The organism is Spiroplasma endosymbiont of Lasioglossum villosulum (assembly GCF_964020195.1).
Classification (GTDB): domain Bacteria; phylum Bacillota_I; class Bacilli_A; order Mycoplasmatales; family VBWQ01; genus Spiroplasma_E; species Spiroplasma_E ixodetis_A.
The window spans coordinates 173014-230684 of record NZ_OZ026539.1 but is presented as its reverse complement, the minus strand read 5'-3'; the positions used below and the strand labels follow the sequence as shown (position 1 = coordinate 230684).

Annotated in this window: 58 protein-coding genes and 1 pseudogene (2 of these 59 only partly in view); 10 read left to right on the top strand and 49 right to left on the bottom strand. The window is 23.7% G+C overall.

The annotated features are described in order from the left end of the window. The 15 genes and pseudogenes from AACK81_RS01315 to AACK81_RS01245 form a co-directional block, all read right to left on the bottom strand. Nucleotides 1-263, bottom strand: the beginning of a protein-coding gene (locus AACK81_RS01315) for a hypothetical protein (protein ID WP_338961885.1). 814 nt of this gene lie to the left of the window's left edge; only the first 263 of its 1077 coding nucleotides appear in the window; the start codon lies at nucleotides 261-263; the stop codon falls past the left edge of the window. Nucleotides 264-279: 16 nt separating this feature from the next. Next, the gene (tyrS, locus tag AACK81_RS01310; protein WP_338961884.1) at nucleotides 280-1896 is read right to left on the bottom strand and encodes a tyrosine--tRNA ligase; all 1617 of its coding nucleotides are present in this window, start codon (nucleotides 1894-1896) and stop codon (nucleotides 280-282) included. A gap of 8 nt (nucleotides 1897-1904) precedes the next feature. Further along, nucleotides 1905-2363 (bottom strand): hypothetical protein, encoded by a 459-nt coding sequence (locus tag AACK81_RS01305; RefSeq protein WP_338958961.1) that lies wholly within the window; start codon nucleotides 2361-2363, stop codon nucleotides 1905-1907. A gap of 237 nt (nucleotides 2364-2600) precedes the next feature. Further along, complete coding sequence (locus AACK81_RS01300) at nucleotides 2601-2897, bottom strand: helix-turn-helix transcriptional regulator (RefSeq protein WP_338961883.1); 297 nt, start codon at nucleotides 2895-2897, stop codon at nucleotides 2601-2603. 33 nt (nucleotides 2898-2930) lie between these two features. Continuing rightward, nucleotides 2931-3878 carry a DNA-binding protein WhiA gene (gene whiA / locus AACK81_RS01295; protein WP_338961881.1) on the bottom strand — a complete coding sequence of 316 codons (948 nt, stop codon included), beginning with the start codon at nucleotides 3876-3878 and terminating at the stop codon, nucleotides 2931-2933. Nucleotides 3879-3901: 23 nt separating this feature from the next. Continuing rightward, nucleotides 3902-4867, bottom strand: a complete 966-nt coding sequence (gene trxB / locus AACK81_RS01290; protein WP_338961879.1) for a thioredoxin-disulfide reductase — start codon at nucleotides 4865-4867, stop codon at nucleotides 3902-3904. After that, nucleotides 4851-6053 carry a prolipoprotein diacylglyceryl transferase gene (locus AACK81_RS01285; RefSeq protein WP_338961877.1) on the bottom strand — a complete coding sequence of 401 codons (1203 nt, stop codon included), beginning with the start codon at nucleotides 6051-6053 and terminating at the stop codon, nucleotides 4851-4853. The genes trxB and AACK81_RS01285 overlap by 17 nt, the downstream gene beginning before the upstream one ends. A gap of 33 nt (nucleotides 6054-6086) precedes the next feature. Continuing rightward, nucleotides 6087-7034, bottom strand: a pseudogene (hprK, locus tag AACK81_RS01280) (HPr(Ser) kinase/phosphatase). A 488-nt stretch (nucleotides 7035-7522) separates the two neighbouring features. Then, on the bottom strand, nucleotides 7523-8698 hold the full coding sequence (locus AACK81_RS01275; RefSeq protein ID WP_338961876.1) for a hypothetical protein: 1176 nt from the start codon (nucleotides 8696-8698) through the stop codon (nucleotides 7523-7525). A gap of 54 nt (nucleotides 8699-8752) precedes the next feature. Next, nucleotides 8753-9709 (bottom strand): SGNH/GDSL hydrolase family protein, encoded by a 957-nt coding sequence (locus AACK81_RS01270; RefSeq protein WP_338961875.1) that lies wholly within the window; start codon nucleotides 9707-9709, stop codon nucleotides 8753-8755. A gap of 26 nt (nucleotides 9710-9735) precedes the next feature. Continuing rightward, on the bottom strand, nucleotides 9736-10650 hold the full coding sequence (locus AACK81_RS01265) for a hypothetical protein (RefSeq protein WP_338961873.1): 915 nt from the start codon (nucleotides 10648-10650) through the stop codon (nucleotides 9736-9738). Nucleotides 10651-10846: 196 nt separating this feature from the next. Then, complete coding sequence (locus AACK81_RS01260) at nucleotides 10847-11323, bottom strand: hypothetical protein (protein WP_338961872.1); 477 nt, start codon at nucleotides 11321-11323, stop codon at nucleotides 10847-10849. Nucleotides 11324-11466: 143 nt separating this feature from the next. Further along, complete coding sequence (locus AACK81_RS01255; protein ID WP_338961871.1) at nucleotides 11467-12330, bottom strand: hypothetical protein; 864 nt, start codon at nucleotides 12328-12330, stop codon at nucleotides 11467-11469. Nucleotides 12331-12385: 55 nt separating this feature from the next. Continuing rightward, nucleotides 12386-15256 carry an excinuclease ABC subunit UvrA gene (gene uvrA, locus AACK81_RS01250; protein ID WP_338961870.1) on the bottom strand — a complete coding sequence of 957 codons (2871 nt, stop codon included), beginning with the start codon at nucleotides 15254-15256 and terminating at the stop codon, nucleotides 12386-12388. A gap of 397 nt (nucleotides 15257-15653) precedes the next feature. Beyond that, complete coding sequence (locus AACK81_RS01245) at nucleotides 15654-16484, bottom strand: hypothetical protein (RefSeq protein ID WP_338961869.1); 831 nt, start codon at nucleotides 16482-16484, stop codon at nucleotides 15654-15656. A gap of 359 nt (nucleotides 16485-16843) precedes the next feature. Between AACK81_RS01245 and AACK81_RS01240 the strand changes: the two genes are divergently transcribed. Both AACK81_RS01240 and AACK81_RS01235 read left to right on the top strand, forming a co-directional pair. Then, a complete protein-coding gene (locus tag AACK81_RS01240; RefSeq protein WP_338961868.1) occupies nucleotides 16844-17905 on the top strand; it encodes an alpha/beta hydrolase in 1062 nt (353 codons plus the stop codon). Nucleotides 17906-17920: 15 nt separating this feature from the next. Next, a complete protein-coding gene (locus tag AACK81_RS01235) occupies nucleotides 17921-19333 on the top strand; it encodes an APC family permease (protein WP_338961866.1) in 1413 nt (470 codons plus the stop codon). A 17-nt stretch (nucleotides 19334-19350) separates the two neighbouring features. Here the strand turns inward: AACK81_RS01235 and AACK81_RS01230 are convergent, their stop codons facing one another. Next, nucleotides 19351-19806 carry a methylated-DNA--[protein]-cysteine S-methyltransferase gene (locus AACK81_RS01230; RefSeq protein WP_174481403.1) on the bottom strand — a complete coding sequence of 152 codons (456 nt, stop codon included), beginning with the start codon at nucleotides 19804-19806 and terminating at the stop codon, nucleotides 19351-19353. 131 nt (nucleotides 19807-19937) lie between these two features. Here AACK81_RS01230 and AACK81_RS01225 point away from each other — a divergent pair, with 131 nt between their 5' ends. Then, nucleotides 19938-20888: an IS30 family transposase gene (locus tag AACK81_RS01225; RefSeq protein ID WP_338960236.1), complete on the top strand. Its 951-nt coding sequence runs from the start codon at nucleotides 19938-19940 to the stop codon at nucleotides 20886-20888. 12 nt (nucleotides 20889-20900) lie between these two features. Here the strand turns inward: AACK81_RS01225 and AACK81_RS01220 are convergent, their stop codons facing one another. Together AACK81_RS01220 and uvrB are read right to left on the bottom strand one after the other, a co-directional pair. Beyond that, complete coding sequence (locus tag AACK81_RS01220; protein ID WP_338961864.1) at nucleotides 20901-21611, bottom strand: CatB-related O-acetyltransferase; 711 nt, start codon at nucleotides 21609-21611, stop codon at nucleotides 20901-20903. Nucleotides 21612-21625: 14 nt separating this feature from the next. After that, nucleotides 21626-23611, bottom strand: a complete 1986-nt coding sequence (gene uvrB, locus AACK81_RS01215; RefSeq protein ID WP_338961863.1) for an excinuclease ABC subunit UvrB — start codon at nucleotides 23609-23611, stop codon at nucleotides 21626-21628. A 311-nt stretch (nucleotides 23612-23922) separates the two neighbouring features. Between uvrB and AACK81_RS01210 the strand changes: the two genes are divergently transcribed. From AACK81_RS01210 to AACK81_RS01200, 3 genes are all read left to right on the top strand, one after another. After that, nucleotides 23923-24189: a hypothetical protein gene (locus AACK81_RS01210; RefSeq protein ID WP_338961861.1), complete on the top strand. Its 267-nt coding sequence runs from the start codon at nucleotides 23923-23925 to the stop codon at nucleotides 24187-24189. Nucleotides 24190-24264: 75 nt separating this feature from the next. After that, a complete protein-coding gene (locus AACK81_RS01205) occupies nucleotides 24265-24696 on the top strand; it encodes a hypothetical protein (RefSeq protein ID WP_338961859.1) in 432 nt (143 codons plus the stop codon). 46 nt (nucleotides 24697-24742) lie between these two features. Beyond that, complete coding sequence (locus tag AACK81_RS01200) at nucleotides 24743-24880, top strand: hypothetical protein (protein ID WP_252320481.1); 138 nt, start codon at nucleotides 24743-24745, stop codon at nucleotides 24878-24880. 37 nt (nucleotides 24881-24917) lie between these two features. Here the strand turns inward: AACK81_RS01200 and AACK81_RS01195 are convergent, their stop codons facing one another. Continuing rightward, entirely contained in the window at nucleotides 24918-25265 is a 348-nt protein-coding gene (locus AACK81_RS01195) for a PTS lactose/cellobiose transporter subunit IIA (RefSeq protein WP_338961857.1), read from the bottom strand. A gap of 4 nt (nucleotides 25266-25269) precedes the next feature. Beyond that, nucleotides 25270-25587, bottom strand: coding sequence for a PTS sugar transporter subunit IIB (locus tag AACK81_RS01190; protein ID WP_252320477.1), 318 nt, complete (start codon nucleotides 25585-25587; stop codon nucleotides 25270-25272). A gap of 247 nt (nucleotides 25588-25834) precedes the next feature. Here AACK81_RS01190 and AACK81_RS01185 point away from each other — a divergent pair, with 247 nt between their 5' ends. Then, nucleotides 25835-27364, top strand: coding sequence for a sodium-dependent transporter (locus AACK81_RS01185; RefSeq protein WP_338961855.1), 1530 nt, complete (start codon nucleotides 25835-25837; stop codon nucleotides 27362-27364). 224 nt (nucleotides 27365-27588) lie between these two features. On the opposite strand, the gene AACK81_RS01180 is transcribed toward AACK81_RS01185, so the two are convergent. Then, nucleotides 27589-28032, bottom strand: a complete 444-nt coding sequence (locus tag AACK81_RS01180; protein WP_338961853.1) for a hypothetical protein — start codon at nucleotides 28030-28032, stop codon at nucleotides 27589-27591. 402 nt (nucleotides 28033-28434) lie between these two features. Between AACK81_RS01180 and AACK81_RS01175 the strand changes: the two genes are divergently transcribed. Both AACK81_RS01175 and AACK81_RS01170 read left to right on the top strand, forming a co-directional pair. Further along, on the top strand, nucleotides 28435-29556 hold the full coding sequence (locus AACK81_RS01175) for a TMF family protein (protein ID WP_338961851.1): 1122 nt from the start codon (nucleotides 28435-28437) through the stop codon (nucleotides 29554-29556). After that, entirely contained in the window at nucleotides 29556-30710 is a 1155-nt protein-coding gene (locus AACK81_RS01170; RefSeq protein ID WP_338963008.1) for a DNA translocase FtsK, read from the top strand. Before AACK81_RS01175 ends, AACK81_RS01170 begins: the two co-directional genes overlap by 1 nt. Before the next feature lie 65 nt (nucleotides 30711-30775). Here AACK81_RS01170 and glyA read toward each other — a convergent pair whose 3' ends face one another. After that, nucleotides 30776-32077: a serine hydroxymethyltransferase gene (glyA, locus tag AACK81_RS01165; protein ID WP_338961849.1), complete on the bottom strand. Its 1302-nt coding sequence runs from the start codon at nucleotides 32075-32077 to the stop codon at nucleotides 30776-30778. A gap of 37 nt (nucleotides 32078-32114) precedes the next feature. After that, a complete protein-coding gene (gene rpiB / locus AACK81_RS01160; protein ID WP_338961848.1) occupies nucleotides 32115-32558 on the bottom strand; it encodes a ribose 5-phosphate isomerase B in 444 nt (147 codons plus the stop codon). A 187-nt stretch (nucleotides 32559-32745) separates the two neighbouring features. Between rpiB and AACK81_RS01155 the strand changes: the two genes are divergently transcribed. Then, nucleotides 32746-33183: a PPC domain-containing DNA-binding protein gene (locus tag AACK81_RS01155; RefSeq protein ID WP_338961847.1), complete on the top strand. Its 438-nt coding sequence runs from the start codon at nucleotides 32746-32748 to the stop codon at nucleotides 33181-33183. A 53-nt stretch (nucleotides 33184-33236) separates the two neighbouring features. On the opposite strand, the gene fba is transcribed toward AACK81_RS01155, so the two are convergent. The 26 genes from fba to AACK81_RS01025 form a co-directional block, all read right to left on the bottom strand. Next, entirely contained in the window at nucleotides 33237-34106 is an 870-nt protein-coding gene (gene fba, locus AACK81_RS01150; RefSeq protein WP_338961846.1) for a class II fructose-1,6-bisphosphate aldolase, read from the bottom strand. Between the two features lie 137 nt (nucleotides 34107-34243). Further along, nucleotides 34244-35848: a CTP synthase gene (locus tag AACK81_RS01145; RefSeq protein WP_338961845.1), complete on the bottom strand. Its 1605-nt coding sequence runs from the start codon at nucleotides 35846-35848 to the stop codon at nucleotides 34244-34246. Nucleotides 35849-35884: 36 nt separating this feature from the next. Beyond that, entirely contained in the window at nucleotides 35885-36292 is a 408-nt protein-coding gene (gene rpoE / locus AACK81_RS01140; RefSeq protein ID WP_338961844.1) for a DNA-directed RNA polymerase subunit delta, read from the bottom strand. Nucleotides 36293-36343: 51 nt separating this feature from the next. After that, entirely contained in the window at nucleotides 36344-37984 is a 1641-nt protein-coding gene (gene argS, locus AACK81_RS01135; protein ID WP_338961843.1) for an arginine--tRNA ligase, read from the bottom strand. 83 nt (nucleotides 37985-38067) lie between these two features. Then, nucleotides 38068-39159, bottom strand: a complete 1092-nt coding sequence (locus AACK81_RS01130; protein ID WP_338961842.1) for a hypothetical protein — start codon at nucleotides 39157-39159, stop codon at nucleotides 38068-38070. A 31-nt stretch (nucleotides 39160-39190) separates the two neighbouring features. Beyond that, nucleotides 39191-40384 (bottom strand): HD domain-containing protein, encoded by a 1194-nt coding sequence (locus AACK81_RS01125; RefSeq protein ID WP_338961840.1) that lies wholly within the window; start codon nucleotides 40382-40384, stop codon nucleotides 39191-39193. A gap of 190 nt (nucleotides 40385-40574) precedes the next feature. Continuing rightward, nucleotides 40575-42020 (bottom strand): glutamate--tRNA ligase, encoded by a 1446-nt coding sequence (gene gltX / locus AACK81_RS01120; protein ID WP_338961838.1) that lies wholly within the window; start codon nucleotides 42018-42020, stop codon nucleotides 40575-40577. Between the two features lie 119 nt (nucleotides 42021-42139). Beyond that, the gene (locus AACK81_RS01115; protein ID WP_338961836.1) at nucleotides 42140-42826 is read right to left on the bottom strand and encodes a hypothetical protein; all 687 of its coding nucleotides are present in this window, start codon (nucleotides 42824-42826) and stop codon (nucleotides 42140-42142) included. 13 nt (nucleotides 42827-42839) lie between these two features. Beyond that, entirely contained in the window at nucleotides 42840-43499 is a 660-nt protein-coding gene (locus AACK81_RS01110) for a hypothetical protein (protein WP_338961835.1), read from the bottom strand. A gap of 14 nt (nucleotides 43500-43513) precedes the next feature. Continuing rightward, nucleotides 43514-44017 carry a hypothetical protein gene (locus tag AACK81_RS01105; protein WP_338961834.1) on the bottom strand — a complete coding sequence of 168 codons (504 nt, stop codon included), beginning with the start codon at nucleotides 44015-44017 and terminating at the stop codon, nucleotides 43514-43516. Between the two features lie 85 nt (nucleotides 44018-44102). Next, entirely contained in the window at nucleotides 44103-45200 is a 1098-nt protein-coding gene (gene ychF, locus AACK81_RS01100; protein WP_338961832.1) for a redox-regulated ATPase YchF, read from the bottom strand. A gap of 82 nt (nucleotides 45201-45282) precedes the next feature. Then, entirely contained in the window at nucleotides 45283-47454 is a 2172-nt protein-coding gene (locus tag AACK81_RS01095; RefSeq protein ID WP_338961830.1) for a hypothetical protein, read from the bottom strand. Then, the gene (locus tag AACK81_RS01090) at nucleotides 47435-48100 is read right to left on the bottom strand and encodes a hypothetical protein (protein WP_338961828.1); all 666 of its coding nucleotides are present in this window, start codon (nucleotides 48098-48100) and stop codon (nucleotides 47435-47437) included. The genes AACK81_RS01095 and AACK81_RS01090 overlap by 20 nt, the downstream gene beginning before the upstream one ends. 35 nt (nucleotides 48101-48135) lie before the next feature. Continuing rightward, nucleotides 48136-49140 carry a hypothetical protein gene (locus AACK81_RS01085; protein ID WP_338961827.1) on the bottom strand — a complete coding sequence of 335 codons (1005 nt, stop codon included), beginning with the start codon at nucleotides 49138-49140 and terminating at the stop codon, nucleotides 48136-48138. A 410-nt stretch (nucleotides 49141-49550) separates the two neighbouring features. Beyond that, nucleotides 49551-49706, bottom strand: coding sequence for a hypothetical protein (locus AACK81_RS01080; RefSeq protein ID WP_338961825.1), 156 nt, complete (start codon nucleotides 49704-49706; stop codon nucleotides 49551-49553). Beyond that, nucleotides 49651-50898, bottom strand: coding sequence for a hypothetical protein (locus AACK81_RS01075; RefSeq protein ID WP_338961823.1), 1248 nt, complete (start codon nucleotides 50896-50898; stop codon nucleotides 49651-49653). The genes AACK81_RS01080 and AACK81_RS01075 overlap by 56 nt, the downstream gene beginning before the upstream one ends. Before the next feature lie 20 nt (nucleotides 50899-50918). Continuing rightward, the gene (locus AACK81_RS01070; protein ID WP_338961822.1) at nucleotides 50919-51041 is read right to left on the bottom strand and encodes a hypothetical protein; all 123 of its coding nucleotides are present in this window, start codon (nucleotides 51039-51041) and stop codon (nucleotides 50919-50921) included. A gap of 102 nt (nucleotides 51042-51143) precedes the next feature. After that, on the bottom strand, nucleotides 51144-53105 hold the full coding sequence (locus AACK81_RS01065) for a hypothetical protein (RefSeq protein WP_338961820.1): 1962 nt from the start codon (nucleotides 53103-53105) through the stop codon (nucleotides 51144-51146). 3 nt (nucleotides 53106-53108) lie between these two features. Further along, the gene (locus AACK81_RS01060; protein WP_338961818.1) at nucleotides 53109-53243 is read right to left on the bottom strand and encodes a hypothetical protein; all 135 of its coding nucleotides are present in this window, start codon (nucleotides 53241-53243) and stop codon (nucleotides 53109-53111) included. 231 nt (nucleotides 53244-53474) lie between these two features. After that, nucleotides 53475-54806: a hypothetical protein gene (locus AACK81_RS01055; protein WP_338961817.1), complete on the bottom strand. Its 1332-nt coding sequence runs from the start codon at nucleotides 54804-54806 to the stop codon at nucleotides 53475-53477. Nucleotides 54807-54820: 14 nt separating this feature from the next. After that, nucleotides 54821-56002 (bottom strand): hypothetical protein, encoded by a 1182-nt coding sequence (locus tag AACK81_RS01050; RefSeq protein ID WP_338961816.1) that lies wholly within the window; start codon nucleotides 56000-56002, stop codon nucleotides 54821-54823. Between the two features lie 18 nt (nucleotides 56003-56020). After that, a complete protein-coding gene (locus AACK81_RS01045) occupies nucleotides 56021-56395 on the bottom strand; it encodes a hypothetical protein (RefSeq protein WP_338961252.1) in 375 nt (124 codons plus the stop codon). Nucleotides 56396-56410: 15 nt separating this feature from the next. After that, the gene (locus tag AACK81_RS01040) at nucleotides 56411-56599 is read right to left on the bottom strand and encodes a hypothetical protein (protein ID WP_174480113.1); all 189 of its coding nucleotides are present in this window, start codon (nucleotides 56597-56599) and stop codon (nucleotides 56411-56413) included. Between the two features lie 33 nt (nucleotides 56600-56632). After that, nucleotides 56633-56791, bottom strand: coding sequence for a hypothetical protein (locus tag AACK81_RS01035; protein WP_338961250.1), 159 nt, complete (start codon nucleotides 56789-56791; stop codon nucleotides 56633-56635). 16 nt (nucleotides 56792-56807) lie between these two features. After that, nucleotides 56808-57632 (bottom strand): hypothetical protein, encoded by an 825-nt coding sequence (locus AACK81_RS01030; RefSeq protein ID WP_338961814.1) that lies wholly within the window; start codon nucleotides 57630-57632, stop codon nucleotides 56808-56810. After that, nucleotides 57632-57671, bottom strand: the final stretch of a protein-coding gene (locus AACK81_RS01025) for a hypothetical protein (protein WP_338961813.1). 146 nt of this gene lie beyond the right edge of the window; the window shows 40 of its 186 coding nt (coding positions 147-186); its start codon lies off the right edge, out of view — the gene reads right to left on this strand; it ends in the stop codon at nucleotides 57632-57634. The genes AACK81_RS01030 and AACK81_RS01025 overlap by 1 nt, the downstream gene beginning before the upstream one ends.

Below are 57671 nucleotides of genomic sequence, written 5' to 3'. Positions count from 1 at the left end.
AAAAATCCAATATTATCAGTTAATAAATTCTTAAATAAAGCAAAACTACCACTAAGGTCACTAAACCATGGTGATACCATATTTTTAAAAGAATTTATTAACATTGGTTTAAATGCCAACATTAAACCAATACTAAGTAAATTACCAGCACTAATAAATATTAATGCTCTTCCCCCAATAAAAAAACCAGTAACAATAGCAAAAATAATAATAACAAAAATAATAATATCCCATAATAATGGAGAAACATTAATAAATATCATATTTAAATACCCTTCCTTATTTATGAACAACTATAAAATAATGACGCTTACCTTTTTTTATAACTGTTACTTGATTATTAATTGCGTTTTTTTTACTAATAAGAAAATTTATATTGGTAATTCTTTCACCATTAACAACAATTGAACCTTGCATAATTAGTTCTCTTGCTATTCTTTTTGAATTACAAATTTGATTATTAACTAAAAAATCAATTATTTGTTCATTATGATTAAGATTAAAATGTGGTACATCTTTTAAAACCTGTAAAATCTCAGATGATTTCATTTGATGAATCCGATCGTGGAAAAAAGCATTAGTAATATTAATAGCACTAAAATATCCATTTAATTTATGAATAAATACTGTTAATAAAGCTGCTAAAATCTTTTGTCCATAATGTTGCTTAACATCACTATTATGAATTACTAAAATTTTTGCTATTTGTTCTTCACTAAATAAAGTTAAAGAATTAAAAAAAGTAGGCAAATCTTTATCTTCTTGATTAAATAAAAATTGATATAACTCATAAGGTGAAGTTTTTTCACTATTTAAAAATATAGCACCTTTTTCGCTTTTACCAAATTTTTCACCATTAGATTTAGTTAATAAATTAATAGTAATACCAGCAGCATGATGTTCATCACCTTTTTGTTTTCTAATTAAATCTAAACCGACAGTAATATTTCCTCATTGATCACTACCACCAGATTGAATATAACATTGCTCTTTTTCATATAAATGATAAAAATCATACGCTTGTAATACCATATAAGAAAATTCAGTATAAGAAATTCCAGAATTTAAACGATTAGCAATCATTTCTTTGCCTAACATTTGATTAACATTAAAATGCTTACCAATATCACGCAAAAAAGTTGTAATTGTTAGTGGACCTAATCATGTTTGATTATTAATAATTTTAATTGGCTTAATTTTATTGTTTAATGTTCCCAATGGTAATTTTAAAAATGTAATTCAAGTTTCTACATAACTATCACAATAATTTAACAATTGTTTAAAAGAAAGATTATTTAAATCACTTTTCATAGTAACTCACTTTTGATCAAAATTACAAATTTCATATAAAGTTTTTAATAATGATGCTGATAATCCTAATTCTTCTCAAGGTAAGGGCAATGTTTTTAAAATACTACTTAAAGTCTGTTGATATTGATTATTTGGATTAATACTTTTAATAATCATTTCTAATGTTTCATATTCTTTATCATTTAATAAATTACATGTTTTAATTAATTCTAATGATGTTAAATTATCAATATTTTCATAACTTAATAATGTCACTAACTGCTCTTTTATTTTTCTAACATTAGTTTGTAACACATTTTCATCTAATAAATTACGTTCTTTATTTTTACCACTTGGATCACCGATCATTGCCGTTGTACCACCAATAACAGCAATTGGTTGAAAACCAAATATAGCAAAACGATGCAATAAAATAATTTGTAGTAAATTACCTAAATGTAATGAATCATTACTTGGATCAAAACCACAATATATTCCTTTTCCTAATTTTCCTGCATTAATTACTTTATCTATGCTACTAATATCTTTTAAGATATTACGTCATTTTAATTCGTCAATAATATTGGAATTTATTATATTATTCATAGCATCTCCTATTTATTTTCATCTAAAATATCATCAACTAACAAATCAATAGTTGTAATAACTGTATCGTTATTATTACTTGCATTATTGTAATTAATAGATGTAGTTTCTTTAAATATTTTATCGCGAAATTCTAGATAGCGCGATGGTAAACTATCATATATTTGTTGTTGTTCTCTATTTTTTTTAATTTGTGCAATTCTAGTATTATCAAGATTACTAGAATTATTATACGCTACTTCTTTTTCACGAAAAATATTTTCTTTAGTTTTTTTATCAACATATTGCTCAATAGTGCTAGAACTGCTATCGGCTTTTTTAATATTAATTGGAATCGTAGTTATTTTTTGATGATTAAGACCAAATATAGGTGAAATAATACTACTTAATTGATAAGGTTCTTTTTTAGCGTTATCAACATTAGTAGTAACATTTTCAATTTCAACTTCTGTATTTTCTATTGTCATAATAACTCCTTAATGATAATCAATAATTAAATTATAACATTTTAATGATTAATTATTCCTAATATAAGGTGAATAAATTTCATAATCTTCATTAAGATAAAATAATTACTAGTGAATATCAATTAATTTTATAAAAAGTACTAATAACTTTTCTCAAATTTATTTTTAATAAAAAATAAAATAATAAAAAAGTAGTACTTGTTTATAAAGTACTACTAAAAGTGTATTAAATTGATTTTATTCAACACTAAATGTGTCATATAAATTTGAAGTATCAATATTATCAAACCCTACAGCAAAAAACTCACTAATAGATGAATCCAACCCATTAATTATTTTTAAGATTGCAACTAAAGATACGTTTCTTGTTCCTCTTTCAGCATCAGAAATATAATTACGATGTAGGCCGCTTGCTTCTCCAAGTTTCTCTTGTGAAAATTTTCTACCTTTTTGATTACGTAAAGTTTTCATTCGTTTTCCAAAAGCATTCAATAAATTTTGACGACCTTTGCTTAAAATTTCTTTCTTTTTCATTGTATGGCCTCCTCTTATACTTTTATTATTAACTTACAATGTTTCTTGATACTTTTTCTTAATTTCGCGAATTAAATGATTAACCCCAGACTTAGTAATGACAAAACCGGTTTCTTGATAGTAAAGTTCACCCAATTCTGAAAGTGATGCTTCAGGATTTTTTAATCTTAAATTTGAAATAATTTGAGCTTTTAATGACAACGCTTTGAAAAGTTTTTTATCTTTTAAAACAGAAATCATTATAACTTGCTGGTCTCCAGCATTTAAAATTTTTTGTTGATTAAAAATATCAATATTATTAAAACGATTAATATTATTAAATAATTCTCGTGAAATACGTTTATCTTCAAAAGCGAAAACTGCTTGTGGACAATCAATTATTTTTAAAAAGTCAGAAATTACATTAGATTTTTTTAGATAAAGCACCGTTTTATTACGACGTTTTATTGTTTTAAAGTTTAATTTAAAAGTTTGTAATAAAATATTTTTAATTTTTTTAGCCAACATATCATTATGAAATTGTAATTCCAAATGGTAGTTAGGTGTTGAAGGAGAATTGATACTGCCAACTACAAGGAAGATTCCTGCGATATACGCTCTTATACAATGCTCTTTTATTATATGCTGGTGCATAGCTTCTTTCTCAATAAAAAGATATTTATCTTGAAGCATTAAATCATTAATAATAAAATCAATTTTATTATTAATACGAATATTATACACCTTTGGACGCTCAAATTTATTTAAAACATCCACCATAACTATCAATTTTACGTCTTTATATTGATTTTTTAAAAATTTATATATTAACCTAGTGGTTTTGTTATGAAAACTATGAATAATAATCTCATTATTTATTTTATCTGAATTTGTAATCTTACCATTAATAAGCGAATATGCTGATAGCAAAGATTTCTGACAACAATTTTTAAAACTTTTTTGACAGATTTCATCTTTTACACTTGTTGTAAATGATATCATTACTATCACCTCAATTGTACACTTTATTCATTAAAATTATCAATAAAATTTATTAAATATTGTGCTGCAATCGCTCCATCGTTAACAGCAGTTACTATTTGTCTTAAATTTTTAGCAATTACATCACCAGCTGCATATAATCCCGGGATTTTAGTTTGACACTTATCATTAACTATAATATAACCATTGCTATCGTAAATATCTAAATCTTTAACAAATTTTGTAACAGGATCAGAACCAATATAAGGAAATAAGGCATCAGTAGTAATTTCACTAATTTCCTTAGTCTTAATATTTTGAATTTCTAATTTACCTACTTTTTTCTTATCCTCAGTACCTAATACTTTTAATACAACATGATCAGTTATTAAATTAATATTTTCATTATTTTTAACTTTATTAACGGTTTTATCATCAGCACGAAATTGATCACGACGATGAATAAGATTAACTTTATTAGTAAATCTTGTTAAATATAAAGATTCTTCACAAGCAGCATAACCACCACCAACTACACTAATAATTTTATTCTTAAATAAAGCACCATCACAAACAGCACAATAAGAAACACCACGATTAGAATATTCCTCTTCACCAGGAACACCAATTTTACGTTCTAATGAACCAGTAGCTATAATTACTCCTTTAGCAATAAGAATATCACCACTACTTAAAAGGACTGTTTTAATTTTATGATTTTCACTATCTGTAATTTTAATAACTTCATCAGTAACAAATTCAACTTGTAGTTTCTCAACTTGCTTTTGCATTTTTTCTGATAATTCAGGCCCTAAAATATAATCATAACCTGGATAATTTTCAATTTCAGAAGTTTTAATCATTTTTCCACCAACAATATATTTTTCAATAATCACAGTTTTAAGATTTGCTCTTTGTGCATAAATAGCAGCTGTCATTCCTGCTGGACCACCACCAATAACTACTAAATCATAATCATATTTATTTTCTTTATTAGTATGATTTTTCATATAATCATTCTCCTTTACGAAATCTTGATGGTGCAATAATTTGTGCAAATATTACTAAAATAACACCTAAAATAATTCACATTCCAGAAACTATCATTGAAGTTGAAACATTGGCTATTTTCATAATGTCTCTATTATCACGAAGTGGTTCTAAAATCATTCTAATAATACCATAAAAGACAAAGTATAAACTACCTGATACTCCTGCATATGTTACTCGATAATTATTAGGATTATACATAGTATTTAAAGATTTAGAATGTGGTTGCATATTATATTTAATCTTTAAATATCATTTTTTTATCTTTGATTTAACTTTTGAATGTTTTTTAACATCTTTTCAAGGTATTTTTTCAACACTTTTAACACTATTCTTATTGGGTATAAAATCAAAATATGCTTGTTTTCAACTTTCATATTTAAATTTACGATATCCATGAATTTTTTTAATAACTGTTCAAGGTTTTAAAAAATCTTTTACAACAATTGGATTAGTCTTTAAAGGCAAAATAAATTGCGAAGAATCTAATTTTCATGGTTTTTTATTAAATATTTGTCCTGTTTTTGGTACAAAAAACGTTAAAAAGAATCAACCAAATAATGAAGATAATGACTCATATAAAAATAAAGGTTGACGATAAACAGCAACAGGATCTGGTTTATCACTATTAAAACCATAATGTAAATGATTATTTATTCATGTTGGTAATCAACTGAAAGGATGACCAACATCAGTTCCTAGTAATTCTTGATTAAAAAAATTACCTCATCTACCAATTGCTTGACCTAATAAAATATTTGGAACAATACAATCAATAAAAACTCACATTGAAATTTGTAACTGCTTTGAAGTACGATAAAAAATAAAGAATCCTACTATCATTCCAACTGTAACGCCTCCTTCAATTGCCATACCACCTCTTCAAACGGCAACTACATCAAGTGCATTTTCAATTGTGCTAGTATTATTAAGAACATATCATGCTCTTGCTCCTATTAATCCTGCTAATGCAATAACTAATGTTCCTCATTCTAAAGTTTTAGTTGGAATATTACGACAATATAATTTTATTCATGAAGCAATGACAGCAGTTAAAAACCCTACTGCCATTAATACCGAATAAATATGAATTCCCGTTCCCGGAATATCGGTAATTAAACTATTGTATCCATCATCATTAATCATATTTTTTTCCTTTTTGATAATTTAATAATTAAATTATTTCTTTTTTGTTAAATTTCTAATTATTTGTTTTTGAAAACTAGCAGTAGCGTCTTGACTTTCATCTTTTAATTTTAAACTAATAACTGCTGCTTCAATTAAATCAGCTAAATTTCTTCCTGGACTAACAGGAATAATTATTTTAGGCACTTTAATTTCAAAAAAAACATCAAAGTTATTATGATCACCAAGTCGATCAACTTTAGTTCAACCATCATTTTCAATTCTAATTAAATTAATAATTAAATTTACTTGACTCTCATGCATTATAACATGATATCAATACATTTTGGTAATATCTAGGATACCTATTCCTCTAATTTAAATTAAATTTTTAATAATCGGATTAACTTTTCCTACAATTTTATTATTGACTTTTAAAATATCAATACTATCATCACCAACAAATAAGTGCCCATTACGTAATAAATCTAATGTTGTTTCTGATTTACCAATACCACTTTCACCTGTAATTAGGACACCATAACCAAAAATATTTACTAAAGTACCATGTAAACGTTTAGATTCAGATAAACGTTCAACAATATACGTAGAAACTGTTGCTGCAAATTCAGAAGTAAAAAATAATACTTCAATAATTGGAACTGTTGAATTAATTGATTTAGCACAGTCACATAATTCTTTTTTAAATTTAAAATTAGGTGTTACAAAAATAGCAGGAATATGATCTTCTAAAATATTACTAAAATGGTTCTTAAATTCTGTTTTTGGTAAAGAGGAAATATATTCGCTTTCTTTACTGCTTAATAAAATTATACGACGACTACGTGAGATTTGTTTAGTTTTAAATCCTGTTAACTCTAAACCACCACGATTAGTACCAATATTAGTAATAATTCTTTTTTCAATTGGAATTTTGGGATTAATATATAAAATTGTTAAATTAAATTTTGTTACTATTTCGCCAACACTAAGATTTTCCATACTTAATTTCCTGCCTTTTATAATTAAAATTTTTGATTAATTTTAAACATAATATAATTATATATAATATATCAACAGAAAGTTTATTATTAACAAAAATATACATAAGTTTCTAAAAACATTAAAAAAACTATTGAATAATATAATAAAAAATTACTAAACATTTCATTATCAAATAAAAATTATTATGATATAATTCTTTAAAAATTGTTAAAAATTAAAATATTAGAAATTAGTGTTAACTTTTTATGAATAGCAACTATATTCCTTTTCAATTAGTATTAAAAAATATTATCTCATCATCTATCAATCAAAATTTAAATCATATTTATGAAACTATTGATAAAAATAAGAATGAAAAAATACTGGTGATTTAGTTTCTGAAAAATGAGATTATCATTTTATTAATTATTTAGGACAACTAAGTCCAAATGGAAGTGGCACGCCTCCACAATTACCACCAAGAAATAAAATATAAATAAATATTACTAGTTAATATTATCTAAAATTTGAATAATAGTTTTAACTATCTTTGCAGCATTTTTTTCATTCTTAAGAACATGTAAATAATCTTTTAAATATTTAAAATTTTCTATATCATTTTCTATTTTTATAAATATTTCTTTAGCAGCATAACCAGTTGAAGCTATAGGAATTATTATTTTATTTTTATTTCTAGCAATTTCAAATTCATTTAATACACCTTTTGATAAAACAATATTATTATTTTTATCCATTTTATTACCAAAAATAAATAGTACAATGTCTGCTTTATCTATTAACTGATTACGATATTCTGGTCAACTTTTTTTAAGTTGTTGCGGAAATGGTCATACATCAAGAATATTATCCAAAACAATACTATTTTCTTTAGCATACTTAACAGCACCACTTACTATTTCATCACCAACGCCGATTCCAAATGCATTTATTATTTTCTTATTTTCTTTACATAAGAAATTTGATAAATCAAATACAAATTTTTTACTTTTCTTTATAGTACCAAATTCTTCATATTTATTAGCTATACCCGAAATAAAAATATTTCTCTTCAAATTATTATTAGTTGCAGAATTAAATATTTCTGCTTTTGAATCGCAATAATTGTTTAATAATAATGTTTTAAAATTAATGTTTTTAAAACAATTGTGACTTATAGAATTGAATAACTCACCATAAATTGTCAGAGAAAAAGAATCGTTTGAAAACCGTAATTCTGTTTCAGGAATAAATTTACTATATAAACTATTTTCTCCTATTGTTCCATCGCCAACACCATAATATTTATCATTAATATCCAAATTAAGTGCAGTTAAATCAATTGCATAATAATATCATACTTTAGTGCTTATTTTTGAAGCATAATGAGTACCTAAAAAGTAAATAGGTGTATCTTTTGTTAAAAAAATACCAGTTTCTTCTCTCATTTCATTATAAACTGTTTCCAAAGGATTATTATTTTCCACTCCACCAGTAATTGAACTATATTTACCCAGCTTATTTTTATTAAATAAAGGATTACTCTCACATGTTTGCATAAAATAACGACTACCATCATCTTTAATTATAAATGGTAATATTGCAACACCTTTGTTATTACATCAAGGTTCTTCAACACCATGCATAAAGTCTACTTTAATTAATTTAACTCATTCTTTTTTCATATTTATTTTTTCCTTTATAATAAAATTATAACTCTTATAAATAAATATTTCTAATTAATTCTTATTATTATTTATTAATTTAATTAATTCTTGAGCGATAATATTATGTGCTCATTTATTAGGATGAATGCTATCAAAAAAGAAATAATTATTAATATTTTCTTCATTAACACCTTCATTGAAATGAGGAACAATAATACCATTATTAATTATTTCACTAAAATCAGTAGTAACTGCTGCATCAATAATATTGTTATTAATATTCAAGCTTTTAAACTTATTAATAGCATTTGTTATCGCTGCAAACATATCATATTTAATAATATTTTTTTTATTTTTATTTAATTCTTCAATAACACTATCTAACATTTTATTAAAATTAGTAGTTAAATTTAAAATACGTTCCTTATCTTTTTCTTTATTTTTAAATAAAGGGATAATACTCATATTAGGAACATTACATAATAAAATACGTTGAGCACCCTTATTTATCAATTTAGTTAAAGCATTTTTTATTAACTCAACTGCTTTATTAATAATTTCTTCTTGGTCGTTTAATAATAATTGTTTAAAAGCATATAAAATATCATTACCACCAAACTCTACTAAAATTATATCATTACTATTAATATGATGCTGACTAATTAAAGCATCTACTTGATGAATAATATCAAAATGATTAATAACAAAACTTTCTACTGTTAATTCTTTTTTTCTACTAGCTAAAGCTCCACTAACTGCATAATTATTACCAATTTGCTCATCAGCAAATAAAAAAAGGTCAAATCTTCAAGCAGAAGTTAAATTTATATGCAAATAATCGGCAATAATTTGTGCTGCCACAGGACCATTAGAAAAAGAATTTTTATAAAATGGTGGCAACATTTTAACTATTTTAGATATCTTTAAATGCTTAAAAAGAGCTGTAAAACCACTTACTAATGCTCCTGTGTCTGATAAACTATTTCCCAGAACATAAAAGTTACCTTTTATTTTTTCATTATTATTCATAACTTCTCCTTTATTTATTTTAATTTTTAATTATTTTTTTCTAAATTTATTTTTGAAAGATTATCAAATAATTTATCAGCTGTTTTTTTATTATAACAAACAAAATAAAAAATTATTATATCCTTCAATCAAATTAATGCATCTTTTATATCTTCTTTTTTAAGTTTATTTATTTTTTCAACTTTAGTTGGTTTTTTATGTTTTAATAATCCTGTATCATTATATAAAATTCAAATTCTATCTGTAAATTTATTACCAAAATATTTTATAAAATCTTCTTTACTATTTTCTAAATATTCGTGATAAATCCTAATCAGATTACTTTTTAATTGCTCTATTTCATTATTTTCAATGCTTAAGTCTAATAAAATATCTTTAATATTTTTTTCTATAGAAATTTTTTCTAGCAAACCAATAGTTTTATCTTTAATTATATGATAAATCTTTCAAGTAGCATGTTCTTGATTTAGATTCTTAAATTCAATAAATGCATAACCTAATAATTTTATTAATTTATTTATTTCATTATTTACTTTTTTATATTTATAAGTTACATTTGTATAATCTAAAACATAATTTCCAACATTACTATTTAAAAATAATTGTACCGTATTAAAAATATTATAAAAAAATTCTAAACTATGTAATAATAACTGCTTATGTTTATTAGAATCTAGTAATAACTTTACATTTACATCTAATATATTTTCATATTCTGGATTTTGTTTTAATAAAATTTTAAAATTTGAACAATCAAATATTTTATCAGAAGCCAAATTAAATGCATCTTCAATATTATAATAATGTTGATACTTTAAACGATCTCTATTATTTTCATAATAACAAGTAATAATTTCAGTAATATTATCTTTTACAATTTCTAATTGAGATTTTATTTTAATATCTTTATTTTCTAATTTTTTTCAAATACTACTTAACATTCATAATTACTCCTGACTTAAAACTTGTTTATTACTTTTAAACAAATTAACATATTTTTTTAAAATTTTAATACTAAAATTTATCTTAATATTTATTATATTTTAATAATTTTATAAAAATTAATTATTTAAATAAAATAAATAAATAATTGTATTATTTTAACTTTGTGATATTACTGAAAATAATTATCTTAATTTAAATAATAGAATTTCCTCTTTGTTTATAATCTTTAATAATATTAATAGTAATTAATGTTGCCATTAAACAAGTAATACAACTAATAATATTTAAAACAACAGCAACAATAGTAATTTGATATGAAAAAACTTTATTATCATTAAATTGAGGTAAAAGCACAATAACACTAATAATTTCGCAACTTGTTCCAATAATACCTAAACAAAAACTAATAAAATCAAGCGAAATACTAAATTGATCTTTTCGATATAATTTCATATTTTGTTTTATCAAAGTTTTCTTTAATCTAATTAAACGGAACATTAAGAAAAAAGGTAGAAAAGCTAAAGTAAAACTAGTAATATCAAAAAAAATTGCAACAACAGTTATTCAAAGTGATGCTTTATCATTATCTCAAAAAGGTTGTAATGCTAAAATACTTAGAATTCCCAAAAAAATACCTATTAAACCAGTTCCAAAACTTATTAAATCCATTTTAAGAATTTTTTTATTAAAATTTAAAAAATATACTCTTTTTTCCAAAGTGACAAATCCTTTCATGTCTATATATAAGTAAGATTTTATCATATAAATGAAAATAATTTTCTCCAATTTTAGATTACAAATAAAAAGAATAACTATAGTTGTGTTATTAATCTATTATTTGTTGAAATTTCAGTATTTTGTACATTAATTGAATTTATTTCCTTAACAAGAGAGACAATATTTTCTTTAAATAAATTAAGTCTTTGTCTTTTTTTTCTAATTTTTATTTCAACTTTATTCAAACTTTTTTTGATATTACAAATTTTTAATCCAATTTTATAAAGTTGCTCTTTTTGATTATTTAAAACAACTTTTTCACATTCTATTCTATTAACTAATCTTATTTCAAAATTATAATAACCAAAAGTTAAAAACTTAACTAATTTACTTTTAAATTTAAAAATCTTACTTGTTTTTTGTTTTTGAAAAACTTCTAATTTTTTAAGACTATTATTATGAAAATTTAAAATAATTTCTTGTTGATTATTAATTTTATATAATTTCTCTTTTAATTCTCATTTTTTACTACTTAATTTACAATTTAATTCTATTTTTAATGCTGTAATTTTATCAATGAGTTTATCCTTTTCCTTCTGTTTTTGTTCCTCTCATATTAAAGTAAATTCAAGTAATTCAAACTCTAGTTCTTTATCTCATGGGAAAAAATTTTCTTTTTCAAACTTAAAAGAAAGAAATTCAAGTTCTTTTCTTTCATCATTAATTACTTCGTCTTTTACTTTCACTAAAAATTTTTGCATTCATTGATACTGTTTTTCCATTATTTTTAAATTTTTTTTAAAAAAATCTTTTTCAAAAAAAATAAATCAATATTCTAAGTATTGTATATTAGAAGAAGTACTAAAAACTTCTTTTAACTTTATTATATTACTTTTAACATTTTGTATAGTTGAATTTATAAGTATTTCTTTTAAATTTGGTACTACTTCTAAAGACATTTTATTTCTCCACTTCTTTTGTTAAAATTCAAGAATACTACAGAAAATATTTTAATTATTTTCTATTCAAATCGCGATTAATAACTTCTTTTAAATATTGTCCAGTATAAGACTTAGGATTTGTTATTACTTGTTCTGGTGTTCCTGTAGCAATGATTTCACCACCAAATTTACCACCCTCAGGTCCTAGATCAATAATGTAATCAGCAACTTTAATAACTTCTAAGTTATGTTCAATTACAACAACAGTATCACCATGATTAACGATTTTATTTAAAACTTCAATTAACCTTTTAATATCATCAACGTGTAAACCAGTAGTTGGTTCATCTAAAATATACATAGTTTTGCCAGTAGCACGTTTTTGTAATTCTTTAGCTAGCTTCACTCTTTGTGCTTCACCACCAGATAATTCAGTAGCAGGTTGCCCTAATTTTACGTATCCTAATCCCACTTCTTGTATCATTGCTAATTTTTTATGGATTTTTGGATGATTAGCAAAAAAAGTTAATGCTAAATCAACAGGCAGTTCTAGTACATCATAAATATTTTTACCTTTATATTTAACTTGTAATGTTTCACTATTATAACGTTTTCCTTCACAAATTTCGCAAGTTACATAAACATCTGGTAAAAAATGCATCGCAATTTTAATAACACCATCGCCAGAACAACGTTCACATCTTCCTCCTGGTACATTAAATGAAAATCTACCTTTAGCATATCCTCTAATTTTTGCTTCTGGTATTTGTGTAAATAAATCACGAATATCATCAAAAACTGAAGTATAAGTAGCCGGATTACTCCTTGGTGTTCTGCCAATTGGTTCTTGCGAAATAGCAACAATTTTATCAATAAATTCAATCCCTTTTATTGCTTTATGTTTTCCTAGTCGTTGTCCCTTTAAACCCAAATACTTTTGAATACTAGTATATAAAATATCATTAACAAGCGTTGATTTACCACTTCCTGAAACACCAGTAACACAAATAAATTTACCTAAAGGTAATTTAACATTTATTTTACGTAAATTATTAGCTTGTGCTTCTTGAATTTCAATAACTTTACCATTACCACTTCTTCTTGATTTAGGTAACGCAATAAATTTTTCACCATTTAAATATTTTCCAGTAATTGAATTAGGATTATTAGCAACTTGCTGTGGTGTACCTTCAGCAATTACTTCACCACCATAAATTCCGGCTTTTGGACCAATATCAATTAATCAATCTGCTGCTCACATTGTATCTTCATCGTGTTCTACTACTAATAATGTATTATCAAGATCTCGCATTTGTTTTAAAGTTTCAATTAACTTAACATTATCACGTTGATGTAAACCAATTGAAGGTTCATCAAGAACATACAATACTCCCGTTAATTGTGAACCAATTTGAGTTGCTAATCGAATTCGTTGTGATTCACCACCAGATAAAGTTTGTGCCATTCGTGATAAGTTTAAATAACCTAAACCAACATTAGTTAAAAAACTTAAACGATTAATGATTTCTACTAATATTAATTTAGCAATTTCTTGTTGATAAGCTAATAATTTAATATTTAACATAAATGTTAAACTTTCTTCGATGTCTAAATTAGTATAATGACTAATATTCATTTCTTTATTATTTTCATCTTTAATTTTAACTGCCAATGCAAATTCATTTAATCTTGTTCCTTGACAAGTTAAACAAGTGCGTTCACTCATAAATTTACGATAATAATCACGGGCAAAATCACTAGTTGTTTCTAAAAAACGTCTTTCAATTAAAGTGGCAATGCCTTCAATATAATCATGATTAGGATATTTACGACCATTTGCCGAAATAATACTGAAAGTAATGGCTTCATCACTACCACGCATAATATAATTAAGTTGTGTTTTTGTTAAATTTTTTAATGGCTGATTCAAATCAATTAAATAATGATAACAAAGAACTTTTAATTTTTGTCATTCTAAATTACTAGTACCAACTAAGTTTTTATAATACTCAATGCCACCATCATTAATTGATAGTTTTAAATCTGGCATTAATAATTCTTCGTCAACTTCTAATTTTACTCCCAAGCCTTTACAATCAAAACACGCTCCACTTGGTGCATTAAAAGAAAATAAACGCGGTTCTAAACTGGGAATTGAAAATCCACAAATTTTACAAGCATATTTTTGAGAAAATAATCACGTTTCATTTGTTTGCGATAAAATAACCTTTGCTAAACCATTACTATGATTTAAAGCAACTTCTAAAGCATCATGAATTCGTGAAATAGTATTATCATCATTGGTAAATTTAATACGATCAATAACAATATCAATATCATGACGTAATGATTTATTCAATTCAATTGGTTCATCTAAACTATATATTTTATTATTAATTTTAACTCGCAAAAAATTTTCTTGTTTTAATTTTGCTAATAAATCTTGATGACTACCTTTTTTAGCATTAATAACTGGTGCTAAAATTTCAATATTAGTATTATCTTCTAACGTTTTAATTTTATTAACCATTTCTTTTAAAGTTTGCGTGCTAATTGGACCATGACCCTTATTACAATAAGGAGTTCCAATTCGTGCATAAAGTAAACGCAAATAATCATAAATTTCAGTAACAGTACCAACAGTACTGCGAGGATTATTACTTGTAGTTTTTTGATCAATAGAAATTGCTGGTGCTAAACCATCAATAGCATCAACATCAGGTTTTTCACTGTTTCCTAAAAATTGACGAGCATAGGCTGAAAGTGATTCAACATATCTTCGCCTTCCTTCTGCATAAATTGTATTAAAAGCTAATGATGATTTACCACTTCCTGAGACACCAGTAATAACTACTAACTTATACTTTGGAATTTTAATATTAACATTTTTTAAATTATGTTCACGTGCACCTTTAACAGTAATATATTTTTGATTATCTGTCATTTATTCCTCCACTTATATGCTCTTTCTAATTAATTATATACTATATATAGTTAACTTTAATAGCATTATTGCTAATTAATATTAAAGAATATCAATTATAATTAGTTTAAAATATTATCTAAATCAATATTTAAAATTTTAAAATTATTTATTGCAAAAGAAAGTATATAAAAACTTAAATTACAAAAAAATGAACAATATATATTCAAAAATGAAATACAGCAATTGCTCATTTTATAATAAAATTTAAAAATTAGAATTAATTATTACTAAAAAATGTTATATTCCAATTATTTTTTATTAGAAAAAATAATTGGAATAATTTTATTTACTTAAATTATATAAATTTATCCATTAACTTTATTTATATTATTTTTTTCTTTCTTTTTTATTAACTTTAACTACTACTATTTTCTCCTTGATATTGTCAAAGTTCAGCAAATATTCCAGCAGCTAAATTATTCTCGGTATTAGATATGCCTTTTCCAGTATCAGCAGTTGTTTTAGTTCGCAAAAGATCATTATAACTACCTAAGAATGGTACATATTTAGAACCTAATGATCCTGAAGTTCTTTCATTAATAAAAGCTAGTTTTGCTGAAGCAGGAGTGGTTCATACCTGACCATTATTTAAAAATGTATGATTATGCTTTCCAACACTTCCTGATGTTTGTCCTTCTTTATCACTCTGAACTATTGTTAAACCTTTAGCAAGATCTACTTTTACTCAACCTTCTGGCATTTTTGATCCAACAGGCATTCATTTATATTCACCAGGAATTCATTGTCCTTTACTTTCATCTGATTTTTTATTTTTTTCTTGACAATTTTTTAATTGTTCTTCTAGTTCTTCTCTTTTTTCTTTACATTCTTTTAAATCTTCTTCTAATTTTTTATTTTTTTCTTTACATTCTTTTAAATCTTCTTCTAATTTTTTAACTTTATCTTCAAGACCTTCTAATTTTTTATTTTTTTCTCTACATGCTTTTAATTGTTCTTCTAATTCATCAATTTTATCTTCTAGTTCTTTAATTTTTTTTGATTTATCTAATGATTCTTTTACTGATTTTGCATAAAGACTACTTATTTCTTCTAATTCATTAGCTGTTTCTTGTAATTTTTTATTTAATTTTTCCATTTTTGCTTGACAGTCGCTATCATCAACATTAACAGTAGTAACACTTTCTCAACTATCTTCTTCTACTGTCTTATTTTTTTCATTTATCATTTTTAAGTATCCTCCTTTTTATTAAAATTCTCGTATACTATTTTTATTAATAATGAAAATTATTGAAAATATTATTTTGTTTCAATTTTAAATAAGATTTATTTAAAGATAATTTTAAATAAATCTCACTTAAAGTTTACAACTGAAAAAATTACTATACAATAAACTTTCCTAGAAAGCAATTATTAATAAAATTAAATATTAAAAATTATTATTAAAATTGAAAAACAATTAAGTTATAAAAAATTATTAATTTAATTATTTTAAAATAATTAAATTAACATACATTAATATTTTAAACATTTGATAAGATAGTGTAAAATAATTAGTAGTTTAGTAGTTTAGAAAAGGCTTAAAAAATGACAGTAATCAACACATCTGTGAATCAAAAAATTTTATTAACTGGTTATAAAAGATTTTGTTATTCTTTTAGCAAAATTTTATTAGTTATTCTATTATTTCCTTTTGTTTATTTTTATTCAAAAAAATATCAAAAACAATTTTTAGAATTTTGCTTTTCTTATCAAAAAGAAGGTAAATTTAAAATAAATAACGAACAAACAGTTGATATTAATAGTTTTAATTATCATCAATATGATTGTCAAATTAAAAATCTTAATAAATATGGCTATCCAATTGATTGAAAAAAAGAAAATTATCAAGAATTTACCATTAAAAATGATAATAATCAAAACATTAGTTGTCTAACTGTCATTCAAAAAAAGAAAAGTGATAAATGAGTTATTGGTTTTCATGGTTGAACAGAAAATAAATATTTAGCATTAAGATTAGTCTCATGATTTTATGAAGAAGGATACAATATTTTAACTTTTGATAGTGTTGCTCACGGTAAAACTGATGGCCAATATAGTGACATTGGTCTTACTTGTGCTGAAAATATTAACTGTTTAATTAATTGAATAAAAGATAATTATCAAATTAGCAGTATTGGTTTAATTGGTAATAGTATGGGTGCATCAACAATTAATTATTATTTATTTAATTATAAAGTAACCAATTTAATTAACTGGGCAATTACTGATTGTGGATTCTCTAATCTACTTGTTCAATTTCGTTACGTCATGCAATATCGCTATAAAAAACCTTGATGATTAATTAGTAATAGTTTAACAAAAAGATATCAAAAATTTACAAATACAAATATTTTAGAATATGATTTATTAAAAAAAAGCAAAACAGGTTTTCAAGTTCCTACTTTATTAATTCACGGTAAAAAAGATAATTTTGTCCCATTTTTCATGGCTAATGTCATTCATAATTATCAAGTTAAACTCCATTATAAAAATTATGATTATTTATTTTTGGAAAATATTGGTCATATTGAAACCTTACCAAATGCTTATCAAACTTATATTAATAAAATAAAAAGTTTTATCAATACATACGAAATAAAAAAATAGAGATAGGAAAAAGACATGAAATTAAAAAAGAAGTATTCGTTTTGAGTAATATTAATGATGGCAATTTCTGCCACAGTTGGATCATCAGTACTAATTTCATTTGGACAAGTAGCATTTCAAAGTGGATTTAATCCGATTTTAATGATATGTGCCTGAATTTTAGGTGGTATTTTAATTTTGCCAGAAATGTTATTACTAGCAGAAACTGCTATTTCTTTTCCGGGAAATGGAAGTGCTTATTATTGATTAAAAAAAGCAAATTGAATGGCTTGTTCGTTTTGATTGGGATGGATTTTAGTTTTAATGGTTAGTGCTACTGCCGTTGCTTCTGCTACTTTAGCATTAGGTAATATTATCGGTACTTTAGCTCATATTACTAACCAATGGTTGATAAAATTATTTGGAATTTTAATTTTATTTGCATTAGCTATAGTCCAAATATTTATTAAAAATAGTTCTGGAAAAACACAAATTATTTTTACAATTTTAAAAGGATTACCAATTACTTTTGTTTTATTTATTGCTATGATTTATGGAAATACAGATAGTTTTAATAGTGAAATAGTTCAAAAAGATTTATCAAAAATTTTTCTTGCAACTTATGTTTTATTACCAGCTACAACAATGACACTATTTGCCTATTCAGGAATTGAAGCAATAACTTATGTTACTGAAGAAGTAGAAAATCCAAGAAAAAATGTACTTTGAGTTTTAATTATTGCAACAGGACTAATTATTTTTTTATATTTAATACTATTAATTGCTTTGTTAACTATTAATGAACCACTTTTATGATTAGATGAAAATAAAGGATTTAGTAACGTTTGATATTATGCTATTATCAATAATCCTAATATTCCTCGCGTTTTAGCTTATATTTTTTCAGGACTAGCAATTTTATTATTTGTTGGTTCACTAAATGCATTTCTGCTTTATCAATCACGTTTAATTTTTAAAATGAGTGAAGAAAAAGATTTGTTTAAATTTTTTCAAAAAACAACTAAAAGAACTAATATGCCATGAGCTGCTATGCTACTATTAATATTTGCTACTTTAATTTATATTTTATGAAATCAATTGTATGAAGTAACTAATTACTTTATTATTGCTATTAGTTTTTTAAAATTAATTGTTAATTCAGTCATTATCTTTTTAAGGCGCAAACATCCAGACTATCAAAAGATTTTTAATAATTTTTGATTTTATTTTTTCATTATTATTGGTTATTTAGGAGCAATAATTGCTATTGTTGGATCATTTTTAGCAATGTATTATTATGGTACACAAAATAATAATATGTGAGCATTATGAAATTCACTAATTTTAATTGCTGTTATGTTAGCAGGATATCCTGTTTACTATATTAAAAATTATGTAGTTAAAATTGTTAACAATTTTAAAAATCAAAAAAAAGATAATCAATCATAAAAAAATAATCTTATACCTTATTTACTTTCTTGTGCTAATAAAAAATTTTTAATATGGGCACCATAAAGATAATTAACAATATTCTTATTTTTATTAACAACTCGATGACAAGGAACAATAATTGCTAATGGATTTTTACTTAAAGCCGAACCCACTGCCCTACTTGCTTTTGGATAACCTATTTTTTGCGCTAATTCTTGATAAGTTAAAGTTGTCCCAAATTGAATAGTACAAGTTTTACTCCATACTAATTCTTGAAAAGGAGTTCCTTTTAAAGCTATTGGTAAGTTAAAATCACTTAATTTTTTATCAAAATACATTGCTAGTTGTTTTAAACAATTAACTACCACTATATTACTACTATCCTTAGCAACTTGACGAGTATTAACGAAACTAACTTTTACTACTTGTTCTGCAACTACTATGATTTCAATTAAACCTATTTTAGTAGTTAAATAACCATATTTTTTCATATTTTTTATTACCCCTTTATTTTATTTGCTGAGTTATACTTGTAAGTGCAAGTAAATAAAATTGCAAAAAATTCTCATATAAAAATTTCATAATGCTAAATTTAGTTTAGAAAAAAGTAAGGAGTTTTTATATGAGTTATAAACATCTTGGCATAGATGAAAGGATTTATATTGAGAATCAATTGAAATTTAAATTTAAAATTAGTGAAATAGCTAAAAATCTTAATCGAAGTATTAGTACTATTATTCGAGAAATTAATAGAAATAAAGATAATAATCATTATTTTTCATTAATTGCACAAAATAAAGCTGAAAATCGAAAACAATCACATATTAGTTTTCATAAGTTTAAAAATAAGAATTTAGTAAAATATGTACAACAAAAATTACTATTAGGTTGATCACCTGAACAAATTTATGGCAGAATTAAAAATTTTCATAAAGAGTGAGTTATTAGTTTTAAAACAATTTATACTTGAATTTATTTTGGAATGCTTGATAAAGTTACTAGTAAAAATTTAAGAAGAAAAGGTAAAAAACGAAAATCTAAAGAAAATCGTGGCAAGTTTAATGGTAAATCAATTAAAGAACGAGATATAAATGTTAATGATCGTATAACACTTGGTCATTGAGAAGGAGATACTATAGTATCATCACGAGGTAAAAGCAAATCATGTTTAATAACTTTAGTTGAAAGAGTATCACGATTTACTTTAGCAATATTAGTTAAAAACAGAACTACTAAAGTTATTAATAAAAATGTTAGTTATTATTTATCAATTCTTCCTAAAAACATTGTTAAAACTATTACTTTTGATCGTGGCAAAGAATTTTCAAATTGACAACAACTTGAAAAAAATTTAGATATAAAAATTTATTTTGCCAATCCATATTCACCTTGACAAAGAGGTACTAATGAAAATACTAATGGTTTAATTAGAGAAAAATTTCCTAAAAAATTTATTTTTTCAAAAACTAATAAAAATGAAGTTCATAAATTTATATTGTCTTTAAACCAAAGACCAAGAAAAATACTAAATTATCTTTCACCAATCGAATATTTGGATAGAAAAATAATTTAGTTGCACTTACCTTTACAATTTAGCATTTAAACTATTACTTTCTTTTACAAGTTTTTGTAATATTTTATTATCAAAATTTTGTTTTAACAAATCTGAATTTTCAATAATCTTTTCAATAGATCAATCTCATCACTTTATATTTTGTAATTTTTGAACTATTTTTTTAGAAAAACGATATTTTATAATTTTAGCAGGATTACCACCAACAATAGCATAAGGAGGCACATTTTTTGTAACTACACTTTTAGCTGCAATTACTGTCCCATTACCAATAGTTACCCCTCTTAAGATTGTCACATCATGACCAATTCAAACATCATTTTCTATCACTGTTGGTGATTTAATCGGAAATTTATCTAATTTATCTTTTTCTGTAACTTCTGATAAATTTAATGATTTATAAAATAATGGTAAAGGAAATGTTGAAACTGCACAATAATTATGATTGCCACCATTCATTATAAATAAAACACCTTGTGCAATTGAACAAAATTTACCAATAATTAATTCATCATTTATCATATTTGGAAAATGATAAATTATATTTTTATTTTCAAAATCAATAGCTGCTTGCTCACCATTAAAATCATGATAATAAGTATAATCACCAATAAAAATTTTAGGTTTAGTAATATAATTTTTTATTAAAAATATTGTTGGTATATGAGGATTAATTTTAGTATTTGGACTTATCAAAATACCTTTTTGTGCTTTATCGGTCAACTTATTTTACTCCTTTATTTTTCACTTTCAATACTCAAAATTAAATCACGAAGTGAAGCTGCCTTTTCAAAATTTAAATCTTTAGCTGCTTGTAACATTTCAACTCTTAAATCAGCAATTATCTTTGTTTTAGCAGCTATTTTTGTTTTACCTTTACTTGAATTTAAAATTTTTAAATCAACATCTAATTCTCTAGTACTTACGATTTCACTCAACGGTTTTTTAACAGTAACTGGTACTATATTATGTTTTTTATTATAAGCAAGTTGAATTTCTCTTCTTCTTTGCGTTTCTTCAATTGCTTGTGTCATTGCCTCTGTCTTAATATCTCCATATAGTATAACATGACCATTAACATTTCGTGCTGCGCGACCAATAGTTTGGATTAATGATTTAGTATTACGTAAAAAACCAGATTTATCAGCATCCAAAATACAGATTAATGATACTTCTGGTACGTCTAATCCTTCACGTAATAAATTAATACCAACAATAACATCAAAAACACCTTTTCTTAAATCTAACAAAACTTTAGTACGTTCTAATGTTTTTAATTCATTATGAATATAAGCAACTTTAATTTTTTGTTCTTGTAAAAAATTTGATAATTCTTCTGCCATTCTAATTGTTAAAGTAGTAATAAATACTCTTTCATTATTTTTTGTTCGTAATTTTATTTGATTAATAATATCTTCCATTTGATTTTTAGTTGGTTTAATTTCAATTGTTGGATCTAATAAACCTGTGGGACGAATAATTTGTTGAACTGGTACATTAAAAGGCTCAACTTCATTTTTAATTAATGCTAATTCATAATCAGCAGGAGTTGCTGAAGTATAAATAACTTGCTTTAACTTATTAGAAAATTCATTAAAATTTAAAGGACGATTATCCAAAGCACTAGGTAAACGAAAGCCATATTTTACTAATGTTTCTTTTCTGCTACGATCAGTATTATACATTCCTCTAATTTGCGGTAATGTCATATGAGATTCATCAATAATTGTTAAAAAATCATCTGGAAAAAAATCAATTAAAGTATATGGTGCTGAACCCACTTCTCTATTTTCTAAATGACGAGAATAATTTTCAATACCACTACAAATACCAAATTCTTTTAAGGATTCTAGATCATGTTCTGTTCTTTGTTCTAATCTTTGCGCTTCTACTAACATATTATTTTTTCTTAGTTGTGCTAATGTTATTTTTAACTCTTCAGTAATTTTAATAATTGCCTGATCAACACGATTTTTACTAGTAATATAATTTTGCGCAGGAAAAATTGTAATAAAGGAAAAACGCTCTAAAACATTAGCGCCTAATGTATCAATACGTGCTATTTCTTCAATTTCATCACCAAATAAACTAATTCTTAAATAAAATTGATCATTTCAAGATGGAGCTAACTTTATTAAATCACCTTTTGCACTAAAACTACCCGGTTCTAATGTAATATCATTACGTACATATCCATTTTTAATTAGTCTTAATAATAAATCTTTTCTATTAATTTTTTGTCCTTTTCTCAATTCAAAAAAGTTATCTTTATATGCTGTTGGTTCTTGTTCACCATAAATTGCTGCTACCGATGCCACAACAATAACATCTTTACTAATAGATAAACCATTTAAAGCACTTAATCTTAACATTTCAATTTCTTGATTTTGTTTAGAATTTTTATCAATATAAGTATCGGTTTTTGGTAAATATGCCTCAGGTTGATAAAAATCAAAATATGAGACAAAATATTCAACGCGATTTTCAGGAAAAAAAGTTTTCAATTCTCCATATAATTGCATAGCTAATGTTTTATTATGTACTAAAATTAAAGTTGGTTTTTGCACTTGCGCAATAACATTGGCCATTGTAAAAGTTTTACCCGTACCAGTGGCTCCCAATAATACTTGGTATTTAATATTATTTTTAATAGCTACTACTAATTTTCTAATTGCTTCGGGTTGATCACCTGTTGGTTTATAAGGTGCTTTTAATTTAAACATAACTTTATATTCCTTTAAAACTTCTATATACAATACCATATTATTTTAAATAAAATAATAATAAAACTTTTATATAATTAAAATTATTATAAAACAATATAAATACTATACTTATTTTTTAATTTTTATAAGTATAAAAAATTATAATAAATTTCTTAAAAAATTTAAAGTTTAGTATCAAATAAATCCAATGTTTAAAATTGAGTTATTATCTTTTATATTTTATTTTACTTAAAATATAGTAAAATTTTAGCCAGATAATTAAAATAATTTTTATATAAAGTAAAGAAACTAAATAAGGGGGGATGATTATGAAAACACTATTAACAACAGTAAGTCTTTTAACATTTGCAACAACCACAGGAAACTTAAATTCTATTTTAAGCACCGAAATTAAAACTACAAATATTTTAAATAATGAACCAATAAAATATGATGGTGAAAATAAAATTTCTATTGTCTGAAAAGAAAATTGAAAAAGTCCTGCAACATTAGTGTATATAAAAAGTAGTACTTTAGATAGTTGATTTAAACTTTTTTCTTTAAATGACCTTGAAAAATTAAGAGAAAAAATATAATATGATACCATAAAATTTCCTTATCAAGGAAATAATTGACCAAAACCTAATATATATAAATTATCAAAAATATTAATGAATGTTCTTAATTATTTAACTAGTGTACGTGGATACAATACATACGGAGTTGAACTATGTTACTATTTTGGAAATTTGTTTAATAAAAAACCACAATTTTCACCAAATACTCACGATAAAAATATAATAGAAAAATATTATAAATTTTTATGACATGATACTTTAAAAATTGCAATAAGTCGATATGAATGACAAAAAATTTTAAATACTAATAAAAATAAAACTGAAATTTTTAATATTATTTCTAGATTTCCCGAATGAGATGCAAGTGGTTGAAAAGGTTATATTTCAAACGAAGATTTATATACTTTATCTGAAAAAATTATTGAGAATTTTAATCAATTAAAAACTAAATTCGAAAATAGTAATACAGGATGAAAAGTAGTCACTAACACTACTGGCTCATGAACAGAACTTGAACAAGAATAAAATATACTCACAAAAAAATAATGAAAAGAAAGAGAGAAAAAATATAATGTTTAAAAAATTTAAAGAAATTTTCAAAAAGAAAAAATGACATTGTGATTATTGTAAAGAAAATTATCCTCTACTTTGTCCAATCAAAGGATTAGAAAAAGATGGAGAAGATTTTGAAAAAAAACCAAAAGATTAATTTTATACTTTAAATAAAAATAGGCATTTGCCTATTTTTATTTTTTTCTGTTTATAAATTGATATAAATTAATAAATTCTTTACTAATTTCAATCATCATTTGTGTTGTTAACAAATGATCTTCAGAATGCATAAACAATACTGAAAAAGGTAATTGATAACCTTTACCTTCTTCAACAATGACGCTCATATGTGATTGCAAAGCTTTAGTAATATTATCATTTGCTTCATCAATCATTTTTAATGCTGTTTCAAATTGTGCTTCCTTAGCGAGAGTAATTGCTTCTATTGCTAAAAATTTTGCTTTTCCAGCAGAAGAAATTATTTCAAGTGAAATTTTTTCAAAATCAATATTACTACTTTTCTCTTTTTCTTTAATGCTCATAGTATTATTTTTTAATTTCTAATAAACTCATTGCTAATTCTAACGTTTCTTTACCTTGAACCATCGCATAAACTGCTGCTGGAATAACATTAAGAGCAGCATTTCCAATAATATTAGTAAAATCATTTTTCATATAACTTACTTGTGGTCCTAATAAAACAACATCCCATTTTTCACCTTTAGCAAAAGATGCTTTTGCTTCAGTAGCACCTAATGCTTTCACTTCATAATCTAAATTTAACTCTTTAATATACTCTTTCATATTTGCTTCTAGTCTTAAAGTGCTCATACCAGCTGAACACGTAAGTAATATCTTTATCATCTATTTTCCTCCTAATAAACAAAAATCAAATATACATAACTAAGAATATTATACATTGATATTTTTAAATTTGAATTTTAATGGTTTTAAAAAAATATAACTTTTAACTAAAGATTAAAAATATATTACTAATATATATTGTAACTTTGATAACTATTGTGTAAAATTCATAATACTATCTAAAAATAAAGGCACTGATTATCTGAAAGGCAAAAAGAAAAAAAACATAACTACATGAGGATTTATTATGTCAGTACTAGGTGCTGCTGTAGGATTAGGAAGTATTTGGGGATTTCCAAATCAAATGAATAAACATGGTGGTATCTTTTTAATTCCATTCTTTATTGCACTAATTGTCTGTGCTTTACCAATTTTATTAATTGAAATCAATTTAGGTAATAAATATCGTAAAAATCATGTTGAAATTTTTAAAGATTTAGCAAAAACTCCCGGGACTTTCTTTGGATTTTTACAAACTGCAGTTGTTTGAATAATGGGTGTATTTTATAGTGTTCTTGTCGCTTGATCATTATTGGCAATAGTTATGTCTTTTCTTCCTGGTTTAAATCAACAAGGATTTTTCTTAAATAAATTAATTGGTCAAACTTCCAACGATGTACCACAAAGTTTTAGTCAATTGGGTAATATTAGTATTTGAGTTTTAATTAGTTTAATTATGGTTTGAATTATTACTGGTGTTATTTTGTTGGGTGGCGTTGTTAAAGGGATTGATTTAGCAAATAAAATTTTTATTCCTAGTCTATTTATCATGATTTTAATGATGATGATTTACGTTTTAACTTTGCTTGGTGCTCTAGATGGTTTAAAAACAATGTTTAGTTTTAATAGTGAAAAAATATTAACTAGTAGCATTTGAACTGATGCTTTTGGACAAGCCTTCTTTATGCTTTCAACTTGTACAGGTGTTATTATTATTTTTTCAAGTCATGCGCCAATTGGTACTAGTAATACTAATAAAGGTTTAATTATTATGGTTGGTACTGTTATTGTTGCTTTATTAACAACATGTACTGTTTTTGGAGGAATTGGTGCAATTGCATATAATCAGCATAAAACTATTGATGAAGTATTTATTTCGGGTCCAACTTTAATTTTTCAAGTTTTTCCACAAGTTTTTGCAATCATTACTGAGCAAACACATCTTCCATTTTTAAGTCACACTTTAGCTTTCCTTTTCTTTTTATCAGTATTTTTTGCTGGTATATCTTCATTAATAGCAATAGCTGAAGCCGTTGTTAATCCTCTAATTAGTTATTATGGTATTAAACGTTATCAAGCATTATTAATAATGATTATTAGTAGTTTTATGCTTGGTTTAATATTCTGCTTTAATAATAGTAGTCCTTTAATTGATGGGCTCGCAATATGAGTTACTGGTATTTGACAAATGATTATTGGTATTTGTGAATTAATTGGTGTTATCCTTATTTGAAAATGTTATGATAGTTTAAAAGAATTTAATAATCAATATTCATGAGTTAAATGAAATAAAGGTTTCAAATATTTATGTTTAATCCTTATTCCAACAATTATTTTAATTAACTTGGTCTTTGCTTTATATCAATTAATTAATAATATAATTAGTAATTCTTTTATATTTCTAACTATTGGCTTGACGCTAGGAGCTATTACTGTTTTATTATTTACTTTAATTTTTACTTTCTGAAATAATATTAAAATCTATTTTATAAAAATTAATAATACACTATTTAAACAAAAAACAAAAACTGAAATTATTAAAGTCGACACTGAATAAAAATTAATATAACTGCTAATTTAAATAGATAATTTTTCATTAAACAGTCATATTAAAATGTCTTATATAATAAAATATGCTATATAAAATCCAAGCACAATAATAATTAAAATGAATTCAATAATAAAATATTTTATTATTTACTCAGTTATAAGATAAGAATACAACAAAGTCATTATTTAATCCAATAATATTATTAATAAAGTTATTTAGGTAACTTTATTTTATTCATTATCAATTTCTTTGTTTTCTATTAAAATAATATTATTAGTAACTTCTTCATTATCAATTTCAATAATATTTTTTTTATCTAATTTATAATATTTATTAATAATACGTTGTATTTGTTTAATCTTATTTTCAGATCTATTAATATATGATTTATTAAGCGTATATTTATTATATCTCAAATCTATTATTGCAGTCTTTACCTCATTTTTCATTTGTTGATATAAATTACCATTTTTAAAAACATAATTTATATCATTTTTATTCAATAAAAAATATTTTATTTCTTTTTCAATTGCATTATTAACTGTATCTACTCTAGAACTACTATCAATTGAAGTAACTACACAAACTATAATAACTCCTATAACAATAACTATTATAGGCAAACCTATAATCATAAACATTAAATCATTATTATTCATTTCAGTATTATACATTTTTTAATTCACTTTCAATCTTTAATTTTTACTTTTCTCTTTTAATTTATTTTTTATTCTTTTTCAAGATTTAAACTATGGATATTGTTTATTATATATAACCATATAATCAATTAAAGTACTAATAATATTTAAAAAATTGTCAATATAATTATCACTACTAAACACATACAAAATAAAATTACTCAAATATCATTTTTTACTCCTTATATTAATAATATTTTAATTTATATATATTGTATATTTTTTAAAAAAATAATTAAAAATTACTAATAGTTCACATCATAATAATATTTATTAAAATGGTTAGTAAGTAGTAACAAACACCCCTATATATGATATTATTTTTATACAATCACTCAACCAATAAATTTAAAATAGAAAAGTTAGGAGTTTAAAATTATGAAAGATTTTAAAAATATTAAAATTAAACAAATTAAAAATAGTAATAATAATAAAATTGGTATCTTATTAGGTACTCTAATTTTATTGTTATTAATAACTTTTAGTTTATTACGACTACTACCAATTGGTAAATTTTTAGACGACTTTATATTTTCTTTTTTATTTGGATGAAGCAAATATTTAATTTATATATTATTATATATATCTTTAATTCCACTTTGTTTTAATTATTATTTTAAATTTAAAGCTTCATTTGTTTGAACAATAATTACTACTATTATATGCTGCGTTTGAACAATTGAAACTATTACTATTATTAGTCGTTATGATAATATTTGATTTAACAATAAATTTCATATTAATTTAATTAATGATTATTATCAATCTTGATGAAATTCAACTATTTTTAATAACTATCACGGATTTTTCAAATCACCTATTTCCTTTAATAATTGAACTATTGATAGTTTCTTTCCTTCTTATCTTGTTGGTGGATTAATTGGTAATACCATACTAGAATTTTTAGGTTACACAACTTTTTTTGTTAATTTTATATTAAATATATTAATGATTATTATTTGTTTTAGTTGATTATTTTTTAACCGTCCCTTAATTTTATTTATCACTATTTCAAATCATATCAAAGAAACAATTTTAGATTTTAAAGTTAAGCGAAAAGATCAAAAAATTAATAAATTAGAAAAAGCAAAAGAAAAACAAAAAAAACTTACTTTGACACAAAATAATACTATCAAAATCAATAATCTAAAAAAAGAACTAAAAATAAATAAACAACAAGCAAAAAACAATAATAAGCAATCTAAATTAGAAACTAAACAATTTACAAAAGAAAATTTAGCAAACAATAAAGTAAAAAACGAAAAAATAAACTTTGATATAGAAACCAATAAGGAATTATTACAAGAAAATAACAAAATTAATAATCAAAAATTAGAAAATAATGAAACAAAAATTAAAGAGCAAAACAAAATTATTAATCAAAATGAAAAACAAAATAACAATCAAGAAAAAACAAAATTTTTTCTTCCTGAACAAACTATAATTAATCAAAAATATATTTTACCAACATTAAAATTAACTAAAAATCAGATAATCTAATAAAAAAGCAAGAAGAAAATGAAAAATATGCTTTAGAAAATAAAGAAAAAATTAATCAGTTATTTAAAGAATTTTCTGTTCAAGGAAAAGTAAATGATTTTACTATTGGTACAACAGTAACAAAATACGAGGTTTCAATCACTTCAGGAATGAAAATTAACAAAATTACTAACTTAGAAGAAGAACTAAAACTAGTTTTAGCAAATAATAATATTAGAATCGAAGCACCAATAGCTGGTAAATCAATGATTGGAATTGAAGTTAGTAATAAAAATATTGTTCCAATTAATATGCAAGAACAATTTGAAAATATAAGCGAAAAATATAAAAATAAAAAATTATTAATTAGTATTGGTAGAAATACTACTGGTGATTACATCTTTCATTCATTAAAAGAAATGCCCCACTTATTAATTGCTGGTAGTACTGGTTCAGGAAAATCCGTTTTTATTAATGATTTACTAATTTTTTTGCTCTTACAATACAAACCTCATGAAATAAAACTAATATTAATCGATCCTAAATGAGTAGAATTAGCAATTTATAATGATATCCCACATTTAATTATTCCAGTAATTAAAGAAGCAAACAAAACACCAGCAGCATTACAAGTAGTAATTTTAGAAATGATGCGTCGATACCAACTATTTGCAAAAAATGGAAATCGTGATATTGAAAGTTATAATAAAAAAATAAGTCAAGAAATTGATAAATTACCTTATTATATTATTGTTATTGATGAATTAGCAGATTTAATGGTACAAGCAAGCAAGCAAATTGAAAAAGGAATCATGCGAATTACACAAATGGGTCGAGCGGCAGGAATTCATTTAGTAATAGCAACACAAAGACCATCAGTAGATGTAATTACTGGCGTAATTAAAAATAATATTCCAGCAAGAATTGCTTTTAAAGTTGCATCTTGAATTGATTCAAAAACAATCCTTGATACTGCTGGAGCAGAAAAATTATTAGGTAAAGGCGATATGTTATTTTTAGCTCCAGGACAAAATAATATCAATCGCTTACAAGCACCATGAATTAGTGATGAAGATGTTTCGAAATTAATAAAGTTTATTAAAGAACAATCTTCGGTTAAATATGATAATAATTTTATTGAAAAAATAAAAGAAATTAAAGATTCAAAAAAATAAAATAAGTTTTCTGTTAATTAACAGAAAACTTATTTTCATATTCCAAATGTAAAATAATTATTTTATTATTGAGGTAATTTTATATCTTCATAAATGGGAAATTTATTTAAAAGTATATCAACTTTTTTTCTTAATTCATGTAAACCATCATCATTAATACCCTTAGATAATTTTCAAGCACTAATAATAATCTTTCCTAATTCAATAAACTGCTCTTCTTTAAAACCTCTCGTTGTCATTGCTGGACTACCAAAACGAACACCACTAGTAATAACAGCTGGTAAAGGATCAAAGGGAACACCATTCTTATTAGCAACAATATTAATCTTTTCTAAAATATCAACAGCTTCTTTACCATTTAAACCATTAATATTAGTAACATTAACAGTTAATAAATGATTATCAGTTCCACCCGCCACTACATGAAATTTTGCATCAAGAAAAGTTTTTGCTAATGCTTGCGCATTTTTAATTACTTGCATTTGATAAGTTTTAAATTCTGGTGTTAATGCTTCATAAAAAGCTTGTGCTTTTGCTGCAATAATATGTTCCAATGGTCCACCTTGATTACCAGGAAATACCGCACTATCAATTTTCTTTTTTAATTCTTCAGTGCAAAGAATAGCACCACCACGTGGTCCTCTTAATGTTTTATGAGTTGTTGTTGTTGTAATATCAGCATAACAAATAGGATTTTGATGTAATCCAGCAGCAATTAATCCAGCAATATGCGCCATATCAACCATTAAATATGCTCCAACAGTATCAGCAATTTTACGAAACTTTGATCAATCAATAAGTCTTGAATAAGCACTAGCTCCTGCTACAATAATTTTTGGTTTACATTCTTTAGCAATTTTTAAAATTTCATCATAATCTAAATATTCATCCTTTTTACTTACACCATAATTAACACCGTGATAAATTTTACCAGAAAAATTAATTTTATAACCATGAGTTAAATGACCACCGGCATCAAGTTCCATACCAAGAATAGTATCACCTGGACGTAATATAGCAGCATATGCTTCAGCATTAGCTTGACTACCAGAATGAGGTTGTACATTAGCATGAAAATTACCTTTTTTACATTGACCTGGTTTATGACTACAATTAAATAATTGTTTAAAACGCTCTATTGCCAAATTTTCAATTTTATCAACATTTTCGCAACCATTATAATATCTTCTGCCCGGATAACCTTCTGCATACTTATTAGTTAATATTGTTCCAGCGAGTGTAAGTACAGCTGGTGATACATAGTTTTCTGAAGCTATTAATTCAATATGATTTTGTTGACGTTGTCATTCATCTTTCACAATTTTTTTTAATTCTGGGTCAAGACCTTTATTAAAAGATTTATCCATTTTTAAACATCCTCTCTTTAATAATTTAATAGTAAAATTATTTTAGTTTTGCAACTCTTAATTGATGTCTTTTTTCATCACTTGTTTTAGTATTTAAAAATAATTTCACAAGTTCTACTGCTTTATAATCAGAAATAATTCTAGCACCTACTGCTAAAACATTAGCGTCATTATGAAGTCTTGCCAATCTTACTGTTTCTTCCTCATAGCAAAGAGCACAACGAACACCATTAATACGATTGGTAGCAATACTAATACCAATACCAGTACCACAAATTACAATACCAAAATCTGCTTTTTTACTAACAATAGCATTTGCAACATTAAAACCAAAATTAGGATAATCAACAGGTTCACTGCTATTTGTTCCTAAATCTAAAATTTGATAGCCTTCTGTATGTAAAAATTTAATAATTGGTTGTTTAAATTCATAAGCGGTATGATCATTACCAATAGCAATTACTAAACCATTAGTTTTCAACTTTATCACTTCCTTAGTTTAAATATTAGTTTTATTATACCTATTAATTTTAAAATTAATATATTTTCTTTTTAAAATAATTTTTATTACAAAAAAAATATTTTTTTCCTATAATAATCAATTTTAATCATTATTGCTATTAATAAATATGTTAAAATACTGCTAAAAGAAAGGTGAGATTCTTATTATGAAAATTAAAAAAATGATCGGAAATAAGTATGCATTAATTATTGAAAAAGATGAAATGATTATTAAAACTTTAGAGCAATTTGCTATTAAAGAAAACATAGGAATGGCACAATTCCAAATGATTGGTGCTATTACTAATGTCACTTTAGGCTACATTCCTAAAAAAAGTACTGATTATGTAAAAAAAACTTTTCTTGAACAATATGAATTGTTATCAACAATTGGAACAATCATTTGAGATGAAAAAGATAGAAATAAACCAATTATTCATTGTCATACTACTTTTGGTGATGATAATTTTAACGTAATTGGTGGTCATATGTTAGACGCGAAAGTTGCTATTAAGGCCGAAATAATAATTGATATTTTAAGTAATGAAAAAATATCACAAGTTATTGATAATAAAAGTAATTTTCATATTTGAAATTTATCTTAATTTAAGGAAAATTATTTAAAAATGGTCATATTAGTAATAATATGACAATTTTTTTAAGATTTTCCTAATGAACCAAATTCTGTTAATAATTCTTTAGCTTTAAGTTTAATTGCTTCCATTCCTGGCTTAAAAATTTTTCTAGGATCAAACCCTTTATCTTCATTAAGTTTTCCTTCCGTAACATATTTTTCAATAGCTGCGGCGAATACTTCTTGTAATTCAGTATTAACATTAATTTTACTAATTCCTAAATTAATAGCTTTTTTAACCTGATCTTTTGGAATTCCAGAACCACCATGTAATACCATTGGCTTATTTGAAACTACTGATAAATTTTTTAACACATCAAAATTTAAACCATCTCAATTTTTAGGATACTTTCCATGAATATTATTTATTCCGGCTGCTAAAAAGTCAATTCCTAAAGCTGCTAATGATTTACAATCTTCCTCACTAGCAATCTCACCACTACCAATAACTCCATCTTCTTCACCACCAATAGTACCTGCTTCTGCTTCAACAGATGCATTTTTTTTCTTAGCATAAGTAACTACTTCTTTGGTACCTTTTATATTTTCATTAAAATCTAAATGAGAACCATCAAACATAACTGAACTAAAACCAGCATCTAATGCTTTCTTACAAGAATCTACTGATTGACCATGATCTAAATGTAATGCCACTGGAATAGTAATATTTAAATCATTCAATAACGCTAAAGTCATACTAACAACTGTGTTAAATCCACCCATGTATTTAATAGCACCTTCTGAAACACCTAAAATAACAGATGATTTAGTTTCTTGTGCAACTTCAAGAATAGATCTTGTTCATTCTAAATTATTAATATTAAAGTGAGCAATGGCATATTTATCTGCTTTTGCTTTATCAATCATATTTTTTGCACTAACAAATTTATTCATTTCTTTTCCTTCTTTCTTAAAATATTATAACCTTATATTATATATTTTCATAAAAAATCTAGTTGCATATATATTTTGAGAATATACAATTCATAAAAATTATAACAATTTTAAAATTAAATTTTCTTACTTAATCATTATTTTTTAATAATACTTTTAATTAATCCTAAAAATAAAGGATTTGGTTTATTAATTCTTGATGTGAATTCAGGATGAAACTGACTTGCAATAAAGAATGGATGTACTTCTTTTGGTAACTCAATCACTTCTACCAAATCTTCTTTATTATATATACCACTAAAAATTAATCCATTTTTTGCAAGTAATGTTTTATAACTATTATTAAATTCATAACGATGACGATGACGTTCAATAATAATAGTTTGTTTATAAAGAGATTTTGCTAATGAATCATTAATTAAAGTGGTTGGATAATTACCCAATCTTAAAGTTCCCCCAATTTGATCATTTTTATTTTTACCACGTAATAAATCAAAAATAGGATTTTTAGTTTTTTCATTAAATTCAGTAGAATTAGCATCTTGTAAATTACATACATTACGAGCATATTCAATACAAGCTAACTGCATACCTAAACATAATCCCAAGAAAGGAACTTTATTAACTCGAGTATAATTAATTGCATTGATTTTGCCTTCAACACCACGATTACCAAAGCCACCAGGAACAATTATTGCTTGGAAAGGGGAAAGCATAGAATTAATGTTTTTACTATCTAAACTTTCGGCGTTAATAATTTTATAATTAACTTTAGTATTAAGACTATAACCTGCAATTTTCAATGATTCAATTACTGATAAGTAAGCATCACTTAAATTCGAATACTTTGCCACAATACCAACAGTAACTTCTTGATTAATATTATCTAACTTTTTAACAATTACATGTCATTCTGACATATCTGGTTTAGTTTTATTTAACTTTAATAATTCTGAAACTACTTCATCAATTTTTTGTTGTTCTAAAGATAATGGCACTTTATAAATATTATCACAATCAGGAATTGCTAAAACATGACTGCGTTTAATATTACAAAATAAAGATAATTTATCAAAAATATGATCAGGTGGCATAGTTTCACTACGACAAACCAAAATATCAGGTTGAATACCTAATGATAATATTTCTTTTACTGAATGTTGACTGGGTTTCGTTTTAAATTCACCAACCGAATATAAATAAGGAATTAATGTAGTGTGAATAACAATAACATTTTCATGACCTTTTTCGTTTTTAACTTGTCTAATGGCTTCAATAAAAGCTAATGATTCAATATCACCAACTGTTCCACCAATTTCGGTAATAATAACATCAGCCTTACTATTAATTGCGGAATTAAAAATATGTTTTTTAATTTCATCAGTAACATGAGGTACAACTTGTACAGTTTTCCCTTCATAAAAACCATCACGTTCCTTTTTTAAAACAGTTTGGTATACTTTTCCGGCAGTAATATTGGAATCTCTAGTCAGATTTTCATCAATAAAACGTTCATAATGACCTAAATCTAAATCAGTTTCAGCACCATCACTAGTTACATATACTTCACCGTGTTGATAAGGACTCATAGTACCTGGGTCAACATTAATATAAGGGTCAAATTTTTGCATAAAAATCTTAATATTTTTTTGCTTTAATATACACCCAAGCGATGCTGCTGTAATTCCTTTACCTAAAGATGATACAACACCACCAGTAATAAATATATACTTTGAATTCATTAGTTTTCTCCTAAATATTAATTAATAATATCATTATTATTCATCATCATAACTATCTTCTAATGGTTTAATACTAATGGTATCTAAATCATCATCTTCATCTTCTACGTCTTCACTTAAATCTATAGTTTCATCATTATCTGTAACTGTTTCAGTACTATCAATTTCGTCTTTTGTATTACTTGGAATTTCTACTCTTGTCATATGTTCTTTAATTTCCTCTAATGAGACTTCATTACGTGGATATCAAAGTTTATCATTTTTTAAGAAAAAATTGGTATTTAAAATAATTCCAGTATAAAGTTCACCAGCAATTTTTTCTTCATCTTCTTTAGAAATATTACATTGTTTTTTAACATGTGTTCAAATTTCATTAAAACTGCTTTTTTTCTTTTTGCATAAAAAACTATATGCTACTTCTACTAATGTTTGTTTGTTTTGCATTTCTTAATCACCTTCTAAATTGTATATTATAAATAATAAAAAATATATTTTTTACATCTTTTTAGGCGCATCCACACCAATTAAATTTAAAGCATTGGCCATTATTTGTTTTATTGCTAAAACTAATGTTAATCGTTGAATTGTTAATTGTTGATCTTCACTAATAACTTTATGTTTATTATAATAAGAATGAAATAACTTAGCTAATTTCTGAATATAATTTGTAAGTAAATGCGGTTGATGCTGTTTTTCAATTTTTTGCAAAATAATTATATATTCATCTAATGTAATCAATACTTCTTTTTCCTTTTGTTCTGTTAATAAATTAATACTATTTGCAATTTCAAATTTTGGATAATTCTCTATAATTTGATTTATACGTGCATGAACATATTGTGCATAATAAACAGGATTTTCGTTAGATTGTTGTTTAGCAAGTGCTAAATCAATATCAAGATGTGATTCAACTGATCTTGATACTAAAAAATAACGTAAAGCATCCTTTCCAATTAAATCTATCATATGTCTTAAAGTTATTGATGTTCCTGCTCTTTTTGACATTTTTTGTTCTTTGCCATTATCAATAACCTTTACCATTTGCATACATAAAATATCAAGTTTAGTGGCATCATTATTAAGCATATATAATCCTGCTTTAATTCGTGGAATATAGCCATAATGATCTGCTCCTCAAATATTAATTAACACATCACTACGTTGAAATTTAATATGATGATAAGCTAAGTCAGGAAGCATATATGTATAAGTTTTGTCTTTCTTAACAATTACACGATCTTTATCATCTTCAAATAAAGTAGTTTTTAAAAAAATAGCACCATCAAGTTGATAAGTATTGCCTTGCATTTCAAATTGTTTGATTAAATTAGAAATAATATTTTCTTTATATAAAAATGATTCAGAAAATCAAATATTAATTTTAACTTTAAATTTTTTTAAATCTTTTTTAATTTCTGAAAGCATATAATTAATACCAAATTCTTTAAAAATTAAAGAAGAGGTTTCATCAAAAGGTTTATTTGCAAATTTATTACCATTTAATTTCAAAAATGATTGTGCAGCAGTTAAAATTTCAGAACCACGATAACTTTCTTTTGGTAATTCAACAGCATTACCACAAAGATTTTGATAATTTATGAAAATTGAATTGGCCAAAACATTAATTTGATTACCAGCATCATTAATATAGTATTCTCTAACTATATTATATCCTCTATGTTCTAATATATTAGCTAAACTATCACCAATAGCCGCATTTCTTGCATGTCCTAAATGTAAAAGTCCGGTTGGATTGGCACTAATAAATTCAATATTATAAGTAATATTTTTTTTATTAGATTGACCATATAATGATTTCTCATTAATAATTTTCATTAATAACAAACTAAATACTTCAACATTAATATTAATATTAATAAAACCAGGAGTAATATAATCAATTTTTTTAATTAATGGGTGTTTCTGATGAATATTTTTAACTATAATTTCAGCAATGTCTAATGGTTTTTGTTTATATTTTTTTGCTAATATCATTGCTATTGATGTAGAATAATCACCTAAGTCATTATTTTTATTAATTTCAATAACAACTTGATTCAATTCTATTTCATAATTTGCAAATGCTACTGCATCAAGAATAATAGTAGTGAGTTCATTAATAACATAACTGTCCACAGTTCAGACCCCTTTCAATATCTAAAATATTATACTCATAAATTTAATTTATATCATATAAAAAAATAAAAATAAATACTTTTTTATAAAAGTTGCTCAATTGTATCATTAACATACTGTATAAATCCAATTCTGATTAAAAATTCCAAAATAGCAACATCATTGTAATTTAAATCAATTAATTCTTGATAGTTACCAAAAATTTGATTATCCAGTACATTTCTTAATTTATCATTAATTTTTTTTGGATCATCTTCGATCTTAATTCCTGAAACTTTAACTAATTCTAAATCAATTTTTTTTTGCATTTTAACTTTAGTATTATCATCTTTATATAATTCTATTAATTTTAAATATAATTCTTGTAATAAACTTAAAGCCTTGACAAAATTACTTAGTAATTCTTGTTCATTAATTATATACGAATTTAAATTATGAAAATAATTATGATTTATCTCAGCTTCATATCTTGCTGCTTGACCACCAGGATTAATTTGTTCAAAATAACGCAAACGTTCTCTTAAATTTAATAATATTTTACTCATTTCCTCACTTTCAACTCTTGTAGTACTAATTAATTTAAGCAATCTTATTAAATTATGAAAATTAAATTTTTTCTTACTAGCTGAAGGTTCAACTTGAATATATTTTCTTAAACAATGCTTTAGTTTTAATTCTAACGATTGATATACTGAAAAAAGAGTAATATGAAAATTATCATATCCAATCCCTTTTTTAATATTTAAAATAGCGTTAACTGCATACATATTAGCGCGATCATTATCATTACCCAAAACATTAGTTAAATGCAACGTTCTTGGAAACTTATTAATCATTGTAAGTAATGTTTCTTTAAATTTAATTTTTAACGTATTATCTTTAAATTTAATTTGATTTATTTTAACTGATTTTAAATCATTATATTCATTACCTATTATAAGGTAGGCAAAAATAGAAAAATAAACTATTACTTTTTCTTTAAAATTTATTCAAGTAAAATTTAAAGTTTTAATAGCATTTTCAATTTTTTCTTTATTAATTAATACGCCCAATATCACTATTACTTCTTGCGTTGCTAAGTGATACTCATGTGAATTTAAGTAAAAATCTCCTGGCGTTAAATCTAAAATATTTGGATACTCAAAAACTTTATTAATTGATTTTAAAATTTTCATAATTACCTCATTTTATAACAGTTTTAAATTTCTATTTCTTTTTTAAAAAATAAATTGTATTTGGTGCTTTAATTGGATCTTGCAAAATTTGTGAGATTTTTTCTAAAGTAATATACTCTTCGTTTTTTGTTTTAATAATAATTGGATCTTTTTTAAAATAATAAAGTACATTTTTTAAATCTTGTTTAACCCCAATAACATTAGTGTTATTTTGACTTGTTAATAACAACAATTCATTTTCTCAGTTAAAACAAAATAAAATTACTTTTGATATTTTTACTAACTCATTATCGTTTTCAAAATTAATAATATCTTGCATTAACTTAATTAAAGTAGCATCTGTTCAATTTAAATATGTTTGTATTTCAACGCTTTTTCCCTCAAAAATAGCAATAAAATCATGAATATTGACTTTAAATGAATAAGTTTTATCAAAATATAATTCAGTTATTCTTGAAAATAATTTTTGTAAATTAAGATCAAAAAGAATTCCACTTTTATGATAATAAACTTGAGAATACATATGGAACCTTGTGATTAAATAATTTTCAATAGCAGAAATTGCCTTGTATGAAAAAACTAAACCCTCTTTAATATCAATTATCATATTTGTAATAATTCAATCAATATCAATACTTCCATAACCAACTCCTGTAAAATATCCATCACGCATTAAATAATCAATACGATCACAATCTAATTGCGATGATACCAATTGAATTTGATATTTAGGATAATTTTTATAATCCTTCTTAAGGATACCAATAATAGCATTAATATTAATATTAAATTGTTTTAAAATCATGTTAATTTCAGTACTATTATCATTAATAATAGCACAAGTATAATCTTCATGAGTAAAATTTTCTTTTTTATTAACATTAAGGTTTATGATTTTTTCAAAAGTGTGTGAAAAAGGACCATGTCCTAAATCATGTAATAAACCAGCAATTTTAATGTTTATTTTTTCCTCTTTAGTTAATAAAGAAGAACCTTCAACTTCACTAAGAACACGATTTAATATATGATAAACACCGATACTATGAACATATCTAGTATAAGTTGCATTAGGAAAAGCAATTTGGACACCACCAAGTTGATTAATTCATCTTAATCTTTGAAATTCTTTACAAGATATTAACACCTGAATAACGGGTTCGCTGATATTAATATTTTTGTGTATAGCGTCACGAATAAAAGTTACTTTATAATTATTGCTTGACATAAATTTTAACCTCTCATTAATATCTTATAAATTTTAGGTATTATTAATTTTTTATTTTAATAGTAACATAATATAAAATTTTTCTTCTATTTTAATAATTATTTTGAGTGAAAAGAACAATTTTATAATTTTTATTTATAACAAAAGTAAATATTATATTTTCTATATAAGTAATAATAATTATTTTTCTTTAATATTTAAAATTTAATTTCACATTATTAATAATGGTAGCATAACCTAATAGTTTAATGGTGCTAACTAAATCAGGTCCATGCATTTGTCCTGTCGTAATAATTCTAATTGGCATAAATAATAATTTGCCGTTAACATTAGTTTCTTTTTTAACTTCATTAATAATGTTTTTAATATTATCACTAGTTCAATTTTTACAATCAATAATCTTTTTAATAAATGTTGTACAAACTAAGTTACATTCATTATCATTCAAAAAAGTCTTTACTTCTATATTTACCTTAAAATTATTTTTAAAAAATAAACTTACCAATTCATTAATTTGACTACCATATTCTAACTGTGATTGATAAATTAATAATACTTCTTTTCATCATTCAATAGTTTTGCTATTTCAATTATATTTTTCTTTAATAAAAGGTGTTACTAAAGCTAAGTATTGTTCAACATTTAATCTTTTAATATAATAATTATTCATTCACACTAATTTTTCTGGATCAAACATGCTTGGTGCTTTACTTAAATATTTTGGGGTAAATAATTTAATTAATTGTTCTTTAGTATAAATTTCTTTTTCTTCATGCGAACTTCATCCTAATAAAGCAATAAAATTAAAAATTGCTTCTGGTAAATATCCTTCTTTACGATATTGATGAATAAATTGGATAATGCTACCATCACGTTTTGATAATTTTTTACGTTTATTATTAACAATTAATGTTAAGTGGGCAAAAATTGGCATTTTCCAATTAAAATACTCATAAATAACTAATTGTTTTGGTGTATTTGACAAATGTTCTTCACCACGAAAAACATGACTTATTTCCATTAAATGATCATCAATAACAACAGCGAAATTATAAGTGGCCACTCCATTTGATTTAATAATAATGTAATCTCCTAAGTCTACTGAATTAAATTCAACATTACCACGAACTAAATCTTTAATTTTATAACTTTTATTAGTGGTAATTTTAACTCTAATAGCATATGAAATTTTATTTTGTAAATTTTCTTCAATTACAGACTGCTCTAATTTTGAACATGTTCCATCATACTGGAAAGCTAAAATATTTTTATCTGCTTGTTTCTTACGCATTTCTTCTAGATATTGAGGTGTACAAAAACAATAATATGCTTTTTTTTCTTTTATTAGTATTAATGCATGTTGAATATATATATTTAAACGTTCAGTTTGTTTATAAGGACCATATTTACCTGGTAAATCAATAGTTTCATCAGGAATTATTCCCATTCAACGTAAATTATCTAATTGTGAACTAATTCCATCTTCAATATTGCGTTCTAAATCAGTATCTTCAATTCTAACTATAAAATCTCCTTTGTTATTTTTTGCAAATAAATAATTAAATAATGCTGTTCTAGCACCACCAATATGTAAATACCCAGTAGGACTAGGTGCATATCGTACACGAATTTTCATATTTTCACCATCTTTATTAAATTTAAGATTTTTTAATCTTACTAACTTTTTTTTCTACTTTATTAGTCTTTTTTTTAGAATTTAATTTTTTTTATTATTTTTTTACGATTAGTTTTAGATTATAATTTTTCATTTACTTCTTCATCAAGAAAAATTGTAATAGTCTGTGTATCATTTGGATCAAATTCATTAGAACTTGGTAATGGTTGTTTTAATTCTGGTTCAAATTCAATTGCTTGTTCAATACGTTGACGATAAAAGTGATATGTTTGAACATTAATTAAATTTAATTTAAGTAATAAAATAACTGCTGCAACAAGTAATGCAAAATAAAAACCAAAAATTGATCAAACAATTGTTGAAGAAACTCAATTTCGATAATAAAAACTTGGTGTTTCAATTGTTCCACCCCTATTAGGTATTATTTGTGCACTATCATTACTTCATTCACAATAAAGCAATTGACCAGAAAAACTTATTAAAAATCCAACAACAAAAATTATAAAGTTTACAACTAAAAATACAAATTTAAAACGAGGAGATTTTTCAAGAAAAACTCTTGCCGTAAAAATACAACTTATCAACCCAAAACTACTTACAATCAAACCTATTACTGGTAAATAATAAACTGTAGTATAACTTGAAGGATTAAAACTTGGTGAAGGTTCTGCAATTTGAAAACCATAATAATATAAATCTTTTAAAACTGTATTTTTTGACAAAGCAATTAAAAAAAATAATTCATAAATAATAAATGTGCTTAATAATAAATAAAAACTAATAAACCACCAATTACGAATTCTCATAAATCTGTCCCCCTTATTTAATATTCAAAGTTTTTTTACTAAATCCCTTTTCTTGTTTTTTAATTTTTTTTAATTCTTGTTTTCTAATTCGTCTTTGTTTTTTTTCCATACTTCTAGTAGTATAAATTTCATAATCTGAGTTCATAAATGTAAACTTTCTACGCATAATTCAAAAAAATAGTTGTGTAATCAAAATTAAAAAAAGACTAAAAATAATAAATATTCTTGCAATAATTGGATTAATTCAATGATAATTTTCATTATATAATATTCCAGATTGTGAAATATAAGTTAATTGTACTTCTGAACTTAACATTACACTAAGAATTAATAATCAAAAAGCAGTATAAAACATTCTACTGCTATACTTTGAAGAGACAATACTTACTCTAGGAGCAAATATTAATAAAATCATACTTACAGTAATTGCAATTAAACAAACAATTGGTACATAAAATAAATTCAAAATAGGATAATTAAAATCAGTAAGTTTTACATTATATAATTTATATTTTGATACATTAATAGCAGCAAATAATAAAAAAATAAAAACTGATAAAAAAAGAACTATTGATATTGTCAAATAAACAAAATATGCATTTTTAGTTTTTTGTTCATATGGAATAAAACATGTTTCTTTGTTTTTAAGATTATCTAAATCTTTAATTTTCATTATTTTCACCTACTTTATTTTTCATTAGGTAATTCTTCAACTACTAAAATTAAAATAATCGCTGCTATTACTTCACATATTCATACAATTAATGAGATTAATGAAAAAAATAATAATACTGGTATTGATCAAAAAACTAGACTACCGCTTAACATTAATGTTGATAATATTAATGTTGAAATAGCAGTAATTCTAAATGAAGATTTCTTTTTAAGTTTCTTTGCTGGTATCATAAAACAAATAATACTGACTAAAATTGCAACTCCAACATATGATAATGATAAAGCTAATTGTAGTTTACTAAATTCAAACCCCATTTTTTGTCCAACAAATGTATTAACTATTAATAGTATTAAAAAAGCAATACTACCAATAATTTGCACAATTGGTGATCAAAAAAGTAAAGCTCTTGAAACTTTTATTTTATTAAGAACATCAAACTTTTTAGTTTTTTTATTTGGAACATAATTGTTTTCTTGAATGTCAGAATCAGGATTTTGTAAATTACTTTTTAACATAATAATTTTTTCCTTTCTTGCTAGTATATTTTCAAATTAATTATAACAAAACTATAACCTTTTTATAATTAATATTATCTTAAAACTAAACATTAAAAAGGAAATGACAAATATCACCATCTTCAACTATATAATTTTTACCTTCAACTCTCATTTTTCCCTTTTCCTGAACATTTTTTTCACTACCCAATAATTCTATATCTTGATAATTATAAACTTTAACTCTAATAAAACCTTTCATGAAATCTGTATGAATGATACCAGCACACTCTGGTGCTTTCATTCCTTTAATAAAAGTTCAAGCATGAACTTCTTTGGGTCCAACAGTAAAATAAGTACCTAAATTTAATAGTTTATAAGTTGCTAATACAATTTGATCAATTCCTGATTCAAAAATATTTAACTCTTTAAACATTTCTTTTTTTTCTTCTGCTTCTAATTCAGAAAGTTCACATTCTGTCTTAGCACAAACAACAATTACAGTAATATTTTTTTTGCTCATATATTGTTGTAATTGTTCAACATATTTATTAGTTTTAGTTATTAAATCTTTTTCATTAATATTAGCAATAACAATTATTGGTTTAGCAGTTAAAAAATTATAAGGTTTAATCATTAGTAATTCTTCTGAACTTAACTTTTGATTGCGAATAGCAATACCATTGTTTAATTCATTATTAATTTTTTCTAATAAAGCTACCTCAGCAATACCTTGTTTATCTCTAGTTATTTGCGATTTTTTACGAACTTTTTCTTTTCGTTTACTTATTACTTCTTGATCAGCTAACATTAATTCCAATTCAATAATTTCAAAATCATTAATTGGATCAATTTTATTTTCAACATGAGTAACATTAATATCATCAAAACAACGAATAACTTCGCATATTGCATCAACCGTTCTAATATTGGCAAGAAATTGATTACCTAATCCTTCACCTTTACTAGCGCCTTTGACAAGTCCAGCAATATCATGTAATTCTAAAATTGTTGGTACAACTTTTTGTGGATTAAAAATTTTTATTAAATTTAAAATTCTTGAATCATTGACTGGAACGCTACCAATATTTGGTTTTATAGTAGCGAAAGGATAATTTTCAATTAATACTTGTGAATTGGTTATGGCTTTAAATAATGTTGATTTACCTACATTAGGTAAACCAACGATACCAGCAGTTAACATATAATATACACCTGTTTCTTTTACTTATATGATTACATCGTATCATATAAATTATAAAGAAAAATATAAAATTAATTATCAATTAAGAAAAATTTAATTTTGGAGTTGATTTGGATGGTAATGGTACAGTATTTACTAAATTATTAGATTCATTAATAGTATTACCAGCAAGTTCTTCATCATCGCTTTCATCATCAAAAGGATTTGTACTAACTGGTTTAGGAGTAATCTGACCAGAACAAATGCCACTATCACTAGATGCTGTTCTAGTAAGACAATGATTAAATTCTTGACGAGATGATTCAGTACTACTTTCTAAATCACTATACTGTGGAAAACTATAACTATTAAGTTCTCTTAATATTTTATCGATATCAATAATAGAATAATCATTTTCTTCAAATTCATAAGAAAGTGAACTTATCGCACTATCAGTACTATTTGAACGTGATAATTTAGGTTTTTTTTCAATTATTCATTCATCTCAAGGCTCAGATGTTGGCAATAGTTCTGGTATACTTTGTCTTTGATAAGATACGCTTATTTTATCTATTGATGTTTTATTTTCATTTAAATTTGCAATTAAAGTTCCAAAATTTTTTATATTATTTTCTTTAATCACTTTGATATTTCTTTTTGTTTTTTTTCATGTTCACGATAATTTATTTATTATTTTTTGTCATCAACTAAGTTTTTTAAATTTTGTTTTTGATATTTCTACTAAAGATTTTTGACAGTGTTCAATATCAATAGTTTTAATATTGTAAAGTTTACTTAAAAATATTGTTTTATAATCATCAAAATCATCATAACCAGTATATATTTTTAAATTGTTTTTAATAATATTAAAGTTTTTATCTCAACATAAATATTTTTCAATACTTCAAGGTGCAACTTCATTCGCTTTCTCATAATATCTGATAAAAGTTAGATAGTCATTATAAAATCATGAATTTGCTATTTTTTGGTTACTTAATTCAGAAATTTTATTTTTAATAAAACTGATTTTTTTAACAAGTTGTTCGATATCTAACTTTAATTGTGCTAATATCTTTTGATTTTGTAGTTGAACATTTACAATTGTATGATTAGTTAACGTTTCTCATTCCTGTTTCTTAATTTGTAAAAGTTCAATAATGCTATCATGTAACTTAGTTAAATCATTAACTGCCGTTCTTATTTTACTATCAACTATTAAAACTGATTTTCTTATGGCGGCAACTTTTTCTTTTATTTCTAGTAGCCTGTTTTTTGCAATTAAACTATCTCTAAGAATTTTAAAATTAATGGTAGATGTTTCAGTTTTATAACTACCTATAAAATATTTTTTATTATAATAAAAAATATCAAATGTTACATTGGTGTTGTTTTTATTTTGATTTAAATTTTTAATATTTTCTTTACTGTTTTCACTAAAAACAAAATTTAAATTACCATTAGTAAGATTTTCTTTTAATTCTTGACTAATTTTTAAATTTTTTTCATATTGCATTTGACCTTTTTCAATTAATTGTTTATATTCTTCTATTTCTTGTTCAATAGTTACTAATAATTTTTCTTTAATTTTTTGCAAATTAATTTCTCATTCTCAATTATTGAAAAAATTTTGATTATTAACTTTAACAAAACTTAAAACTGAATTACTAATTTTTTTAAGTTTGTTCGATAACAATTCTACATGTTCTACTAATTCTTTATCTTTTCAAATTATATAATCATTTATTAACGATTGTAACTTCAAAATTTCTTGTCAATTTGGAAATGTAACTTCTTCTTTATTTAAAGTAAAATTGAATGTCCCACAATTATTAATCGTAATGTCTCTTATTTTATATTCTAATTGTTTTTTTGAATTTAAATATTGAATAATAACAGTAAAATCATCTTTATTTTTTGTTAAAACTTTAAATGAAACTGCTTGTTTTTCATTAATACCAGTAATATCGATTATACTATTAATTGAAATAATATCATCAACTTTTCAATTACCAGTTGCCAATCTTTGTTGATTTAATTTTTGTTTAATTCTTTGTCTTGAGACTTTGAATGTATCAGATAATTCTTCTTGAAAACCTTGTACTAATTGCTGATTTATTTTTAATACACTACTTATCTTAGTAAATTTTTCTTCTGCTTTGTCTTTATAATTTTTAATAACATTATTTTTTAATATTTGATTTTCTGATAAAAAATGTTCTTCTAACGCAAACTTAAGCCAAATTTCTTGCTTCTCATTAGGAAAATAAACATTCATTAACTAACTTAGTAAAATCTTTTTGTGATTCTCAAAATTTAATAGATATTTCTTCTAACTGTTGTTGATATTTTCTAATTTCTTCATTGTTTTTAGAGTTTAATATTTTTAATTTGATATCTTTAATATTGTTTATGGTTTCAGAAAAAATTCCTTCATAATTTGCATATGATAATAACGAAAAATAAGATTCTCCCATCCTTTTTGATGTATAAATAGGACTTGTCTTTGCTAAAAGTTTATTTTTTTCTATTTCTTTAAGTTCTTCTAAAAATTGTAATAAACTTCCAATAACAGCTTCTGGTTTATGTTGAAGTTCAAGAGGTAAATTTTTATGAATTTCAACAAATTCAGGAAAATTTTCATTAAATAAATTATCAATTTTATAATCAAAATCAGTAGCTACTAAATTATTATTTTTAGTGCTTCTAATAATATATCCTTTAACAGCTTCTCTATTATATAAAGATAAATTATGCACCTCATTAAAAACATTACTTATTATTAAATATTCTTTACTTTTTGTCAATAACCTTTTCTGTAAATAACTTAGCATTTGAACATTATTAACCAATTTTATCCTTGTTAGCAAATAATTTAATCGTTCTTGTTTAATCTTTTCATTTTTATGTAAAATTTTTTGCATTTCTGCAATTGCATTTTTTAATTTATTTTCTGTTTTTAAAAAAGCATTTTTTTTCTACATTTTTTTTGTAAATTGACTAGATCAGCAACCGCTTTGTTATCTTCAGCAATTAAATTAACAAAACTTACAATTTCTTGATCTAATTTTGCAATTTCTTGATCTAACATCTTAAAACCATTTGTTGTTTTTTCTGATTCTAAATTTAACAGTTTTAAAATAAAATGCATTGAAAATACACCATCATAAATGTTTACTAATAATTCTAACTTTGTTATTCATTTCGTTTCAATTTGGAATGTAGCAGAAGTAAAAGATTTACTTCAATTATTATCATCAATTTTATACATAAAATTAAATTTTATGTCAAAAATATTTGTTTGGTCACCAATTTTAATATCTTCTAATTTAATTTTAAATTTTGCTAACTCTTCTTTAGTAAAAATTGAGCCAGTTTTATTATTTAAATTATTTAATAATTCTGTTTGGGAAATTAATGAGGTGATATCATCAACATTAATATTTGTCTCTTGCGAATAAGCAGAAACGTTTATTACTTCATGCAATTGATTAATTTTTTGTATAAATAACTTTAATTTTCCTACCATTGTTAATAATTTAACAGAACTCGCTGTTGAAGAAACGCCAATTTTTTCTGCTGCTTGTTTAATAAGAGAAACATTTTCAATCATTGGTAATGTTCCTCTATTATGTTCTAATAAAATATTGGAAACTTTCTTTTTTAAAGAAAACAAATTTAAATCTTCAAAATTGTAAGTGGTTTCATTAGACACATAAAAATTACTTCTTTGAAAACAAACAGTATCATGAAAAGTATCATTATATTTTCTTAACTGACCTTTAGCATTTAATAAATAAATTTCTTCTACATCTAGAAAACGAGAAATGACTCTTCCAAATTTAGTTTCACTTTTTCAATCGATAAAATTGTTAGTCCGTTGTGATTTATCATCAACATAAGTATATTTAGTATCCAATTCTGCGGCAGTAAAAGCAGGAATTAATACTTTTTCTCCTTCCAATGTTTCACCAAATACGACAAATCTTGTACCTTGCGAAGCATTCTCTGTCTTAAAAATTAATGTTTTATTATTATTAAAAAAAATTTTAATTGTTGACCTTTTGTTATGTTGTTAAAATTAAATGTGTTTGGCATTATTTTCCTCCCTATTTTTTGTTTTTTATTAAATTTAATATTAATATAATAATTTCATTATTGTTATTTCAAATATTTAAAACAAAAAATACCAACTTGATTTGAAAATCAAGGTGGTATGTTATAACCTTTTAAAATTAAATAATATTAAAAGAAATTAACTTTTAATATTTAATATTTAATATCAAGGTTAAAAAACAAATCTTGTCGTCGATGGGGCATATTATATTTATATATATTATATTTATCAAATCTTGTCGTCGATGGGGCATATTACTATTTAATATCCGGGTCACTAGTAGCACTCATCATATTAGTAAAATCATAAGGAATATTATCAATTAAATAATCATTTTCTACTTCTGCTTGATTAAGTTTAGTTTGTTTCTGTTTCTGTGGAAACTTCGTTTGTGGTTTGTTGTTGTTTTCCATTGTTCTCTCCTATTAATTGGTTATTTTCAGAATTAAATAACTTTAATTTAACTGTTAAGTTATTAATTTCTTGTTCATCATTAATATTAAAGGTTTTACTATTTAATAAATCTTTGTCTAAACGTATTAATATTTGAATAAATTTAAGAATATCAATATTAAATTGTCATAATTTTTGTTCAATATAATTAATAGTTGAAATATTTACTGCTGTACTTTCGGGAACTGATTGTTGTACAGATTTTTTTTGACTTGGAATATGAATACCACAACGTTTAAATATTTCATTAACATTTCAATCGTATATATCAGTTAAATTTTTACCTTTGAAATTACTATTTGTCATATTGATATTTTCGTTTTGTTCATTATTATCTCCACCACTTTTAAATATGTAGTTTTTAGTAACTAATGTTCTTACTGCTTCTTCTAATGTTGATTGAACATTACCATAAGTTTGACTAAAAATAAACTTTGGTGAGTTTAAAATAGTATCTAAAACAATTTGTTCATAAATAACATCTAATGCTTTAATTTTATCCATTACTTTATCACAATCTGCTAATTCATTTGCTTTATTTCGCATAATTGCTATTGGTATATACTTAATATTTAGTGTTTGTTCTTGTGCTAAATTAGGGTTATTAATGAATGATTTAAAATCTAATGGAAATTGTTTTTTATTATCATTAATACTATAAATTACACGATTAATTGTTACTTGTTCATTGTTTAACGTATAAACTTCAAATAATCTTACAGTTTGTGCATTTTGTTGATAACTATCATAAAAAATAGTACATTGAATTAATTTACCAGTAATATCATAAACTCTTTGTTGGATATCAACTACTTGAAAATATAAATTATCATTTGCAATATAAATTAAATAACCACTAATTCCTAATTTACTTAATTTAAAAATAGAATTTCAATTTTTTCTATAAAATTCTTGTTGAATTAAATATTGTTTAATAGTTTCATTATTAATATCTAATGGAGCATTATATAAATTAGCGTTATTTTCTGCTACAAAATCAGTAAAATAAGTTTCATGATTAAAATCATTAAAACCAAAATAACTTAAAATAGAAGCATGTGTACTTTTATTTTTATTACTTAAAAATTTTACTTTTTCATTTTGATTATCACTAATATTACTTCTATCTTTTCTAAAAAAACGACTTAGCATAAATAATATTCACCACCTTTCTAAAATATTTGATTAATTTTTAATACAATTTTTACAATAATAAATATAATTAAACCTGCAATAGCCGAAGATAATAAAACTCCAATTAAACTTAAAATAATTTTTATAATTTTTCAAATCATAATTTTATTCCTGTAATTCTTCTAATTTTCATACATTACCTTTTAAATTACCTTTTCCAGTATAAATAGTAATCAATTTTGCATGTTGAACTGATAAAATTACTATATTAGCACTATTATTAAAGGTTTGTATTTGTACACCAGCAATTTTTTATCAGTTATAATAAATTCTTGAATAGTATAAACTGGATTATATATACTTCAAGAATAATAAACTCTATAATGTTTATTCTCTTGAAAATCATAAGTAATTTGTCAATTATCTCATTTATTTTTTTCTCTTGTTCCTACTTCTTTTCAATTTGAACTACTTGGACTTGGTTGTGGTTGTTTTTCTAATATTTCATTAATTGCTTGTAATAATTTTTTATTTTGAGTTTTTAATAATTTATATTCATTATTTTCTAATAAATCCTTACAAAGTAATGAATTTTCTTCATCATTTAGTAAAATTTCATTTGTTTCAGTATTATATTTAAAATAATCATTTGAAAACTTTTTATCTTTTATTTTTTCTTTTAACTCATTAATAGCACCAACAATAGTTTTATCAGTAGTTTCTAAATTAGGAATTTCTTGACCAATAGCATTCATAGAAAAAGCAATTGGAAATAATGCTTTTGTATCTTCTAATTTTTTATCAACTTCTGGTTTTGTATAATAATTAGTTGGGTCAATTCCACCACCAGTAGCACTAATTTTATTATTTTCATCAATATTTATATTAGTACCAGCAAGGAATTTATTTTGTTTTTTATCTAATAAATTATTAGTTTCTAGTTTTGTATAATAATCACGTTCAGTACCTTCTTCCGATATAAATTCAGTTGGTGTTCCAGTTCCTTGATATTGATATATTTTAGAAATAAATCCTGAATAATATGTTCCGGGTGTAGCACTAGCGCGAATTTTATAATTACTGCAAGTTAAATATAATCTAATATTATTAGTTTTATCTGAATAAAAAGTATCTAATAGAGTATATGATTTTATTGCATATTCTTCATTTAATTTAAATATAGATTTTCTAGTATATTTATATTTATAAATATCACTCTCATAAATATAACCTCATGTTACTAATATTTCTTTATTTAAATTATCAGTTGAAAGTTCATTAGATATCTCTTTTCATAATGGACTAGTTTCAATATTAAATCAGTTATTTTTAATATCATCAATATTTTGTTTATTAATCTCAATTTTATTTTCTATTGATTTGATATTATTATCAACTTTAGTTTCTAATAATTTAATATTATTTTCATTTGTAGTAATTCGTTTTTGTTGTTTAGCAGAAAAATCACAAGTTGGTGCATGTGTATAATCACCAATTTGTGGATTATTTTGTAATGCTTCGGATGGTAATGTACCAATTTCATCAGGTCAATCTAAAATCATTGTTTCAGTTTCTTTATCATAATCAGTTGCAACATAACCTTTATTAATAAATTTACTAACAGGACCTCTATATATTTCATTTTCATTATCATCAACTAAATCATCATATAATTTAATTTGTTTTGATAATGTAAATTCTTTTTGTTGTTCGATTAATTCATCAACTTGATTTCTAGTATAAAATGCTTTTAAATCAATTTTTTCAACATCTATTTCATCATCATTATAATTTGATAATATTTGTTTTAATTCTGTTAGTCTTGCCCATATTTTCATTGTCCTTGGTGCTAAATCTCAAACATTAATTGTAGGAATACTATTTGCACTAAATTGACTACCATTATTAAACTGAATAGTAGCATCAACATTAAATTCAATTGGTGTACGATTAAATACTCAATGTTCAGCGGTTACATAAACCATATCTCTTAATGTTTCTTTAATTAATTCATCTTTAAAACTATCAAAAGGAAATTTAGATAAAATAAAACCAAGATAAGCATTAATATCATTTTGAGCACGAATAGCAAAAGTTTTAAATCAATCATTAACATTTGGTCATGTTTGTATATATTGCTGTGGTGTTTCTGTAATTTTTCCAGTTAATGGATATCAGTTATTATAATTTTCTAGACTGACACCAGTTCAAAGTTTATTAATCATAATTTATCATTCCTTAAAAAATGCTTTTTTATAATCTTTAGTTTTTGTTTTAGTTTTTCTATGTGATATATGAATAATTTCTTTTTGTAATTTTTTCTTACCTTTTTCTACAACTTGACTATATGCAAAATTTTCCAAATGATGTAATAATCCAGTACCAAATAAAGTATTAACTGAAAACTTTAAACCAACATTTTTAAATGATTTGTTAATATTTTCAATAGGATTATTAATAACATTTATTACTTTATGATAAGTTCTAATAGTTCTAAATATTTCTCTATATACTTTAAAACTATCTCTAATTATTTGTTGAATAACTGGCGGAGCAAATGCTATTGCTTTTAATCATTTATTACGATTAACACCCTAACCAATGTATCAACCACTATATCAACGATATCAATGAAATGGATGTATTTGAGTAACAAAAGTTTTTGCTTTAAGAATACTATCAACAACTGTAATTGGTTTATACTTAGGATTACGATGATAAATAGTAATTGCACATTTATCTAATGACAAAGGTTGAATTTTACAACCCATAAATACTGGTGAATTTAATGGAATTAATTGTGCGTGTTTAATTGCTCTTTTTTCTGCACTAGTAAATAAATCAGTTGCTTTTTCTTTTAATTTCTGAATTTTTTCAAATGCTTGTTTTTCTAACTCTTCAAGTTTTTCTTGTAATTTATATATACTTTCTCGTATTTTTTCAAAATATGGTGTATCTTTTCAAAATTTATTTAAACCTTTTTTTAAATAAAATCTAATATCAAAATATTTAAAAGTTTGATTTGTTTTTAAAACAAGTTGATGAATAACATTATTTTTAAAATTAAATTTAATAGCATTAGCACGAATTTTTTGTAAATCTAAAATTAAAGTTTTTCCATATCTATTTTCTGTATGTATTGTATGAACTAAATTTAATCAATCATGTTGATTCATTTTTAATACTTCTTTTAAATCAGTATTAAATTTTTTTAAAAAGTTATTTGCTTTTTCAATATCTTTAATTTTAAATTTAGGAGTTAATTGTGGACTTAGTTTTATTAATGTATTTTGTAATAATAAGTAATCTTTTAACTCTTGTGCTTCTAATTTTTGAAAATTATTTTTATATTGTCTTTCAGCAACATAACCTAAATCTCGTAATACTGTTTCACGATTAGGAGTAAAACTATAATTCATTAAATAACGTTTATTACCAATAATTTTATCTGTTAAAATTTCTTTTCCACTTACTTGACTAATAATTTCTTGTAAATTTTTTGCTTCTTTAATTCCCACTTGTTCTAATGTTTTAGTTTTTTGTGCTAGTTTAATAAATTTACTTGTACGATAACCACGACTAATTTTATTAAGTCCAGCAAATGCAGGAAGTATATTAAAGAAAGTATTTAATTTTGTTACATTTCCTTTTAAATAATCATAAACTTGATTAATAGTAAAATCAGTTAAAAACTCTACACCAACAGCACTAATACTAGCAACTAAATCACTTGCACCTAATCCAAGTGCAAAACTTTCACTTAATCCACCAGTAAAAGGAGCAAGTGCTACTGCTATAACTTGTGCACCAATCATTTCTAAAATTTCTCATCAAAAACTTTTGTTTTCTTGTTGGTTACTTGTTCTAGTATGTTTTGGTTTATTTATGTTTAAAAGTATTGCTGTACTAGTTGTACCGATTGGCATGATATTAATTTCCTTTATTTAAGAGTTATTTTAATTGGATTTGTTGAACCTTTATAATTTAAATCATTAACATTTGAAGAAATAACTATGTATAAGTCACCCGCTTTTTGTTTTTGATTACTTACATTAGTTTTTCCTTGTGCATCACTAAAATATTTAATAGTTGGATTTGTTAAATTAGGATTTAATGATTTAAGTTCATTAGTACCTTTTATTTGTGTATTTAATTCACTATTATTGTTATTAACATTTGCAGTAATATCAGTTGTTAAACTTGTAATTTTAGTTTTTAAATCATTTTTATCATTATTAACAATTGCACATAACATTCAGCGTGAAGTTGTTTCTTCATCTGTTATATAGGGTATTGATTCATCAGTTACTTCTCCACCAACTAAATATCTTCTTCCAACTTTACCATCAGCAATATCTTGAACATATACAACTGTATTTTGTAACATATATCTTTTCATTGCTCTTGGTGTTGCTAAAACAAAAGACATAATTTTAGTTTCATTATTATCAGTAAATGTCATATAATCATCCATTACAATTTGAGATAGTACACCTTTGATGTATAAATCATTTCCATTTAATCTTAATTGTTGAGCAATTTGATTATCAGTAATTAGACCTTTATTATTGGCTAAATAAACAATAGTATCATAAAGATTATTAGTAATAAAAAAACGACAATTATTACTATTTCTTAGTTGAAATAAAGTATTTCAAGCATCTAACATTGATTTTAAATATCCTAATGGTGTTTTATCAGTAATTTCTATTTTAGTTGCATATTTTGCAATTACATTTGTATCATTATTTGCTAAATAATCTGCTAAGTCATTAGCAACTTCATATTGCATTATATTTAATAAATTTTGTCCATTTTCAGCATTTAAATCAACATTAGCAATTATTTCACCCGCAACAGCTTCTTCTTTAATTTCTTTTAAAATTTTAACAGTTTCAGCATAACTAACATCTAATCCTTTGCTTTTATCATTTCATTTTAATACTTTAATTTCTGAATTTTTTGGTTTTTTAACTATAAATTCAATTTTTGTTGAATTAACCATTTCGATAGGAAAAAAACTTGCTCATGGTGAATTTGATTGTTTATAAAATTCTATAAACTCTGGTGCTTCTACTAATTTTTCGGTATTATCTAAATTTTTATTGAATTGTATTGCCATTTTTTGATTTCCTTTCTGTTATAAATTATTATTTTTTTTATAATCCAATAATGTACTTTTTATTGAATTTTGTTGATTTGTTATTATTGTTTGTTGTTTACCACCTGTATTAATTATTTCTTTAAATACTGGTTGTTCTTTAATAATTTTTTTAATAGTTTCTTCAATTTTTGAATTTTCTAAATTATTAGTTTTAAATTTTAAAAAATCATAAAATTCAGTTTTAACTTGATATTTTTTAAATATATTAATTATTTCTTTTTCTTTAATTTCTTGATTAAGTTTATTTAACTTATTTTTTGCTTCATTAACTTTATTTTCTATTTCTTGTTGAGCATTATTTTCAGTTAAAGGTTCAGTTGTTTGTTGAACATTATCTTCATTTTCTAACATTTACATCACCCTTTATTATTTATTTTCTTTATTAATTTTTTCATTTAATTTTGCTAATTTTTTTTGATGTTTTATAATTTTGTTATTTGCTCTAACATGTTTTGGAGTTGTGATAAATCTTTTTAATAAAACAATAATTTCTCTACAAATTAATGTTCCAACACTTGTTCCAATAATTATTAATTCATGTAAAAATTCTTTCATCTGAATATTTTCCTTTCAATTGTTTATTTTTAATTATTCATCAAATTGACCAGCATTAATTCTTTCAATCATTGATTGTGAATTACTTATAATTTCTACTAATACAGATATTTCTTTATTGAATTCTTCTATTCTTTCTTTATATGTTTTTATTTCCTGATTATAATATTCAATTATTTTTTCTTTATTCATAAATTATTCACCTCCTTTATAAACTCATGTGATTATAATCTCAATTTAATGAAGCATTATCATTATTTAATGGTACTTCGCTTATATTATCACTACCATATTGACTAGTTGTTTCACTATTAATAGTAAATCTATTGTCATTAATTAATCTTGCAGTTTCATCATGAAATGATGTTTCTTGCATTTCTTCATTATGATGTGTAATTTCCATAGGTAATAAATTATGAATAATTTCAGAAGCACCAGCAACAATAGTTGGAACTGCATAAGCATTATTAAAATCATTATTAATACCCATAGCAACACCACTTGATATTAAACAACCACCAGTAGCCATATTACAAATCTTTCTTATTGTTTCAAATTTATTAGGTATTAATTCAGTTAATCCACTAATAAGATTTGAAATACCATAAGCATTTAAACTAATATATGTATCTCAATCCATTAATGACTGATTTTCTTGTTTATTTAATAGTAATCATGGAGGACCTTCTGTTGTAGTTGTAGTAGTTATTGGAGTTGGTGTTGTTGGAATAATAGGATTAATATTATTTTCTGTTGATTTACTATAATTTGCTAAACCAATTGTTCCTAAACCTAGTAATATTTTTTTACTACTATTAATTAATTTAGTTTTAGTATTTGGTCTTTGATTTAAATTTCATATATCTAAACCTAATTTTTTACCAAATAATAAACTATTAATTGAACCTAATACTGGATTTGCAATTACTTGACCATAATAAGCACTTGTACCAATCATTGCACAAATTGGACTTATTCCAGTTCTAATTAATTTAGTTAAAGTATAATTTGATTGTGTATTTTCATTTGGCATTATTTAACTTCTCCGTTCATATTCAATAATTTTTCTAAA